Annotated in this window: 42 protein-coding genes (2 of these 42 running past the window's edge); 9 read left to right on the top strand and 33 right to left on the bottom strand. The window is 51.7% G+C overall.

Going from position 1 to position 57,671, the window contains the following annotated elements; genetic code table 11:
• Positions 1-289 carry the beginning of a DUF3826 domain-containing protein gene (locus tag GS398_RS07765; RefSeq protein WP_160906205.1) on the bottom strand. Its footprint begins 392 nt before the window's first position, so only the first 289 of its 681 coding nucleotides appear in the window; the start codon lies at positions 287-289; its stop codon lies beyond the left edge, outside the window.
• A 277-nt stretch (positions 290-566) separates the two neighbouring features.
• Between GS398_RS07765 and GS398_RS07760 the strand changes: the two genes are divergently transcribed.
• The gene (locus GS398_RS07760; protein WP_160906204.1) at positions 567-1,439 is read left to right on the top strand and encodes an AraC family transcriptional regulator; all 873 of its coding nucleotides are present in this window, start codon (positions 567-569) and stop codon (positions 1,437-1,439) included.
• Here the strand turns inward: GS398_RS07760 and GS398_RS07755 are convergent.
• The 7 genes from GS398_RS07755 to GS398_RS07725 form a co-directional block, all read right to left on the bottom strand.
• The gene (locus GS398_RS07755; RefSeq protein WP_160906203.1) at positions 1,436-2,368 is read right to left on the bottom strand and encodes a dihydrodipicolinate synthase family protein; all 933 of its coding nucleotides are present in this window, start codon (positions 2,366-2,368) and stop codon (positions 1,436-1,438) included. The genes GS398_RS07760 and GS398_RS07755 overlap by 4 nt on opposite strands.
• Positions 2,365-3,939, bottom strand: coding sequence for a sodium:solute symporter family protein (locus GS398_RS07750; RefSeq protein WP_160906202.1), 1,575 nt, complete (start codon positions 3,937-3,939; stop codon positions 2,365-2,367). Before GS398_RS07750 ends, GS398_RS07755 begins: the two co-directional genes overlap by 4 nt.
• A gap of 98 nt (positions 3,940-4,037) precedes the next feature.
• Positions 4,038-7,595, bottom strand: a complete 3,558-nt coding sequence (locus GS398_RS07745; RefSeq protein ID WP_160906201.1) for a malectin domain-containing carbohydrate-binding protein — start codon at positions 7,593-7,595, stop codon at positions 4,038-4,040.
• The gene (locus GS398_RS07740) at positions 7,595-10,384 is read right to left on the bottom strand and encodes a glycoside hydrolase family 95 protein (RefSeq protein ID WP_160906200.1); all 2,790 of its coding nucleotides are present in this window, start codon (positions 10,382-10,384) and stop codon (positions 7,595-7,597) included. The genes GS398_RS07745 and GS398_RS07740 overlap by 1 nt, the downstream gene beginning before the upstream one ends.
• Complete coding sequence (locus GS398_RS07735; protein WP_160906199.1) at positions 10,377-11,933, bottom strand: glycoside hydrolase family 28 protein; 1,557 nt, start codon at positions 11,931-11,933, stop codon at positions 10,377-10,379. Before GS398_RS07735 ends, GS398_RS07740 begins: the two co-directional genes overlap by 8 nt.
• 6 nt (positions 11,934-11,939) lie before the next feature.
• Positions 11,940-13,487 carry an MGH1-like glycoside hydrolase domain-containing protein gene (locus tag GS398_RS07730; RefSeq protein WP_160906198.1) on the bottom strand — a complete coding sequence of 516 codons (1,548 nt, stop codon included), beginning with the start codon at positions 13,485-13,487 and terminating at the stop codon, positions 11,940-11,942.
• A 1-nt stretch (position 13,488) separates the two neighbouring features.
• Positions 13,489-16,236, bottom strand: a complete 2,748-nt coding sequence (locus GS398_RS07725; RefSeq protein WP_202405990.1) for an alpha-d-galacturonidase — start codon at positions 16,234-16,236, stop codon at positions 13,489-13,491.
• A gap of 373 nt (positions 16,237-16,609) precedes the next feature.
• Here GS398_RS07725 and GS398_RS07720 point away from each other — a divergent pair, with 373 nt between their 5' ends.
• Entirely contained in the window at positions 16,610-17,593 is a 984-nt protein-coding gene (locus GS398_RS07720) for an SDR family oxidoreductase (RefSeq protein ID WP_160906197.1), read from the top strand.
• Positions 17,594-17,599: 6 nt separating this feature from the next.
• Here the strand turns inward: GS398_RS07720 and GS398_RS07715 are convergent, their stop codons facing one another.
• The 5 genes from GS398_RS07715 to GS398_RS07695 all read right to left on the bottom strand — a co-directional run bounded on the left by GS398_RS07715 (position 17,600) and on the right by GS398_RS07695 (position 23,528).
• Complete coding sequence (locus GS398_RS07715; RefSeq protein WP_160906196.1) at positions 17,600-18,535, bottom strand: 1-phosphofructokinase family hexose kinase; 936 nt, start codon at positions 18,533-18,535, stop codon at positions 17,600-17,602.
• 101 nt (positions 18,536-18,636) lie between these two features.
• Positions 18,637-19,695, bottom strand: coding sequence for a class I fructose-bisphosphate aldolase (locus GS398_RS07710; RefSeq protein ID WP_160906195.1), 1,059 nt, complete (start codon positions 19,693-19,695; stop codon positions 18,637-18,639).
• A 96-nt stretch (positions 19,696-19,791) separates the two neighbouring features.
• The gene (locus tag GS398_RS07705) at positions 19,792-20,151 is read right to left on the bottom strand and encodes a DUF6607 family protein (protein WP_369410259.1); all 360 of its coding nucleotides are present in this window, start codon (positions 20,149-20,151) and stop codon (positions 19,792-19,794) included.
• 105 nt (positions 20,152-20,256) lie between these two features.
• Positions 20,257-22,986: a DNA ligase D gene (gene ligD / locus GS398_RS07700; RefSeq protein WP_160906193.1), complete on the bottom strand. Its 2,730-nt coding sequence runs from the start codon at positions 22,984-22,986 to the stop codon at positions 20,257-20,259.
• Between the two features lie 179 nt (positions 22,987-23,165).
• Complete coding sequence (locus GS398_RS07695) at positions 23,166-23,528, bottom strand: hypothetical protein (RefSeq protein WP_160906192.1); 363 nt, start codon at positions 23,526-23,528, stop codon at positions 23,166-23,168.
• Between the two features lie 123 nt (positions 23,529-23,651).
• Here GS398_RS07695 and GS398_RS07690 point away from each other — a divergent pair, with 123 nt between their 5' ends.
• Complete coding sequence (locus GS398_RS07690) at positions 23,652-23,993, top strand: hypothetical protein (RefSeq protein WP_160906191.1); 342 nt, start codon at positions 23,652-23,654, stop codon at positions 23,991-23,993.
• Positions 23,994-24,040: 47 nt separating this feature from the next.
• On the opposite strand, the gene GS398_RS07685 is transcribed toward GS398_RS07690, so the two are convergent.
• On the bottom strand, positions 24,041-25,384 hold the full coding sequence (locus tag GS398_RS07685; protein WP_369410241.1) for a DEAD/DEAH box helicase: 1,344 nt from the start codon (positions 25,382-25,384) through the stop codon (positions 24,041-24,043).
• A 370-nt stretch (positions 25,385-25,754) separates the two neighbouring features.
• Here GS398_RS07685 and GS398_RS07680 point away from each other — a divergent pair, with 370 nt between their 5' ends.
• Positions 25,755-26,231 carry a hypothetical protein gene (locus tag GS398_RS07680; protein WP_160906190.1) on the top strand — a complete coding sequence of 159 codons (477 nt, stop codon included), beginning with the start codon at positions 25,755-25,757 and terminating at the stop codon, positions 26,229-26,231.
• 445 nt (positions 26,232-26,676) lie between these two features.
• A complete protein-coding gene (locus tag GS398_RS07675) occupies positions 26,677-27,036 on the top strand; it encodes a response regulator (RefSeq protein WP_160906189.1) in 360 nt (119 codons plus the stop codon).
• Between the two features lie 12 nt (positions 27,037-27,048).
• Here GS398_RS07675 and GS398_RS07670 read toward each other — a convergent pair whose 3' ends face one another.
• From GS398_RS07670 to GS398_RS07590, 17 genes are all read right to left on the bottom strand, one after another.
• The gene (locus GS398_RS07670; protein ID WP_160906188.1) at positions 27,049-29,175 is read right to left on the bottom strand and encodes a xanthine dehydrogenase family protein molybdopterin-binding subunit; all 2,127 of its coding nucleotides are present in this window, start codon (positions 29,173-29,175) and stop codon (positions 27,049-27,051) included.
• 2 nt (positions 29,176-29,177) lie between these two features.
• Positions 29,178-30,176, bottom strand: a complete 999-nt coding sequence (locus tag GS398_RS07665; protein WP_160906187.1) for an FAD binding domain-containing protein — start codon at positions 30,174-30,176, stop codon at positions 29,178-29,180.
• A gap of 21 nt (positions 30,177-30,197) precedes the next feature.
• Positions 30,198-30,977 (bottom strand): 2Fe-2S iron-sulfur cluster-binding protein, encoded by a 780-nt coding sequence (locus GS398_RS07660; RefSeq protein WP_160906186.1) that lies wholly within the window; start codon positions 30,975-30,977, stop codon positions 30,198-30,200.
• Positions 30,978-31,059: 82 nt separating this feature from the next.
• Positions 31,060-31,896, bottom strand: a complete 837-nt coding sequence (locus GS398_RS07655) for a DUF4249 family protein (protein WP_160906185.1) — start codon at positions 31,894-31,896, stop codon at positions 31,060-31,062.
• Complete coding sequence (locus GS398_RS07650; RefSeq protein WP_160906184.1) at positions 31,897-34,446, bottom strand: TonB-dependent receptor domain-containing protein; 2,550 nt, start codon at positions 34,444-34,446, stop codon at positions 31,897-31,899. It abuts the gene before it with no gap.
• Between the two features lie 50 nt (positions 34,447-34,496).
• Positions 34,497-35,483, bottom strand: coding sequence for a FecR family protein (locus tag GS398_RS07645; RefSeq protein ID WP_160906183.1), 987 nt, complete (start codon positions 35,481-35,483; stop codon positions 34,497-34,499).
• A 1-nt stretch (position 35,484) separates the two neighbouring features.
• Positions 35,485-36,051 (bottom strand): RNA polymerase sigma factor, encoded by a 567-nt coding sequence (locus tag GS398_RS07640; RefSeq protein WP_160906182.1) that lies wholly within the window; start codon positions 36,049-36,051, stop codon positions 35,485-35,487.
• A 6-nt stretch (positions 36,052-36,057) separates the two neighbouring features.
• On the bottom strand, positions 36,058-36,528 hold the full coding sequence (locus GS398_RS07635; RefSeq protein WP_369410258.1) for a CHRD domain-containing protein: 471 nt from the start codon (positions 36,526-36,528) through the stop codon (positions 36,058-36,060).
• Positions 36,529-36,594: 66 nt separating this feature from the next.
• Positions 36,595-37,395 carry a polysaccharide deacetylase family protein gene (locus GS398_RS07630; RefSeq protein ID WP_160906180.1) on the bottom strand — a complete coding sequence of 267 codons (801 nt, stop codon included), beginning with the start codon at positions 37,393-37,395 and terminating at the stop codon, positions 36,595-36,597.
• The gene (locus GS398_RS07625; RefSeq protein WP_160906179.1) at positions 37,383-38,369 is read right to left on the bottom strand and encodes a glycosyltransferase family 2 protein; all 987 of its coding nucleotides are present in this window, start codon (positions 38,367-38,369) and stop codon (positions 37,383-37,385) included. Before GS398_RS07625 ends, GS398_RS07630 begins: the two co-directional genes overlap by 13 nt.
• Positions 38,350-39,582, bottom strand: a complete 1,233-nt coding sequence (locus GS398_RS07620) for a glycosyltransferase family 87 protein (RefSeq protein ID WP_160906178.1) — start codon at positions 39,580-39,582, stop codon at positions 38,350-38,352. Before GS398_RS07620 ends, GS398_RS07625 begins: the two co-directional genes overlap by 20 nt.
• A gap of 138 nt (positions 39,583-39,720) precedes the next feature.
• On the bottom strand, positions 39,721-40,584 hold the full coding sequence (locus GS398_RS07615) for a YitT family protein (protein ID WP_160906177.1): 864 nt from the start codon (positions 40,582-40,584) through the stop codon (positions 39,721-39,723).
• A gap of 46 nt (positions 40,585-40,630) precedes the next feature.
• Positions 40,631-42,805 carry an ATP-binding protein gene (locus GS398_RS07610; protein ID WP_160906176.1) on the bottom strand — a complete coding sequence of 725 codons (2,175 nt, stop codon included), beginning with the start codon at positions 42,803-42,805 and terminating at the stop codon, positions 40,631-40,633.
• Between the two features lie 129 nt (positions 42,806-42,934).
• Positions 42,935-46,249: a glycosyl hydrolase gene (locus GS398_RS07605; protein ID WP_160906175.1), complete on the bottom strand. Its 3,315-nt coding sequence runs from the start codon at positions 46,247-46,249 to the stop codon at positions 42,935-42,937.
• Positions 46,250-46,295: 46 nt separating this feature from the next.
• Positions 46,296-47,111, bottom strand: coding sequence for a rhamnogalacturonan acetylesterase (locus tag GS398_RS07600; protein ID WP_160906174.1), 816 nt, complete (start codon positions 47,109-47,111; stop codon positions 46,296-46,298).
• Between the two features lie 14 nt (positions 47,112-47,125).
• A complete protein-coding gene (locus GS398_RS07595) occupies positions 47,126-48,451 on the bottom strand; it encodes an alpha/beta hydrolase family protein (RefSeq protein ID WP_160906173.1) in 1,326 nt (441 codons plus the stop codon).
• Between the two features lie 219 nt (positions 48,452-48,670).
• Positions 48,671-51,214: a zinc-dependent metalloprotease gene (locus GS398_RS07590; protein WP_237488129.1), complete on the bottom strand. Its 2,544-nt coding sequence runs from the start codon at positions 51,212-51,214 to the stop codon at positions 48,671-48,673.
• 260 nt (positions 51,215-51,474) lie between these two features.
• On the opposite strand from GS398_RS07590, the gene GS398_RS07585 reads away from it, so the two are divergent.
• The gene (locus GS398_RS07585) at positions 51,475-53,229 is read left to right on the top strand and encodes an ABC transporter ATP-binding protein (protein WP_160906172.1); all 1,755 of its coding nucleotides are present in this window, start codon (positions 51,475-51,477) and stop codon (positions 53,227-53,229) included.
• Positions 53,230-53,244: 15 nt separating this feature from the next.
• The gene (locus GS398_RS07580) at positions 53,245-55,008 is read left to right on the top strand and encodes an ABC transporter ATP-binding protein (RefSeq protein WP_160906171.1); all 1,764 of its coding nucleotides are present in this window, start codon (positions 53,245-53,247) and stop codon (positions 55,006-55,008) included.
• Here the strand turns inward: GS398_RS07580 and GS398_RS07575 are convergent, their stop codons facing one another.
• On the bottom strand, positions 55,009-55,338 hold the full coding sequence (locus GS398_RS07575) for a hypothetical protein (RefSeq protein WP_160906170.1): 330 nt from the start codon (positions 55,336-55,338) through the stop codon (positions 55,009-55,011).
• A 117-nt stretch (positions 55,339-55,455) separates the two neighbouring features.
• Between GS398_RS07575 and GS398_RS07570 the strand changes: the two genes are divergently transcribed.
• Positions 55,456-55,713 carry a DUF4342 domain-containing protein gene (locus GS398_RS07570; RefSeq protein ID WP_160906169.1) on the top strand — a complete coding sequence of 86 codons (258 nt, stop codon included), beginning with the start codon at positions 55,456-55,458 and terminating at the stop codon, positions 55,711-55,713.
• Positions 55,714-56,541: an MOSC domain-containing protein gene (locus GS398_RS07565; RefSeq protein ID WP_160906168.1), complete on the top strand. Its 828-nt coding sequence runs from the start codon at positions 55,714-55,716 to the stop codon at positions 56,539-56,541.
• On the opposite strand, the gene GS398_RS07560 is transcribed toward GS398_RS07565, so the two are convergent.
• Positions 56,525-57,671, bottom strand: partial view of a DUF7133 domain-containing protein gene (locus GS398_RS07560; RefSeq protein WP_160906167.1) — the 3' portion only. Its footprint extends 1,496 nt past the window's final position; 1,147 of the gene's 2,643 nt are visible here — the last part of the coding sequence; its start codon lies beyond the right edge, outside the window; it ends in the stop codon at positions 56,525-56,527. The genes GS398_RS07565 and GS398_RS07560 overlap by 17 nt on opposite strands.

The raw sequence follows: 57,671 nt of genomic DNA, 5'->3' as shown, positions 1-57,671 counted from the left end.
GTTTAGCTTTATCGTCCTTCAGTTCCTCTTTTAGCGCCTTTGTTTCCTGGTTACGCGTTTCGTGTACGTCGTTAAGAGCGCTGTATTCATTCACCAGTAAGGTCCTTACGCGTTTATACTTTGCAGAATCTGCGATGCCCAGTACCGCTGCGATCTTATCAGAACGGAGTGTGATCGTTTTGATATATTCCTGGTCGCGGACAGCTTTCTCCGCGGTTTGCGCGATAGCTCCCACCGAAAAAAGAAGCGCAAAAATACCCGGGAAAGAAAATTTTAGTACTGATCTCATTGGTCAATAATTGGTCGCCCGGTAGTCATCCAGGCATCGTTTAATCTATTATTGGTTCAGTTTAAGCCAAACTGCTTATACAAAGATGATAGCTGGTCAGCGAGTATTTTTTGCAATTGTTATCTTCTTGTTGTAGGATATTATCATATCTTTACTTTCAGAAGTTTCGTCGATTACTTTCAGTTGTAAATGTAATTTTTATTTGTGAAAATTATCAGGATAGCATAAATCGCCCGCAGGAATTTCAGGAACCAATTAAAAAGCTGAGTATAACCACATGAAAGCGCATTTTCGTAAGGTACCGATCAATATCCAGAACTCTTATAGCGTGAGGCACGACCACCTGCCCAACTTCGGCGGGATCTGGCATTATCACCCGGAGTTGGAACTTCACCACATTATACGGGGCGAAGGCGTAAGATTGATCGGGGATAATATCAGCAATTTTTCATCGGGCGAGATCCTGCTGCTCGGCGAAAACCTTCCTCATACCTGGCGATGTAAAGAAGAATATTTCCAAAATAACCCGGACCTGAATGTAGAGGCCATTGTGATCCATTTTCTTCCGGATTGTCTTGGTAAATATTTATTGAGTTTACCGGAGGCATACCTGATCCCGAAATTGTTTGAAAAGGCAAAAAACGGGATGCTGATCGGCGGAAAAGCCCGGGAACAGCTGGCCGGCCTGATGTTTAACGCGGTGCACGCCACCAACCTCGACCGGATCATCGTGCTGTTGTCTATTTTAAAAACGCTGGCGGAAACGGAGGAGTTTTCGCCCATCGCGTCTACGCACCAGGCATTTTATCAATCCAATGAGTCGGATACGATCCGGTTGAACAAAGTGTGCAGCTACACCCTGTCCAACTATAAACGGGAGATCAGCCTGGAAGAGATCTCTTCCATCAGTAACCTGAGCGTTACTTCATTCTGCCGGTATTTTAAGCAGATCACCAAGAAAACGTACTATGATTTCCTGATCGAGATCCGCATCAGCCATGCGTGCCGTTTCCTGATCGAAGATAAATTGCCCACGGAAGTGCTGTGTTTCGAGTGTGGTTTCAACAACGTGTCCAACTTCTACCGGCATTTTAAAAAGGTGGCCGGTATGACCCCGCTGGAGTACAAGCGGAAATACCTGCGGAATTAGTGACCGTTATTCTCAAATTTGACTTCACGTTCCAGTAAGCGATACCGGTCGTACAAGCTGTTGATCTCTTTTTTTACGGTCGGGGTAAATTCCCCGACTTTCCTCCTGGTGAACGTGGAGATACCGATCCCGCGTTTGCTGAGGTAGTATTTGGCGATAACCGGGTATACATGGTGCATAACGTCCATGTTATGTACCAGGAACTGCTGTACCAGGTCCACTTCGTGGGATAAGGTTTCGTTACCGTAATTTTTGCAAAGCCACGCGATCATTTCGGGGAAAAAGTTACCCTGGATGCATGAAAGCCCGGCGGAACCTGCTTTCAGCGATTCGACGGCGTGGACCATATAAGCGTCGTATAACCCGAACGTGCGCCCTGCTCCTGCCGCGATTTTCTCGCGTACCTGTTCAATATCCAGGCAAGTATCTTTATGATAAACCAACCGCCCGGTGTCTACGAATTGTTTAACCTGGCTGGCAGAAAGCAATCTTTTATAAGGTACGGGGCATTCATAAAATCCCATAGGTATGCCCGGGGTGAGGTCGAACAGCTGCAAAACGCGCTCGTTAAAAACTTCGTCAGTTTCATGCTCCCCGGCGAGCAGGCCGGTAATGCCGATCACGGCTTCCGCTCCGCAATCGTATACCCGTTTCGCAAAATCGGCCTGCTGCGCGACGGGACCGCCAAACGTACCGGTGGCCACCACGGGAACTGCCCCGTTAACTGTTTTTACCACGTGCCTGATGGCGCGGATCCGCTCTTCGCCGGTAAGCTCGAACATCTCGCCCGAGAGGCAATTCGCAAACAATCCGGCGGCACCCGCCCCGAGGTAAACTTCCGTTAAACGGGTAAGCGCCGGGTAGTCGATCTCGCCACTATCTGTGAAGGGAGTGAGCATGACGGGGATAAATCCTTTTTCTGTTTTCATGATTCTTTGTTATTGATCGTCGCGGCGCTTTTCAAATTGGTGATGATAATTCCTGCTAAAAAGATGGTCAGCGTTCCGATTACGATGATCATGTTCTTATGCAGCGGGTTCCTGAGCCAGGCAAGGTCACCGGGTAACAAACCGGGGAAGGTCATCCAGACGATTACCAGGATACCGATGATCACCGCGGTAAGTGCCTCGGCGTTTCCCGCCCTCCGGCTGATCATGCCCAGCAGGAAAAGGCCAAGCATTCCCGCCGCGAAGATCCCCGAAAGTTCCCACCAGGCATCCAGGATACTTTTTACGCCGATCATGGCGATACCTGCGCCCATACCAAGAAGACCCGCGAGCACGGTAAGCAGGTAAAGCAACCTCATGGTCTGTTTGTCGTTCAAACCGGGGTTGATGTACCGTTTGTAAATATCTTCGGTAAAAACCGTGGCCGAAGCATTCATCCCGGAGCTGATGGTGCTCATAGCGGCCGATAAAATGGCGGAAACAATAAGCCCTGCCAAACCTGCGGGAATACTGCTTACCATAAAATGCGGCATTACCTTGTCGCCATAATCGGCGGGTTGTAATGAGGCCGCCACGCGGGATATTTCCGCCGCGGCGGCCGAAGCGGGTAAACGTTCCGCGGCTACCTGTTCACGGATCCCGCTGATCAGTTCGGGGTGTACCTGGTAGTACGCGTACAGGCAGGACCCTATTACAAAGAACAACAGCGACGCCGGAACGTACAGGACCACGCAAAGCCACACAGACCTTGAAGCCTGCCTGGAGGAGGTAGCGGTATGGTAACGCTGAATGTAGTTCTGGTCCATCCCGAAATTGTTCAGGTTAATAAAAAATCCGTAAAACAGCACTACCCAAAAAGTCGACGTAGTAAAATCCGGCGAAAGACTGCCAAGGCTTAGCTTTCCGTCCCGCTGCCCGATTTCGACGATATGTGATACGCCCCCGGGCATGCGGCTGATAATAAGATACAGGATCAGCAATGCGCCAAGCGTTTTTAAAACGCCCTGGATCACTTCCGTCCAGATCACGGCTTCGATGCCGCCCAATACGGTATAGATGATGATACAGATCCCCATGGTGATCATTACCGTTTGCATGGAGAACCCGGTTAACGCCTGCAGGCTGAGCGCGATCCCAAAAAATATGGATCCCATGCGTGCGAGCTGCGTAAGCAGGAAACAACAGACCGCGTAGGTCCTTGCCCATGGGCCGAACCGTTTTTCGAGATGCGTATAGGCCGAAACTTCGCCGGTACACCGGTAAAACGGGACAAAATATTTCGACGCGACCCACGCGGCAAGCGGCATGGATAAGCTGAAAACAAAGGCGTTCCAGTTAGACCCGAACGCTTTGCCGGGAACTCCGAGAAACGTGTTGCTGCTTAAAAAAGTAGCGTATATGGAAAGTCCGATAGCCCAACCGGGTATCCGGCCCGAGGCTTTGGTGAACTGTTCCGCGTTTTTGTTCTTCCCCGAAAAATACAAACCGGTTAGCACCATGCCAAGCAGGTACACGGCGATAATAGCTAGATCGAAAATTGGAAGGTTCTTCATCTGGTGAAACCGCCGGTTAGTTCATTCCAAATATGCCGGGGAGAGCGGGTAGTTTCATATATGATTTTTTCCAGGTACTATAGGATATTAGCACCGCTTTACTGCACATCGAGCGTGTCGATAAACAGGCCGGCGGCGTCTTCCGCGGTGAGTATGATCTTATACTGGCCGGCGTTTACCATGCTGCCGGTATTGGTGGTGAGGTAATTCCATTTCCCGCTTTTGGTGGACAGAAATTCCAGCGGTTCATCTTTAAGGATCACCGTTCCGTCCTTACTGATCACCGAGATTTTCGCCTTCATGGGCTTTTCCAGCGGATTATGATATTTGATCGTCAATGAATAGATATCGGCAACACCGGTAGTGATCGTCCATATCAGCTGGTCGCCGGCGGCTTTCTTAAATACCACGCGTTCTTTGTCCATCAGGTGCTCTTTGGCGATGCCGTTGCCAGTTAACAAACCGTCGGTCGCCTTATAGGTCTTAACGGGCTTGAGGTCGTAAGCAGGTTGCATGCGCGCTGCCGGAATAGCGGCGACCAGGTAATTTCCCGCCGAAACCGTTCCTGCAGAAGGGATCGATACCGTGCTGCCTGCATCGAAACGCTTTTTGAACACCATGAATTTACGGCCGCCGTTTTCACTCGTGGTGATCTTATCCCCGGTATCTTCAAAGCTTTTCAGCCAATCCGGCAGCGCTTTTTCGCCACGGTCAATACCCACAAAAACATCAGCAGTGTCGGCCAGCAGGAAACCCGGGGTTAATGGCAAGTCGTTAAAGGGTTTTCGTACCCATTCAGCACCGTACAGGTAGGGTGGCAGATCGCTGAATGCAATGACGGAATCCGTGTAAGGATGTTCGCCTGTATCGAGCCAGCTGCGTACCGTCCATCCCGGCGGCATAATGGCAGGATGCGCAGGCGTGGCCTCAAAAACGCCCGATGACGGCGGTGCCGCCGCGACAGGTTTCAGTGATGCTACCGCGATGGCGGAGATAAGGGCTTGTCCGGCCTTCGCGCCGGGAAAGTGAATGGTAAGCACTCCGCCCGTTACGTGTGCGTTTATTACTTTTTTCAACGCGCCGTCGTGACCTGATTCTTTCCATATATCCAGGTCGCAGATGACCGTTTTTTCGTTAACAGCCACATCAAAGAGCCGCCAACCGGTGCAATCCATGCCGCCGCCGGTACCAAGCCAGGGTTCTGTAAAGTATAGCTCTACCCGGTAGTTGCCGTCAGGAACCGGGAAATCAAATCGTAGCTGATCGAGGCCATACCGAAAATCCTGGAAGAGCTTCCAGTCGGCAGTGCCCTGAATGGGATCGGATGTTCGCCGCTGACTGGCGAAAAAAGAGGGCGTTCCGGGATAATTTTTTGCCCATGAAGAGCTCCCCCAGGTGCTGTTACCAGACCGGGGCCGGTCAGCCAGCCACGTATTCCCCTGCGTATCCGTGTAATCCGGCCCGCCGCAGTTTACGCGGTACAGGTAGTGATAGCCAGGCTCCGGTGCGGTTATTGGCTTTGCACCCGATAATAATTTCTTAAAACCTGGCGCCTCGGGCAAGTGGTTCAATACGATATAGTCTTTGGCGGCAGCTTTACCGTTCACATAGCCAACGGCGTACAATACATTATAGCGGATCATGGCATCGTCCCATTGGAAATGGTTACCTATCGCACCGCGGCTGCGCTTTCCGAGCGATTGCTGCCCTACGTCGTTAAACAATTCAACTTCATCACAATTGGAGTATACCACCAGGCTGTCCTTTTCCCCGGTCGTGGTCCACCGGTCAGGCCAGGTATGCGACACGATGTACACCATCGGCTGTGTCGTTTTAGGCGCATAGTTTGAGCGGAAAAGGTAATACACGTCAAGCGGCTCTTCCCAGGGGGTGAGCAGGCCCTTGTAATTAACCGGTCCTACCCGATCTATCTCCCGTTTTCCCTCGCCGCCCTGTACCCTCCCCGGGTTGTCATGCGAATTAAATAACCAGAAATATTGCCCGGCGACACTGTCTTTAACCGATTCGGCCAGGCGGATCTTCTGCTCTATCAACCGGGCCATCCGGTCTTCACTTAAGGCGCCCGCTGCGTTGAACGGGCCTTCGGTGTGCAGGTCGGCGGTACGCCATGCGCCGTATTCGCCAATCAGCACCTGCCGTTTTACGTCATTGGCGTAATCGGCAGGATTTCCGCCGTAAGTGCCCGTCCAGTTTTGCGGTACATCCCAATCGGTGCCTTTACCGCCGTTGCAGGTGGTTACCTTTCGCTGGGATGATGCGGTCGGGTCCAGCTGCCGGATCAGCTGCGTGCATTCTTTGGCGAAATCCTCGGGTAACGTGCTTTCATTTTCCAGGCCCCAGAGGATCACGGAGGGGCTGTTGCGACGTTCTTTTACCCATTCAGTGAGCAGGTTTTTGAAGTTGGCCCTGAACGCCGGGGTATCATACCAGATATGTGCCGCCATCTGTGTCCATGACAAGATCCCCAGTTTATCCCAGTACGCCTGGTACCGCAGGTTATGAGGCTGGTGGGCGTCGCGGAACGCGTTGAAACCCGCCGCTTTAATTTGCATCACCCTCGAACGCACCTCCGCGGCGTCGAATGCGTGGCTCTTTCCGATCATATGCTCATACTCGGCGATCCCGTTAATAAAAACCGGCTTGCCGTTTAGCAGGAATTGCTTTTGCGCGGTCCCCTGTACATCGGGCCAGCTGATCCAGCGAATGCCATAGAGTGTGGATAACCGGTCGATCACTTTGCCGTTCTCCACGATTTCCGACACAAGCTGGTATAAATGAGGATCTTCCAGCGACCATAAATGCGGGTTCCGTACGGTTACCTGTCCCTTGAACTGGTAACTTGTGCTACCCGGTATCCGCTTTGCAGGAGAAACCTGCATGGCCAACGTCTTCCCGTCTGCGTCTTTCAGGGCGGTGCGTAAAACCAGCTTCCGGTTGGTGTTTCCGTAATTCCTGACGGTTGTTTCGGTAAATAACGGCACCGGTCCGGAAGCCGGGATCTTGTTATTCCACGCATGTACGCCGAACGGCTCGATCCGCACCTCATCGGTAACGATTAAATGAACCGGCCTGAAAATCCCCATCGGTTGTGATCCTTCCGAAAATCCGCGCTCTTCTGAACAGCCGCCGCAAACCCACGGCAAGTCCCGGATATCGGCAGGGTGGCCCGCAAATACGGCTAAGAGATTACTTCGTCCGTCGCGGTATATTTCCGCGGTAACATCCAGGGTAAAAGAAGTCCGTCCGCCTGCGTGTTTTCCGACCAGCTTACCGTTCAGGTACACCGTGGCATAAGATCCTACGCCTTCAAACCAGAGAAAAAACCTTTCGCGGCCGGAAGCGGCTTTCGCGGTAAAAGTTTTCCGGTACCAGGCGAAACCATGCAGGTTCCCGTGCCGCAGCCTGCGATAACCGCCATACGCATCCCAATTATGCGGGACGGTCACTTTCGTCCAGTTTCGAACAGCGAAACCGCGTGTCTCAAAACCCTTGTACGCAGCGCTAAGGGAACTCTCTGCGGTTAGCCAGCCGGCGTTTAGCGGTATATCCCGGCGCAACGGCTGCGAGAACCCGGCAGCTGGAATACCGGCGATCAGGATCACCAAAACAAGCCCGCGCCTAAGTTTTTGATCCATCACCAATTTGTTATGTACGATTTGCCTTTTTCCGTGGAGAAATCCTGTACCTGGCTGCCATATTTTAGTATACACTTGTTGCCGGCTTTTGAGAACACTTCGGTACTAACCAGTTTGCCCTTTTTCCACGAAAGGTTTACCACAAAACCTCCTCTTGCACATAACCCTTTTATTTCCCCGTCCGGGATCTCGGGAGGCAAAGCCGGCAGCAGGTCGATATAGCTCATCTGGCTTTGGACCAGCATCTCGGCGATACCTGCGGCGCCCCCGAAATTGCCGTCGATCTGGAACGGCGGATGCGCGTCGAATAAGTTGAGGTAAGAGCCACCAATGCTCCGTGCCGGCCGGAGCAGCATTTTTAAGAGGTTAAAAGCATGTGCGCCGTCCTTAAAACGGGCCCAGTAGTTAATTTTCCACGCCAGGCTCCAGCCTGTGCCCTCATCTCCGCGGAATAACAGGGATTGCCGGGCTGCGTGCATCAGTTTTGCGCTTTCGTCCCAATTGATCTCGTTACCCGGGAACACGCCCCAAAGATGTGATACGTGGCGGTGTGTGCTCGCGGTATCGTCTTTATCCTCGAGCCATTCCTGCAGCTGCCCCGCCCTGCCGACCTGGTTGGGTGCTATCATCGGCATTTTTTTTTGCAGGCTATCGCGGAACTTAGCATCCGTCTCCAATATTTTCGACGCCTCGATGGTGTTTTTAAAGAGGTCACGTATTAATTGGTGATCCATTGCGGGACCTGCTACCAGCCCTCCGTTCTCGGGCGAATTGGAGGGCGTGCTTACCAGCCAGCCGGTTTTGGGGTCTTTCACCAGGAAACTGTTATAAAACCGGGCAGCCGATCGCATCACGGGATACGCCCTCGCCCGCAGAAAAGTCTCGTCCTGTGTAAACAGGTAATGTTCCCAGAAATGGTGACTAAGCCACGCCGCCCCCGACACCCAGATGCCATGATTGGAGGCGTTGATAGGTGCCGTGCCGCGCCAGAGATCAGTATTGTGATGAAGTACCCAGCCGGGCGCGTTATAATATTGTTTTGCGGTTTCGGTGCCCGTTTTAACGAGATCTTCGGTAAGATTAAACAGCGGCTCGTGCATCGGTGAAAGATTTAATACCTCCGCCGGCCAGTAGTTCATCTCCAGGTTTACATTGGTGGTATATTTGCTCCCCCATGGCGGGGCCAGAAGGTCGTTCCATATTCCCTGCAGGTTGGCGGCCTGCGTACCCGGACGTGAACTGGAGATGAGCAAATAACGCCCATATTGTACATACAGGGCTGCAAACGACGGATCGGGCCGTTTCGAAAAGCTCAAGAGCCTCAGGTTTGTCGGTGTTGCCGAGGCTGTATCGGTTCCCAGCCTGATCGAAAACGTGTTAAAGTAACGCTGGTAGTCCTGTACGTGCGCCTGTTTAACTGTTTCGTATGACCTGGCGGTAATTTTTTCAAGGGCGATACGGCTGATTTCGTTAGCATTGGCAGACACGTCGCGGTAACTCCTGAAATTGGTGGCGGCAGTAAGATAAAGCGTTGCCTCGTTGGCACCCGATATAACCAGCTCATTACCGCTTGCCGTGATCTTCCCGCCGTTCAGCTTTACCCGCAGGTGGCTTACGCCCTTTAACGCGCCATGCTTTACGTTCAACGAGAGCGCGATGGTATGAGCGTCTATACGGGTTACCGTCGCACCCCTGTGCGGGCTGCCAAGCGAGGCCCTGAAGCTGATCTTCCCGGGCTGATCCGCCGCCAGGTGCACTACAAGCGCGTCGCCCGGTTGACTTGCAAAGTACTCACGGCGATAGCCAACGCCTCCGGCTGTGTAGCTGGTGGTAACAATAGCACGTTCCAGGTCGAGCTCGCGCCGGTAGCGTTCTTCTTTCTCATGGCCCGGAAAATTAAGCGTAAGGTCGCCAAAAGGCTGATAATCCGCCTGGTACCGCGCAATTGCGGGCGGATCGCTGTCCTGGACCAGGTATTTCCATGGTTTTACGAGGGAGATCGCCTGTTTCGGATCGGTTCCGGGGTAAATGCCTATGTGCCGCGTGGTATCTTTATAGCCTGCGATGCCGCCTTTGTCGAAATAATTGATCACCTGGATAGCTATTACATTCCTGCCTTTTACGAGCGCAGTGGCCGGCACGATGTATTTCCGGGGATCGGGGCTGTTGGTACTGCCTATAAGCTTGCCATTCACATAAGTAAAATCGAGCTCGCGTATGCGGTTAAGGTCGAGAACGAGGTCCTTCCCATTCCACGACCCGGGGAGGTTGAAAGTAGTGCGAAACCAAACGGCGCCGTCGAGGCCTTCGAAGCCTGCCGTTTCCCATCCTTCGTAAGCGGGTACCGGCATTTCCTTCCAGGCATCGTCGTTATAACCGGGCAGCGCAGGGTTGCCGTTTAATCCTTTCAGGGCACGTACCCGGCGAAGCCAGGCTTCACGATCGCCCGCAGGCGATTGCGCCCCCATAAACCGCTTTTCGGCAAGTTCTTCCGCTTCTTTCTGTTTTCCGTCGAACAGCAGCTGCCGGATCTGCGGAAGATACCGGTAAGCGCCTTGCCGGTTATAGTCGCGCGGCGCGCCGCTCCATAGGGTTTCTTCGTTAAACTGGATCCTGTCCCGGCGTACGCCACCGAATACCATGCCGCCCATCCTGCCGTTGCCAATGGGCAGCGCATCGGTCCATACGGCCGGATCTGCCGGAGCCGCATACCATAGCTTCAGGTCCTGTGAAAAGGCCTGCGCCGCAGTCAACAGGCAGGCCGCCAGCACGATACATTTTCTATTCATCAACTGTGACCTTTTCCGTTACCGAAGCGTCTTTTACCACCGGGGTACCGTACGTAAAGCTATTGCCTTTCAGGGCGATGTTCCTGGTTTTTGCGCCTGTCAGCCTGAGGAACACGCCGCTGCCGGGTAACGTGGTACATCCCGAAACAAAAACATCCTCGCTGTCTGTGAGCTCCGCTACTGCGGCACCCGTTCCGGGAGAGGTAGACTTAACGCCGTTAATCTCGAGAAACTTAACATTTTCGGCCACGATGACGGGGCCGGCCGTCGTACTCACCTTAACCTGGTGAAACTCGATGAACTTAGCTTCTTTTATTGAAAATCCTGTTTTGGCGATGAGATTGATGTTGTTAAACGTTACATTTTCGATGGGCATTTCCGCCAGGCCGTTCAGGAATGCCGCCTGGTTTACCTCGCCGGTAATGTTGCTGAAATGAATGTTCCTGAACTGCGGCGTGCGTTCAGAAACCGGCTCCGGCTGCGTCTTGGCATACTGCATATCGAGCACCAGGGCCTGCTCCCTGATATTCTTCATAACGATGTTGTCCACGCGGATCTCCTCCACGATGCCGCCCCTTCCACGGGCCGTTTTTATACGGATCCCGCGGTCGGTACCGTCAAAAATGCAGTTGGAGATCGCGATCTTCCGCACATCGCCCGACATTTCGCTCCCGATCACTACTCCCCCGTGACCGGATAACATGGTACAATTTACGATCGTATAGTTTTCTGCCGGGGTGGCCATTTTTCTGCCCGAACGGTCCTTGCCCGACTTAATGGTGATACAGTCGTCGCCCACGCTGATATGACAATCGGAAATATGCACGTACCTGCACGACTCGGGATTAATGCCATCCGTATTCGGTGACGGCGGATTATTAATGGTGATACCGGTAATGGTCACGTTCTCGCAAAATTCCGGGTTTACCGTCCAGAAGGGTGAATTGCGGATCGTGATCCCTTGGATAAGTAAATTCTTACAAAACATGGGTTGTATGAACGGCGGACGAAGAAAGCCGCGTTCCACCCATCCCGGGAGGTCGGGACGAAGAATGTCTTTATTCAGCCGGTCGAACTCCAGCTGCCATTTCGACCGCGGGCTTTTCTCGTTGTATCCTTCGGAGAATGCCCACCATTTTTTGCCATGTCCGTCGATCAGGCCGCGGCCGCGGATGGTGATATTTTCGGCTTTATAGGCATAGAACAACGGAGAAAAGTTCATCACGTCCGTTCCTTCCCAACGCGATCGTACCATCGGCAGGTAGTGATCAAAATTATCGCTGAAATGAAGCTCCGCACCCGCATCAATGTCGATCACGATATTGCTTTCCAGGCGGATCGGCCCCGTGAGGTATTTACCTGCCGGAAAATAAACCGTACCGCCACCTGCTTTGGAGGCTGCATCTATCGCCCGTGCGATGGCCGCGGTTGCGAGCCGACTGCTATCGTTCTTCGCCCCGTATTTAACCACGTTGTAATACGACTGTGCATTTGCCTTCAAAAAAACAGAAGAGAGCGAAAGGAGAACGAAAACGATTTTTTTAATCATGATGCTTCAAAGCTTAACCTGTACATGACTCACCTTTTTACCTGAATATATCTCTCTGCCATCAGCGAACAGCCTGAAACCCTTCCCCTTTCCATATTTGCGGCCGGTTTTGTCCCATAAAATGGAGATGTCTTTGCCATGATAACGTACCTTGTCCAGGCAAAACCAATCCCATTCGCCTTGCGGGATAAGGGGGTTGATCTCCAGGATATCGTCTGGACGGGCCTTTAGGCCTACCAGGTCGTTTATTACCAGGTCTGCAAAACCCGAATGGTTGTAAAAACGACTGCGGGGATTATCACCTTTCAACCATTCGCCGTTCTTTTCGTCCTGGTACTCACCGATATAGATCTTACCGCCCATCTGGTGAGACATTGCATACTTATGGAGCTCATTATAATAAACGGCCGCGTTCATTTTGCCGTGAACCTTATAATCCGTCAGGAGATTTGCCAATCCCTTTAATGTTTGCGTAGTGGCGAAAGGCCATACTGCGCCGTCCCACTCGCAGCCATGCCCCGACCCGTGTGTACGGAACAGCGGGTGGCGCCGTTCTGCCGTAGTGATCCCCCACGGCGCATTAAACCCGGCGGGGTCGAGCAGTTGCGACCATTGTTTCGCGTAAGCCGCTTTGTCTTCGGGCAGGTTAAAGTACCATGGAATGAACCCGATCTCTTCTCTGGCGTCAGAGAAGCCACCTTTTTCGAATTTTACTTTATAGAATGAAGCATTATTATCCCATAATTGGGCATCGGTTTTCGATTTAAGGTCAGCCGCTTTCTCCGCATATTTTTTCTGTAGGTTGTCATCGCCGGTTAGCTTTGCCATAGCCGAAAGCGCCATGGCATTACCGTACATATAGCTGTTGATGGTGGGCCGCACATTCTTGTCCTTACGCGAGCCGGAGATCGATTCCTCCATGGCATCTTTGACGTCAAATTGCCAGAACAGGCCCCCGGGCTCGCGCTTTTCGGTCTCCCAGCGGGCGTAATCGGCATCCAAAGCGGCCAGGTTCTTTTGAACGAAGCTTTTATCGAGGTTCACGAGGTAAAGGTGGTACACCGCATAGTCTACCCAGCTGCTAAAGCCGTGGAATACAGGCTTGGTATGTTTAGGGTCGACGTATAACCAGAACGAAATATAGTCGCTGATGTATTTGGGATCGCGCAGCCAGCGCCCCTCGAACACCTGGTGACCCAACGCGCTGCTTACCGCGTTATATTTACCGGCATGGTTCACCGGGGTGATGAACTCTGTGAAAATAAAGCCTTCCGGGGTTTGTTTCAGGTGTTTACGAAACGTCCACCACCGGTAATAATACACCTTCTGAATGGCGGAATCAGGGCAGTCGAACAGCGGGATATTGGCGGAAAGCCATGCCAAAGACTGGTCGTTCGAGATGAAATTTTTAACCGCTTCCGGATCTTCTGCGTTAAAAGAATCGATATACGGTTTCAGCTGCGCCGTATTTATCAAGCTTTTTTGCTGTGCATAGGCGGCATGAACGACAAAGAATAAAGTAATAATTAAGTATTTCCTAATAGTTGTCATCATATCAGTTAAATAGCCAGTCCACATCACGTTCATTCGTTAATGCGGCATCATATGTTTTAACGGCCTGGGTGCCGGGAATAAACCCCAGTACCAGGCATCTTCCCCTGCCCAAACTGATGGAATGCGTACCCGCGGAAACGGAGAAAACATGTACATTTACCGGCGTTAATCCGCTTATGACCAGCGCATTGGCTATCCGGATCTCGTCCTGCCCGAACTCATTTGCATTGGCATCGTTTTCCAGCCTCGGGGCTTTCAGGTAACGCTGGTCCCTGGTATTAAAATAACCTACCAGCAATTTTACGGGGGCCGTACAGGTAAAATTAACGATAGTTCCGTCCGCTTCTTGTTTAGCTGCGTTCGTTCGGACGGCGGCAAGGCCTCTCAGCTCCGGGACCATCCCGGTTATCACGGCAGCGGTATCCCCGAACACCCTTTCGCCTGTGCTAAGCGTAATTTTCTCGCCGGCGGCGCCTGTTAACGTTACCGTCGCATTTTTAAACGCCACGACTGCCGACTGTGTTACCGCGCCTTTTGCATTTTTTAACGAATCTATATTCCTTCTCAGGTTGCCCAGTTCTTTCTCATAAACGGGTAACATTTCCCGCCATTCCTTGTACGTTCCGTCGACTCCGCGCATCGGGATCTTTCGCTGCGAGGTTTGCATGCTATTGGCGTACAAATAAGTTTTCTCTGTTAACCCGGTGAGCTCACGGAAATGTGCCACGCTCTTTTGAAGTAAAGGGAACGCCTTTTCGAGATCGGCGATGTCGTCGGAATACTTGAAACGAAGTACCTGTAAAGCCGCGCGCACCTTTTCCGCATAAAAATCGGCAAGGGCCGCCTGGCAGTACATATCGTTTCGCAGCCGTTCAAATTCCGTTTTATCGCGCGTAACAAAAGGCAATGCGTCATTTATCGCTTTAATGGCTTTTTTACCATGTGCCTCCACTTCAGCGGCAACCCGAACAGGGGTTTCGCCGACGTGCGGTTGTTTCTTCCATTGCTTTTCGGCATATTCGATGATCATCTCCCCTTCCGGTGCTTCCGAATTATATAACAAAGGAAAAAGACCGAACTTATTCGGGCTGATGAGCTGCGTCATAAGCATGCCGAGTGTAAGCGTCTGGCGGTTGCCATCGGTAATGCCATAGCGCCGCAGGAGTTTGGGAGAGATCTCACCTGCCTCTTCATAAGCATCTAAAATTAACCGGCCCTTTGCAGGTTCGCAACCGTACCGGGCACCCAGCTGGTCGCTCCAATAAGCGATCTCGCCCACCCGGTCGCGCTGTGCATTCCAAGCGTACCTGCCCCAGGTTTTATACCACATCCAATCGCGGTCGACCTGCAGGATCCGGCCCGGGACATTGTCGGCAGTATAAGGCCAGTCCCAATAGGAAGACTGCGGGTATAAATGAAGGCCGTTCGCCTCGTATACGCTGTGCATGGCTTTCACCGATCGCTGTATAAAATCGGCTGAACCATACCTGAAAGGCTCGAGGTTGGCCAGGATGTGCACGTTTTCGATCTGGACGGTGCCGATACGGCTCAGCGTGCGATGCAGGTCTGCCCACGGGCCGCGCGGCTCGTAGGTGGTGAGGGCTTCGCCGTTAAATTTGGCTTCGGTGTACAGGTTTTTATAGAGCGGCAGCGCGGCCTTCATCACCGCGGGAGCGTCGGTATCGTGCGCGCGCAGTACGATCGGTGGCTCATCGGTTTTACCCAGCGCTTTTAACCCGTCCTTTACACCGGGGATGATCGTTTTAGTGAACCACTCTATGTCGTCGTTTCCCACACCTTCCATCGCTTCGCCCAGTGCGACCATTAAGCCGACGTTCGGGTATTTTTCTACGAAGGCGGCGATGGACTTGCGTGTATAATCGGCGATCAAGGGAACGATCGGCCGGTTCCTGTCCTGTGTTTTCAGGTTGTTTTTCTCCGCAAATGGCTTGGAAACGATGATATTATAGAACATCTGGATCACCCAGATGCCGCGTTTATCCGCTTCTCGGGTGAGAAACCGGAAGATCTCCTCGTTCTTTTTAAAGGTGGCTTCGTCTACCTCCACGGCGTACGGATAATCCTTAAGCCTTACCAGCGAAGCGAACGGGTGACCATTCCACAAGTACAAGGAATTATAACGGTTCTCTACCATCATATCCAGGTACTTGATCCATAGTGCTTTATCATAAAACCATGGAAAGGTCGCCGGCGTGTAAGGATATTCGTAAACACCCCGTCCCGGGAGGTATACCGGCTTTTGAAGGCCGATACAAGTACCGCGCAGCACCATCTCCGGTTGATCCGTCAGGGTTAACGAGGCGGGAAGCGTACCGGCCTGGTTCAATCTTTCGATAATTTCCATGCAGCCGTACAACGTGCCTGAGGCATCGGCACCGGCTACTACCGACGTCGTTTTACCGGAGCTGATCGAGAATCCTTCTTTCTTCGGCTTGTTGAGCCAGATGTGGTTTATATCGGCCGAATGCCATAGCCACTTTTCGCCGTATACACCTACCAGGATGGTGCGGCCCGTAAGCGGCGCCCTTCCCTGGGTAAGCAGGCTGACCTCGTAACCCTTCGCGCGCAGCGCACCTGCCAGTTTCTCCGCGCCAAATTTAACGCGCACATGGCTATTCAAACGCACGATGGTTACTTTACCTTTTCCTGCTTGCCTTGCCCGACCAATGTTCGGGAACAGGAAAACGAGCCCCAGGCAAATACTAAATAAATATGCAATTTTCTTCATCAGGAACTTTGTTTCCTGCGGTGGATACAGGATTGCGTTTACTGGTTAGTACACAGGTACGACATCAAATTTAGGGATTTTTAAAGGGGGCATTTCTATAGTAATTTCTCTTTGTATTGTAGGATGTTATCATAGGTGAAAACGCTTGGCAGGTTACATAAAAAAACAAGATATCAGGTTATGCATCGCGTCTTATTAATCGCTCTTCAATTGTGCCATCAAGCCTTTTCGGCGAGCGGGCAAACAACAGGCAGTGCCGATACCGTCCGAACTTACCCGTCGGCGGCGGTGCTTGAAGATTTTAAGTACCTCACCACGATGATAGCAGCAAAATGATCAAAAACAATCCCAAGCGCAGGTAGTTGTCTTTTATATGAAAGATCCTTTTCCGTTGAAAGATAAGACCGTGGTGATCACCGGGGCATCAAGTGGTGTCGGACGGGCGGCTGCACTCGAATTTGCGGTTACCGGTGCCAGGCTCGTGCTCGCGGCACGGAACGAAGCCGCTTTAGGCGCCCTGATTGAAGAATGCGAAGCTGCCGGCGGCCACGCCATCGCGGTAGTGACCGATGTGACCGAGCCGGCGAATATGATCCGGCTGGCGGAGGCGGCTAACCGATACGGCGGCGCCATCGATGTATGGATAAACAATGCGGGCGTGCTGGCCGCGGGTGAGTTTGATAAAACCCCGGTAGAAATCCATACCCACGTAATAAAAACAAACTTGCTTGGTTACCTGTACGGGGCACATGCGGTGCTGCCCTATTTTAGGGACCAGCAAAAAGGCATTCTTATTAACAATATTTCCGTTGGCGGATACCTGCCCGTACCTTACGGCGTAGGCTATTCGGCAAGCAAGTTCGGGTTGCGCGGGTTCTCGCAGGCCCTTAAAGCAGAGCTTTCCCGCTTGCCGGGAATTGTGATCTGCGACCTGTACCCGGCTTTTCTCGATACCCCGGGGATCCAGCATGCCGCAAATTTCACGGGCAAGCAACTGAAACCTGCTCCCCCGGTGTATGATCCCCGGCGGGTAGCCCAGGCGATGGTTTCCCTGGCGAAGAACCCGCGATCCAATAAATCGGTGGGGAGCATTGCCGCGCTGCTGCGTATTTCTTATGGCTTGTTCCCGGTGCTAACCCGCAATATCACCCGCGCCGTTATCGGTCATTACCTTAAGCAGGCTGATCCCATCCCGGTTACCAGCGGCAATGTGTTCGACCCGCTAAAGTTCGGTACGAGTACGCATGGCGGATGGGGACTTCCGGGAAAGCCCCGGGCGCACAGGAAATACCTGGCCGGGGGACTGCTGCTTATCGCCGCTTTTTCGGGATTTGCCTTGTTAAAGAATAAACGTTGAGCGAGCCTAGCCACGGTCTGTGATGCGGCTGTATAGCCTGAGCGCATCGTTCGGGTGGAAAAGTTCGGTACCGGGGTTCATCGTCGCCGCAGATCCGCAAGCCACGCCCATTCTTACCGCTTGGGTAAGCGTACTGCCATTAGAAAGTGCATGGATCATCCCCGCAACCATGCTGTCGCCGGCGCCTACCGTGCTTTGCTTTTTTACTACGGGCGCCACCACATGCTTTGTTTCCAGGGCCGACACGAGGTATGCGCCCTGCGCCCCCATCGACACCACCACCACTTCGCATTTGCCTTTGCCTATCAATTCCCGGGCGGCGTCGTCTGCGCTGTCGTTATCGAGCTCCGCTTTTCCGAGGAGGTGGCTTAGTTCACCGAGATTGGGTTTGAGCAGGTAAACGCCCTCGTTAACCGCTTCTTCGAGGGCATCGCCAGACGTGTCGACCACAAAGCGGGCGTCAGCGGCTTTACAGATCCTGGCCAGTTTGGCAAAGAAGCCCGGGGTGATACCTGGAGGAACGCCGCCACTCGCGATTACGTACCCCGCACCGCGCGACAGTTCCTTTAACGTATGGAGGATCAGGTCTTCCTCCTGCGGAAACAGCTCAACGGCGGGCATTCCAAAGCGGAATTGCTGGTTGGTAGCCGATTCTACCACGATAAAGTTCTCCCGCGAGGGATTGCGGGTAGCGATACCGTGGTTCATCACGTCTTCGGCATCCAGCAATTGCTGCAGCAACTGACCGGGAACGCCTCCTGCGGGGTATAACGCAAAAGAAGGAGTCCCTAATTTTTTCAACGCCCTCGATACATTAATGCCGCCGCCACCCGGTTCGAATTTCGGGGGTGCGCAGCTCAGCTTCTGCTCGGGAATAAACTTATCTACTACAGTACTTTTATCGATGGTAGGACTGAGCGTGAGGGTAATGATATTCTTCATTGACAGGAACGGCTATTTATACAGGCGTTAGTTGCCTAACGGTTACTGGCCCACAAAATAGCGATAATATGATGTTCTTTATATGAAGATTTCTAACCGCCTCAGGCTATGGTTATTTCTTTCGACAGGTATACATCCTGTATGGCATTCAGCAGCGCCACGCCCTCTTTGAACGGGCGCTGGAAAGCACGGCGACCGAGAATAAGGCCTGAGCCACCCGCCCGCTTGTTGATCACTGCGTTCTTTACCGAGTCTGCCAGGTCGCTCTCCCCTTTGGATTCGCCGCCGGAATTGATCAGCGGGATACGTCCCATATAACAATTAGCCACCTGGTACCGGCAGAGGTCGATGGGATTATCCGCCGAAAGTTTGTCGTACATAGCCGGGTGACTTTTAGAAAAGTTTATGGCGGTAAACCCGCCGTTGCGGTCGGGCATCTTTTGTTTGATGATATCGGCACGCAGTGTAACGCCGAGGTGGTTGGCCTGGCCCGTAATGTCCGCGGCTGTTTCATAGTTGATGCCATCTTTGGTGAAACCGCCGTTGCGTGTATAGCACCAGAGGACGCAAGCCATACCCAGGGAGTGCGCCTCTTCAAACGCGTTGGCTACTTCTGTGATCTGTCTCGATGAACCCTCGGAGCCGAAATAGATGGTAGCCCCTATTGCCGCCGCGCCCAGGTTCCAGGCCTCCTTTACAGAGCCAAACAGGATCTGTTCATATTTAGCAGGATAGGTAAGCAGCTCGTTATGGTTGATCTTCACCAGGAACGGGATCTTGTGTGCATACTTCCGCGAAACCATCGCCAGGTTACCGAACGTGGTAGCAACGGCATTACATCCGCCTTCGATGGCCAGCCGGACAATATTTTCGGGATCGAAATACATCGGGTTTACGGCAAACGATGCACCGGCAGTGTGTTCTATATCCTGGTCGACCGGCAGAATAGAGACATACCCGGTGTCGCCCAATCGCCCATGACGATAAATGGAGGCCAGGTTTCGCAACACTTGTGCATTGCGGTTCGTTTGCACAAAGATGTCGTCGATTACGGCCGGCGACGGCTTATGCAGGCTTTCGCCGGGAAACGTGTGAGAAACGTGTTCAAAGAGCGATTCCTGGTCCTTGCCGAGAAGCGCGCGAATATCGTCGTAATTCATGCGGGGTTTTTAGGGTGTTGCTTCGCGCAATTATAACTAACGAGACCCGAATTAGTTTGAAGCTTACCGGTCAGCTTTTCTCCAGGTATTCGGCGATCACCTTACGTGTTTCTTCGCGGCTTTTATCTGCGTTACATTTTCCTTTACCGATTGATCGCCTAGGTCGAACAATTTTTCGAAGAGCACCTTCCCGTTCAAGTTGGATTTCAGGCTTACGGTTTCCTTCTGAGCGAATACATCATCCCACGCCCGGCGAACGGTAGCCCAGTATGACTGCTGTTCTTTCCACCAGGATTTTGCATAGGCGAATTCTTTTTCATCTGCTTTGGTGAATTCTTCGTAACCTTTTTCACGGGCAAGCAGTTTGTCCCCGGAAGCGGAGCGGACGATCTTCTGGTTATCCTGTTCAAACATCCAGCCTTTACCGGTAAGATAGATCCGGTTGAGATGCCGCAGGCATGTTGTTCCAGAACCCGGATATGCCGGCTATGCGTTGCTCCTCCCGCTAGCGTTGCTCAATGCTCACGGTGCGATGAACCAGGTACAAGTTTTGGACGCGATTCAGCCAAAAATCTCCTTTGCTTTGCGGGTTACTTTATCCAGCTCTATTCCTTTGCCCAATACTCCTTTAAAAAGATCGCCTTCTGCTTTAAGCCGGTCGGGCGTATTAAAGATCGTAAAATGCTTCATGGTAAGGCCCGGTTTTACTTCGTCCCAATGAAGCGGCATAGAGACCGTAGCACCCGGTTTGGGTCTCAGGGAGTACGGACCGGCGATGGTGGCGCCCGGGCGATTTTGCAGGAAATCGAGATACATTTTTCCGTTTCGTTTTGCGATCATGCGCTCCAGGCTGGTAAAATCAGGTATTTGCTGGTGCACGATATTCACTACCAGGCGCGCAAACAGCTGGGACTGATCATAGGAATACCTGGCACCCAAGGGGATGTAAACGTGCATGCCGGTAGAACCTGAAGTTTTGCAAAAACAAGGGACCTCAAGCGCGTCCAGCACCTTCTTTACCTCGAGTGCGGCGGAGATCACCTGGTCGAAGGTGTTCTTGTCGGGATCAAGATCGATCACGCAATAATCCGGGTTATCCGGCGACTGGATCCTGCTAAACCAGGGGTTCATTTCGATGCAGCCGAGGGATGCCATCCATAGCAAACTTGCTTCATCGGTACCTACCAGGTATTCTTTGTGTTCGCCGTCGCTGGTGGTGTAGGGGAATGTTTTCACCCAATCGGGCGCCTTCCCTTTTACGTCTTTCTGGTAAAAGCTCTTGCCATGGATGCCGCCCGGGAAACGGTTGAGCGATTGCGGCCGGTCATGTAAATACGGCAGAATATACTCGGCCACCTGGTAATAATAGTTAAACATATCCCGTTTACTTACCTTATCTTCAGGCCAGTATAATTTACTTAGGTGGGTAAACTTTATCTCCTGCCCGCAAATCTTGCGTACCTGCGTTTCATCTTTCGGGTTCAGTAATGTTTTGCGGCCCTTATTTTGGGGTGGGGTAATGGCGGTGGCATGCGTATCTGCCGGTTCCGGGGTTTCTTCCACCACAGCTTCCGTGGATGCTGCCGTTTCACGAACTACGTCTTTTGCTTTTTTGTCTTCGCGCATCCCCTGGAAGGAAGGATGCCTGAAAACACCATCGCTGGTCACTTCGCTAAAAGCCACTTCACATACCAGTTCCGGTTTCAGCCAGGTCGCTTTCGCCTTCGGCGGATTGGGGCGAAAACGCGAAGGCTTGTTTACGTCCGGGATCTGCCGGAAGGGACTCTCCTCCGTGATCAGCGGTGTAAACTGCTTCATCATGTCTTTTTGCAGGCTGTCTGAAAAGCCCGTGCCAACTTTGCCAACATATTGAAGCGCGCCATTTTCATACACACCCAGTAAGAGCGAGCTGAACTGTTTGGAAGTGTCTGCGTTCCTGGTAAAACCGGCGATCACGACCTCCTGCCGTTTGTGGACCTTGATCTTGAGCCATTCCCTGGAACGAAGGTCCGGGAAGTACGTGCTGCTCGCTTTCTTGGCGATGATCCCCTCCAGGCCCATCCGCTCTGCGGCATTAAAGAAATCGGTGCCGCTGGCATCGAACACTTTACTTACGCGGACACGGTCATCGCCGGTAGGCAGCACGTCTTTCAGGATGGCCTGTCGTGTATTTAACGGGAGGTCCATCAGGTTTTTGCCTTCGTACCAGAGGATATCAAATACATAATAAACCAGCTCGCCATCTGCTTCACTGCGCCAGTTCTGCAGGTGCCCGAAATTAGAGATGCCTTTTTCGTTCAGTACCAGGATCTCGCCATCTATCACGGCGTTGATGTCCCACTGCCCCAGCAGCTCATAAATAGGGTAGAATTTTTCATTGAAGCTTTTTTTATTCCGCGAAAGCAGTTCCACCGTACCTTTGTCGATAAATCCCAACGCGCGGTAACCGTCCCATTTTACTTCGTATACCCAATCCGGGTCGTCGAAAGGCTTGTCTACAAGGGTGGCCAGCATTGGTTTCAAGCCCGTTGGGAACTGTGATTCCGGCGCTTTTTTTAATACTGAAGCTACGTCGGTCGTTCCGGCTTCAACTTCATCAATATCGCCTTGTTCAACTGGTTCTGCTGCTTTTTTTTTCCTTGCCTGCTTCTTTACGACGGTCTTTTCTGATTTTTCAAGCTCCTGTTCATGCCCTTCTTTCCAAACCTTGTCGCTGGTTTTTTGCATCGTTTCAATGGTTTTTCCAGAAAGGATGGATTTATCGAGTTTAGTCACGTCTTTTTTCGAGGCGAAATCGTCGTCGTGTTTAATCAGCAACCACGCGTTCTCTCCCATTCCATGGGTTTTCACCAACGCAAACTCCCCTTCCAGCTTTTCGCCATGCAGCTTTATCTTTACGGAGCCTGATTTTAGCTGCTTCAGCAGATGCTTCTCCTGGGCTTTCTTGCCTTTTATTTCGTCGATGGGTTCGTAGCTGCCCTGGTCCCACACAATCACAGTTCCGCCGCCATATTCGCCTTCCGGGATAATGCCTTCAAAATTGCGGTAATCAAACGGGTGGTCCTCCACCATCATGGCGAGTCGTTTCGTTTTCGGATCGGTGGACGGGCCTTTGGGTACGGCCCAGCTTTTTAACACGCCATCCATTTCTAAACGAAAATCATAATGCAGGCGTGATGCATCGTGTTTCTGGATCACGAACAGCAACTTGTTCTTATCCTTACTTCTGCCTGCTTTGGGTTCGGCGGTTTTTGTAAAGTCGCGTTTGGCGACATATTTTTCCAGGGTCATGTTGTTCACAATAGGTTAATGAATAACTATGGAGCCCTAAAAAAGTTTAATCACCGAACGATGGATGTGGTTGAAATCCTCGTGTAACCGGCAAAACGCAGCGTCCTTCTACCCGGTGATGCACAAACAGGCTGTCTAAGCGGAGACAGTCTACCTGGATTGTTATGATGCAGTTGTAGTTATTTCTTTTGATTCTTCTTTTGCCTCATGATCTCCCTTACCACCGACCGGATAAATTGTCTTTCCGTATCATCAGGAGTGGTCGTTTTTTCGCCGCCGTTTACTTCATAAATAATATTGCCTTTGCCGTCACCTTCGGCAATAAGCGTTTTGCCGTTCTTATCATATTTCAGAAAACCATTCTCGGATATGGCGTCGATAAAATCTTCGTCCCTGCTAAAAACAACGTTACCCGCTGTTTCAATCTTGAGATGAACGGAGTCAGTTTGTACGGTCATCGTGCTATGCGGGCTCGCCTGCCGGCAGGCGACGATGCCGGTTAGTAATATGGCCATGGTCGATATCATTGTGATCTTTTTCATTTTATACTTGATTTACGATCAAAGATAAAGCTTTGCATGGTACTATACAATACATAGTACTGTAAAAATGTAAATATTTCTTAATTAAATACTTCATCATTAAAACATACCTTTACAGCAAGCATGGAAGAAAGAAAATATTTAGCTACCTGGAAAAAATATATCCCGGTCATCAGGTTACATCTTAAAAAAAGTATTAACGAATCCCAGGAATTCAAATTAAATTTTACGGATTTTGAATCGGCCGGCAACAGCGGACGATCGGGTTACACGTTTAATATGCTGATGGAAAACGGCAAGGTGGTAAACAATATCAGCGGTTCCGCGGTAGCGCGCGACTTATACGAAGCGTTAACTTCCGATGAAGTTAGCCGTGCATTTCTGCAGGATAGAAGTGTGAAGATGAGTGTTGGAAAATCATTCCTGCTCTCTATCAAAACCACGCATATTTCGAAATTTAAATAGCCAGGGCTTTGATCAACGGTCAGCGAAAAGCGTAAGGGCGGGAATATTCACCCGTGTTTACGCTTTTTGTTCATTTTAGCCTTCTGCCCTCCCCCATAGTTATAGTTTTTCGCGTTGCCGGCTTTCTTCTCATGGAAAGCTTCACCTATCGTGGATTCCGGCTGTTTTGGATTAGACTCACCCGTGCGTTTGGCTTTTCGTTCTTTTTCGATCAGCAGGTGTTCCGGAAGCCCGGCAACAGGGATTTTCTGCCCGGTGGCCTGTTCGATTTTGCGTACTACCGAAAGCTCGAGGTCGGTACCGAAGGTTAGCGCCATGGTCGCCGACTCCCGGCCGGGATTATGATCGGTCACCCGGGAAATATAAACCTGTTTATCATCCGGGAGTTCAAAATGGATGATGAACGGGATGCCGGTTACGCCGAAATTTTCCGAAGGATCGTTAACCACCACCAATACACGGGCCTGCGGCGATCGCATGAAGTCATCCAGGGAGGCAAAGCCCGGAAGCTCGTAGAACCAGGGATTTAAAATGGCGGCGGCTTGTTTGAGGCGCGTGTGAAGGCTTCTCAGGATCGTTTCGGCTGTTTGGCGCGTATTTACAAACACCACTGTTTTGGTAAACACTTCATCGTCCTGCAAAAAGAAGTTCAGCAGGTTTAGTTTTGTCCCGAAATTGGGCAGGATGTAAAGCAGCTGCGGGATCACATCCATAGTTTGTCCGTCGGTATCCTCCACTTCTACCAGGGCGGGCAGCTTCATAAACGGATCGAGCATTTTTTCGAGCCGGGCATGCATCACCTCTGTAAAAACCAGGTGCTGGCATTTAGTCATACTATTGGCAAGCTCGGCTACGGGCAGCTGCAGCCCTTGCTTCACAATAAGCTCAGCATCATCGATGACCAGCATCTCCATTTTATTAAGGTTGAGACCGAGTTTCAGGTAGATCGCACGGGCCCTGTCTGGCGTGGCCACTACGATATCGGCGCCGTCCGCCAGTGCGTTCATTTGCGCTTCTGTTCCCGGCGCGGGATACAGGCCTACCACCAGGAGCGATTTGTTCTTATTCAGGAGGTCGAAACGACTGATCACATCAAGCACCCGGTCCTTATCCGGCACCAGTATCAACACCTTGGGAACGCCTTCCGCTGCGTACCGGAAGCGATTCAACACCGCGAGGATATAAGCGGTAGTTTTACCGGAACCTTCCGGTCCAATGGCAATAATGTCTTGCCCGCCGCTAATACGGGGGATCGTTTTTAGCTGAATTTCCTTGGGATTGACATAACCTATATCAGTTAAGGATTGGATCAATCGTTTGTTCAGCTTTAGTTTTTCGGGCCAGGCCATAGGGTTCGTGTACGGATGAAGCTGCAAAAGTACGGTTTTCACAGCTGTTTTTCTTCGCTCTGCCTATCGTAATAAGTGGCCTCCCGAATGACCAGGACGCCGCTGATCATAAAGATGATACAAATGGGGACCGAATTTCCTTCCCCCGCCGGGGGAGAATAAACGGTGATCTTTTCATCTTATTTTAGAGTTAGACCTAAATTAACCACCAGCTACTAAGAACCAGGACTTTCCATGCGGGATGATGATGATGTTTAAAAGGATGCATCATTGAGTTACCACGAAAAATGTTTGCCGGTTTGAAATTGATCAATCATCTAAAAATTAATTCTAACCGGAAACAATTTTGAATATTAAACCTTTACAGTACATTTGTACACACACACACACACACACACAATAAATTAATTTCATGACTAAAGTAACAGAACAAGATGTAATTATGTTCCTAGAGGAAAAAGTTGCATCGATCCAGGTTGAGCTTTCAAAGGCTCAAAGTGCGTTGGATGCATTTAGAGGAACCGCTTTATCAGCACCCGGATCGGCGAAAATGGCCGTTAACTCTTCATTAAAGAACCAGGCTGCGGCTATTGAATTGGCTGCTTTGAAGCAGAAAAGAGGTCGTAAACCACGTGCATCGGTAAAGGCGGCGGTTGAAGCACCCACAGAGTATAATTCCAAACTTAAGTTCGATAAAAAGATCGCTTACGCATTGGCTAAAGCCGGCCCTTCTTTCAAGGAAGACGTTTTTAAAGTATTAAATGATCTCGAACCTGAAGTTGATCCTAAGAAGTTAGATAAAGACGTAACGGTGAAGCTTTCTTCAATGTTTAAAAAAGGCCTTGTTAAAGCGGAGCGCGAAGGCAGAAAATACAGGTATTCCCTGTAACAATTTCGTTAAACCACCAACTACAAAACCTGCCCCCGGGCGGGTTTTTTTGTGGATTAAGTACAAGCCGGGAAAAGTTCGCTTGTCTATCCGGATCTATCTTTGGACGCTAACCCTGCATTATGCCACTGGTAAGGCCGGCGCCGGCGGTTTTTCCGGATCGCGGGAGGCATCGCCTCGTATTTAATAACCCGATGCTGTTGTTTTCGCGGTTATATGCATCATTATCCTGTACGGATCTCTCTCACGGTGGCTGCACTATGATCCGGTAACTGCTGGCTGGCTGCCGCGATAAAACGGCATTGGCCCGCTTGGTGGGTACACGTTTATTATAACCTACCTGCTGGGGCCTGTATGACTACTGTTTTAAAAGCAGTCTCTACAATCAAAAATTAAAATTGTTTTCGTCTATCCGGGAAAATTGGATTTTTTTTTATCTTTAAGAATGAAAAAGAAACTGCTTATCGTCGAAAGAGACACGGATATATTACAGATCATTATGGATATTTTTCGTGATGCCGGGTACCAGGTAAGCGGTTATACCTCCGAGGAAGGGATCCTGGAAAAGATCTTCCGTGAAAGCCCGGACGCAATATTGCTGGATGTAGTTCGCCCGACTTTACAGGGAACCGCCCTTTGCCGGGCCATCAAGGCGACGGAAAAAACGAGGCATGTGCCGGTGATCGCGCTTTCAACACACCTGAGCTTCGCAGAGATTAAAAAGATCTGCGCTGACGAAGTACTGGCTAAGCCGTTCGATATCGATGAGCTTATCGAAACTATCGACAGGCAGGTAGAGCATTAGTACTTTATTGTTTTAGAGCAGCTTGTCTGGCGTAACGGGTAAATCGCGCACACGTTTGCCCGTTGCGTTAAAAATGGCGTTTACCACCGCTGCTGCAACGCCTACTATCCCTACCTCCCCGATTCCCTTTACACCGAGCGTATTGCTGAATTTTTCTTCCTCGTTGATAAAGATGGTCTCCATGGAACCGATGTCCAGGTTAGCCGGCACATGGTAATCTGCAAATGACCGCGTAATAAAATTCCCCCAGCGCGTGTCGATCACCGACTCTTCGGTGAGTGCCATGCCAATCCCCCATACATTTCCGCCAATGATCTGCGACCTCGCCGTTTTGGGGTTCAATATCTTCCCTGCACCTGTTACGGCGAGGAAACGCGCCACCTTAACCATGCCGGTTGACCTGTTTACCCATACTTCGGCAAAGTTCGCGTTAAAGCTATGCGATGAATATTGGTTTGCGCTTACGGGGGGCTTTGCATCGACGCGGGCCTCGTAACTATTGATGCGTTCAGAGATCATTAATTGTGCGGCTGTAGGCGCCACGAAGAATTGTTTACCCGACTTAACCACCAGTTCGTCTGTGATCTTACGGCAGGCATCATTTACGGCATTGGCAAAGCTTGCGGCACCAACGGATCCCACGGACCCGGCGGCGGGCGGAAGATCTGAATCGCCGATGCGGATGTGGATCTTATCGATAGGTAATCCCAGGCCATCAGCGGCGGTTTGTGCGAGGATGGTGTGGGTGCCCGTACCAAGGTCGGATGCTGCCAGTTCGATCGTCGCCCTTACGTCCGGTCCCTTCGCGGTAAGCCTGACAATTGCCGAGCTTTCCCGTTGCCTGGCGGGATAACTTCCGCAGGCAACGCCATAGCCTACCAGGTAGTCGCCCTGGATGGTTTTGCCTGGCACAGGATTGCGTTTCTCCCATCCAAAAGCCCGTGCGCCTTCTTTGAGACACTGTATGGTGGAGCGGGATGACCAGGGCTTTCCGTCAGACGGATCAACCGCCGGCTGGTTTTTAAGGCGAAGCTCGATCGGGTCCATATTAAGCTTAAAAGCGAGCTCGTCCATCGCCGATTCGAGCGCAAAGCTTCCGGTTGATTTCCCGGGGCCGCGTGTATAAGTGGGCAAGATGATATTGAGCGGCACCACCCGGTAAGTGATCAGCGAGTTCGGCACGTCGTACATTACCTTCGAGCAATCGCCGCAAGGTTCGAGGAACTCGCTGTTGATGGCGACATGGGTAGTAGTTTCGTGTGCCAGGGCGGTTAGCTTGCCGTCTTTGGTGGCAGCGATACCCAGCTTTTGAATGTTACGCTGCCGTAAGCCCACCGAATTGAACATTTGCTGCCGGCTAAGGGCGAGCTTTACCGGTCGGCTTACTACTTTTGCGGCCACCGCGGTAAGCACCAGGTTGGCCCACTGTCCGCCCTTGGAGCCAAAGCCGCCGCCGATATAAGGCGAAACGATCCGCACATTACCGGGTTTTAAGTTAAGCGTGGCAGCCGCGGCTGTTTGTGCGCCGTTCACAATTTGCGAGCCGTTATAAAGTGTAACATGGTCGCCCTCCCAAACGGCGATGGTAGAATGAGGCTCCAGCGGGTGATGATGCTCGATAGGTGTCTGGTAAATTTCTTCAACTTTAACTTCAGCATTGCGAAGGGCTGCCGCTGTGTCGCCCCGTTTCACATCGGCCATGCCGCGGTCTTTCGGCGGCACAGCGCGATCAGCCAGTTTTGCGAAATCTACTTTTGCATCGGTTTGCCGGTATGACACTTTTACCAGGCGTGCGGCGTAACGGGCTTGTTCGAAAGTTTCGGCCACTACCATGCCGATGTGCTGGCCGTGGAATTCGATTTCAGGTCCCTGTAACAGTGCACCGCCTCTCAAGCCGCCTTTTACATTTAATTTCGGCGCGTTCAGGTGGGTAATTACCGATAGTACGCCCGGGACCTTTTCGGCCTCTGACGTATCGATCGAGGTGATGCTGCCTGCGGCGATGGTACTCTTAAACAGCACCGCATAGGCTATGTTCTTTACCGGGTAGTCGGTGGCATAGGATGCCTTACCTGTTACTTTCAGTATCCCATCGATGCGATCGACGGGCATACCGGTGAGTTTCTTTGCTTGTTGCATGTTTATTTATTCATAGCCATTTGCAGAGACCGTACTATCGCACGTTTTCCCAACTCTACTTTAAACAGGTTGTGCCCCAACGGTTTGGCCGATTTCATTTCTTCTGCAGCGGCAAGTAGAAAATTAGCTTCTGTAGCCTCCTTACCGGCAAGCAGCCGTTCTGCCGCAAAAGCCCGCCATGGTTTATGGGCTACGCCTCCCAGGGCAATTCTTGCGTTTACGATCCGGGAGCCGCTTAATTCCAACGCCGCTGCCACAGAAACCAGCGCGAAAGCGTAGGAAGCCCGGTCGCGTACTTTGAGATAATAGGAATTGCCAGCGAAATTATCCGGCGGGAGCTCGATCGCGGTGACCATTTCGCCGTGGGCCAGGTTAGTATCACGCTCCGGTGTGTTGCCCGGGAGGCGATGAAAATCGGTAAACGCGATGCTTCGCTCCTGCCCGGCCGTTCCGCGTACTTTTACGGTAGCGCCCAGTGCGGCGAGTGCCACCGACATGTCTGACGGGTAAACCGCTACACAATGTTCCGACCATCCGAAAATGGCATGCATCCGGTTGATTCCTTCCAGTGCTCCGCAACCCGATCCCGGCTGACGTTTATTACAGGGCATCGCCACATCGTAAAAATAAGGGCAGCGCGTTCGTTGCAGGAGGTTGCCGCCGTTGGTCGCCATGTTGCGGATCTGTGCGGAAGCGCCCGCGAGGATCGCCTGTGCGAGCAGCGGGTATTTCTGCCTGATAAGCGGGTGATTGGCGGTGTCGGCGTTTTTTCCCACCGCACCTATCGAAACGCCGCCGCTGTGATTCCCGGTAAGGATCGTGCTAACCTTCGTTATCCCGAGCCTCGATATGTCGATCAGTTCGTTGGGACGCTCCACGTCTTCTTTCATGAGGTCGAGCAGGTTAGTGCCGCCACCGATAAACCTCGCGTGCTCATTTTTGGCAAGCAAAGCGATCGCGGAAGCGGCGTCAGTTACCGGGGTGAATTTAAAGGGTCTCATACACGTTTCTTTAGGTGTTTATCATGCAGTTAACCAGCTCTGCGGCACCGGCTTGCCGCTATGTACTTCCCGGATAGCCGCAACAATATTAGGGTACGCGCCGCACCGGCAGATGTTGCCCGACATGCGTTCCCGGATCTCTTCGTCGCTGAGCGTAAGCGGCCGCGGCGTTTTTCTCAAGTCGGGGGTCAAATAGCTGGCATCGCCGTTCCTTGCTTCCGCCATCAGCGCTACCGCCGAGCAGATTTGCCCGGGGGTACAAAAACCGCATTGAAATCCGTCATGTTTTAAGAATGCCGCCTGCATCGGATGAAGTGTATTTCCGGTCGCAACCCCCTCGATGGTAGTAACCGACCTTCCTTCGCAGGTGGCTGCCAGAGTAAGGCACGACAATACGCGGTGCCCGTCTACCATCACCGTACATGCGCCGCATTGCCCGTGGTCGCATCCTTTTTTTGAACCGGTAAGCTCAAGTCGCTCCCGCAAGGTATCAAGCAGCGTCATGCGCGAGTCGACCGTCAGCTTCCTGGTCATTCCGTTCACCTTGAAAACAACGTTTACTCCGTTTTCGACCGCTGCCGGGGTTAGTTCGGGGGGCGGAGCAGCCAGCGAACGGGCAAGTACCTGTTCAGTACCCAGTAAGTGGCTTGCCAGTAATCCGCCGCCGGCGATGGTCATCAGTTTCAGGAAATGGCGTCGGGTAAAACCGGCATCGAGGATCTCCTCCAGCTCTTCGGGCATCAGGTCCTCGAAGAGTTTTCGTTCATCGTCCGTAAGGTCTTCGTATTGGTTATCGTCCATGTAGATCCGGGCAATAGAACGCCCGCCTGCCGTTATCGAAACAATGCAAATGCCCGTAAAGTTTGAGGCGGGATAAAATCTCTTAGTTGGCGAGCTCGCTTGCGCGGTAACGCCGTATGTCGACGTCGGTGACGTAAAAGAACCCGAGCGCCCCGGCTGAAAGATTTCCCTTTACTTCGGCGGGCACGCCGGAAAAAAGCCCTTTCCAATCCGTTTCCTGGAATACCGTATACAGGTATTGCGAATAGGCATCAGACATGGAGAATTTGTAGATCGAGACAAAATCATTGGGCTGCAGCTCTACTATACGCAGCTGGTTAATGAGCGGGTAAACCGAGTTGGGAGATCCCTGGATATGCGTATAATTAAAATAACCGGCATTCTCGAATCGGGCCGGGTTCCAGGCGGGGATTTCGGGATAGGAAATGAGCCATTTACAGGAATTCAGGAAACCGAAAGTATGTTTAGGGATCGTGAGCTTTATGGTGCCGTTGGCTTGTTTTATGCAGCCCAGGGGGAGAAAGTCATCAATGATATTCACCACCTGCCTGAGGGTATCGGTTGCCGTATATGACTTGTCTTTGTAAGTGATGTTCAGCTTGTATGCTTTATTGTAGTTGGTGTTGTTTTGTATCGTACCGGAATAAACACCCGGCGTAGCGGTTTCTCTGAAAACTACGTTTGCTCCCCCGTCAGTTACCGTAACCCTCGCCCCGACAGCCGGCACTACGGTTCCATCGGCAGAAAAAGACGGTTCGGATAACCGGATGTATTGTATCTTATAGAAAGTGTTGATGCCGCCTTCCACCACGATGCCATAGGTTTTCCCGGGCGCGCCGAAAGTAATATCGCCGTTGCCCTGCTTCTCACACGCAGGGAAAAGCATTACTACCAGGAATAAACACAGCAGGTTCCTCATTTAGAGCTTAAAATTATAGGCCACCCAGGGCACGATCCCACTAGTCCTTTCAAAACGTGCCGAACCTTCGCCGGGTTGGCTGATGCGGTAAAAAAGCGGGTTTTTCTTGTTATAGGCATTATATACTCCGAACGATACTTCGTGATTAAATGTTTGCTTCTGCCTGGCAGGATCGCTCAGCCTGAACTGTGCCGAGAGATCGAGCCGGTGAAAAAGCGGGAAACGCGACCGGTTACGTCCCTCGAACAACGGCACATTTAACCCGTCCTGTACGAAGTAACCCACCGGGAGCGTCACCACACGCCCGGAAGTGAGGTTGAAAAACGCGCTGGCCGACCACCTTTTCGGCGCCAGGTAGGTTTGACTGAGCTTAAAGTCATGCGGCACATCATAACTGGCCCTGAAACGCAGGCCGTCGTTGATATCGGTGATCTTTCTGAAAACCCTTGAATAGTTATAGCTGGCCTCGATAAGGTAGCCTGACGTTATTTTCGACACACTGATCTCGGCGCCATAAGCCTGCGACGTACCCGTTCTCAATTGGTCGCGGATCAACGGATTTTTGATGATCTGGGTATGGTTGAGCAAGTCGGCCTGGTTGTAGAATTTCTTATAGTAGACGTTCAGGAGCGCTTTGTTCCCGCCGGGTAAATAATCGTATCCCAGCGACCAGTAATCGGCCCGCTGCGGTTTTGTTTTTGCGGAAGCGGGAAGCCAGCTTTCCAGCGACGAAAACGTGAGCTCGCTGTTCTGGATAAGCTGCAGGTATTGGTAATTGCGGTTGTAGGCGGCGTGCAACCGTTGGTCTGCTGCTACCGACCACGCAAGATATATCCGCGGCTCCAGGCCGTAATAGGTTTTATGCTCGCGTACTTTTAACGCGTTCCCGTCGGTATCGAATACATCGGTGCGGTCCTCGGCGTTTGCAAACTGGCCTGCGCGTAAGCCGTATTTTGCCTGCAACTTTTTCCGGATCCATAATTGGTGCGAGAAGTACAGCGCAGTTTCCCAGGCACGGTTCCTTGGAATATTAAACGTAGACGGAAAGGCGGTCGACGCTTCTCCCGGCACCACGCGGTGAAGCGTAGTGATTCCGCCGAATTTCACTTCGCTCGAAACACTTTTGTAAAAGGTGAAATCGCCTTTCAGGCTCAGGTCTTCAATGCCTGTTTTCCACACGTACTTCTCGGAAAGGGTATCTGCATTAACGTCCAGGTTGTTTTCGTAGTGACTAAAGATCGCCGAAAGGTTTAAGAATGTCCTCGATCCGAATTTATGGTTCCACCGAAAGGTAGACGTGATGTTCCCCCAATTGTTGTTGTAGGAGTTTTTAGAGAAGAGCCGGTCGTTACCCAGGTAAAACGAATAAAAGACCTTGTTCGAGTTATTTAACTGGTAGTTGGCTTTTGCATTGAGGTCGTAGTAATTTGAGTTGGGAATGATCACCCTCGAATCTGCATTAAAAATGTCGGTGAGGCTCCGGCGACCGGTAATTATAAACGAACCTTTTTCGCGCCTGACAGGCCCCTCCGCTGCCAGGTGCATCGAAAGCAGGTTGGCACCGCCTTTTACATGAAACTCCTTGTTGTTGCCATCGGCCATCCGTACGTCGATCACGGATGATAATCTCCCCCCGTAATTTGAGGGGATGTGGTCGTCAAAGACCTGGATCTTCTTGATGGCGTCGCTGTTAAACACCGACACGAGCCCATACAGATGTGAGGGATTGTATACCATCGCTTCGTCGAGCGTGATGAGGTTCTGATCGCTGTTGCCGCCCTTAATGAAAAGTCCGCCACTGCCTTCGGTGATCGCTTTCACGCCGTTTTGCATCTGGATCGCTTTTACCAAATCCACCTCCCCGTCGTAATATGGGAGGAATTTCATTTTTTCGACAGGAAGGCTTCCAACGGCAGAAAGCAGGTAGGCCGAATCGGCGGTCCCCAGCCCAACGGGGACATCACTGAGGCTGTAAACGCGTGCCGACAGGCGAAAATCAATAACGATGTTCTTTTGCAGGGAGATCTTTTGGCTCTCACCCGAAAAGCCGAGGCTGGATACCGACAGCCGGTAGCTGGCTTCCGGCAAAGTGAGCGAATAAAAACCGTATTGGTTAGAAACTACGCCTGTTTGCAGATCGGGCAGGTAAATGGTAGCGCCAATGAGCGGCTCCCCGGAGTACCGGTCAAGTACATGCCCGTTAATGGTAAAGGCTTTGGGTTTATTTGAACTGATCACCACGGCATTGTTTATCACGTGGTAATTTAAGCCGGTGCCGGACAGTAACTCGTCGAGTACGGCAGCTAATGGTCGTTTATCAAACTTAAGCGTGATCAGCTTGCCGGCGGGCACGATCTGCGGATCGTAAGCAAAATCGCCTTTTACAAGATTTTGAAGCTTTACCAACGCGGCGGGAAGCGGTTCATTTTGTAAGGCAAGGGAGATCGGCTGATCCAAAACAGCCGGCGCCTGGGCCGAAACGGTAACGGAAAGGAGAAAGAGCAAATAAAACGCCAGGGAACGAATAACGATCCTAAACCTTAAAGTCATACCAGACACATGTGTGTTATTGTTGTGCCCGGCAATTTATTAATTTGTCGTTACTTATCGGCTAACAAAAATTGGGCGCCGTTCTTCTCAACTTTAAGGTCAAGGGTTTGAGCGATCACCTGGATGGCGCTGTCGGCATCGGCATAATTAAGCTTAGCGTGGAGAATGCGGTCTTTTAACGACGGCTGCGCAAGTATCACCTTGCATCCGTATACTTTCCCGAGCAGGCTGGCTACATCGGTTAACCGGGTATTGTTAAAGGTAAGCTTTTTATCCACCCATGCCTTAAAGTTTACATTGCTGTTCACAGATTTGCTCACTGCGCCCGAACCTGTTTTATAAAGACCGTGCATACCTGCCGGCAAGATCACTTCCGCATGCGCCTTGCCGCCCTCGATCTTTACTACGCCCGAACTTACCACCACGTTAATGTCATCGGCCGACCGGGCGACATTAAAACTGGTACCCAGGTCTGTTATATGCACTTCATCCATTTCTACTACGAACCTGTTCTTGTCGTTATGTACTACGTCAAAAAACGCTTCGCCTTTTTGCAGTGATACGGTCCTGTGGCCTGCATATTTATGTTTGTTGAAAGCAATGGTCGTATTCCCGTTCAGGTGTATGGAGGAACCATCAGGCAGGAGGATCGACCGTTGTTCGTTCATTGCCGTGCTGAAAGTTTCGGGCGCCTGGTAGACCTGGTAATAGATCCCGGCAGCGGCTATCGCCACTATTGCCGCCGCATAACGCACCATGTTTCCCGATCGCGGAGTACGCAAAACCACCTCCGGTTCGCTATCGTCCAGTTTTTTGCTGAGCACGCTCCAGGAGCCGCTTGCATCCAGGTTCTTCCTGATGTTCAGGTCCTCGAGCCCTTTGCTCAGGTCGCAGAACCCCTGGTATATTTTCATCTTCTCGGGCGAAGAAGCGAGCCATTGCGCTAATTCTTTCTTCCCCTCTTCGGTCAGCGTGCCGTCAAACTGATCTATGATCAATCCAAAGGCATACTCATCGTTCTTTTCGGTGTTTTCCATATTAATCAATGTTCATGGATAAGCGTATCTTATTAAAACCGTAGGTCAGGTGGTTCTTTACCGTTTTAACCGATATCCCTAGCTGGTCTGCTATTTCTTGTTGTTTCAACTTTCCAAAACGGCTCAGCATCATTACTTTCCTGCATTGAGGCGGCAGTCCTTCAAGCGCAGTATCTAATTTTTCATACCATTCTTCCGTGTCTTCCGTGTCGGCAGGCTGCTGCCGGGCGTCTGTTTCCAGTCGGGTATACTCTTCCAGCTTAACTTCGGTCAACTTATCTTTTTTCAGCTTATTAAGCGCAGCATTGGCCACGCTGCGAACCAGGTATCCTTTTAATGATATTTCAATCTCTATTTCACGTGCTTTATCCCAGATTCTAATAAATATATCATGTACGATCTCTTCGGCCGATTCATGATTCAACATGTATTTGTAAGCTACCATATACAACATCTTATAATATTGTTTATAGATCTTTTCAAACACCTGCCGGTTCCGGCGCCGGATTTCGGCGATCAGTAACTGATCGTTTGCTCCCGCACCGTTATCCGCTGATCCCCTGTTCACCGGCCGCTATTTGCTTAGCTTTACCGTAACCATTCCACGGATCTCGCTGGGTTTATAGTTGCTGGTTTCTACCGAAATATACCAGATACCCTTCAGGAGATCTCTTTCTTCGAGCGACGTCAGCTTCTTTTGCCCCGTGATCGGCGATTTATAGGCATGCCCCGCATTCTTCGCGAACTCGGAAACCCATACCCCTACCGCACCTTTTGCACCTTTGTCGATACGCACCGAAAGCGGCTCCGGTACGCTAAACTCGAGCGAATAAACAAGCAGCTTGGTGACCTCCGAATAGGTGCCCTTCAGTACACCGGTAGCCTGCGAGTCGGTGCCGGCTTGTTTGTTGTCAAGCCGCGACGTAATCGTATAGCTCCTCAGCGGTGCTTTCACCTTCGGCCCTGCCTCTTCTATTTTGGAGCAGGAAAGGCAGCAAAGCAATGCAAGGAAAACGGAATAAATTCTGAGCGTAATTTTTACCACGTGCAAACCGTCCTACCATCGATTTTATCAGGATAGACGAAGCGACAAATATAAATAAAAACCCGATCATAATTTCCGGATCGCTTTAGCGACGGTTTTTTTATCTGCCAGGAACCCCCTGATCGTATCGAACTTAAGCCCTTTGGTTTTCAGGTGATCGATTAAATGCTCCATCCGGGAAGTCATTTTATCGCCTGAATTCTTATGTACAAACCCCGGCATGTTTAATTTTTCGATCGCCAGGTCGGTAAATTCCCAGGGATGAAAGTACAGGTTCAGGTAGCCGTCGTTGCGATACGTGCGGTGGCAAAGGAACCGGTACAACCACATGGGGAAGTTATGGAACGACAACCAGAACAACGGGATCCGCATCAGGGGGCTCACTGAAGCCGGTAACTGGAGGATGCCCTGGTACCGGAACAGTTTTCGCGGCTTGTTCCAGTTGTTGTACCTGCCTGGAATCCAGGTAGGGTTGAGCGAACTGTTGTAATGATAACCGGCCATGGCGATCTCGAGCTCATCTATGGGCATCATCCGCGCCATGCGATATCCTGTAACCGGCTGCCCGGTGATGGATTCGAGCACTACGCGCGATTCGGCCAGGTCCTTTATATCGAAGCTGGAGTGATAGTACCCATGCGAGGCCACCTCGTGCCCGCGATCGATCATCTCGCGGATAAGCTCTTTCGCGTTCAGTGCAAAGGTGGCCGTGCAAAAGAACGTAGCCTTTACCTGCTGCCGGTCGAGCAGATCGAGAATAGACCGTGTTCCCGCTACCGAAATACTGATCTGTTCGCCGAATGGCAGGTGCCTGCCGTACTCCGCCGGCATGTCAAACTCCTCGATATCGAAACTTAATAAGACCATTGCGATTTTGATGGCGCCAGGCTGGTGCTCCTGACAATATAATTGGGACGCTGCTTGGTTTGCAGGAATACCTTGCCGATATAGATGCCGATAATGCCCATGATGATCAGCTGCAGACCGCCAATGAATACGATCGTCATCATCAGGGACGCCCAGCCTGAAATCACATGCCCGTTAAAATAGCTATAAAGCACATATGGAACATAAAGCGCGGAGATACCGGAGAACGAAAACCCAATATACACGGCGGTATACAGCGGCCTGATGCTAAAAGAAGTAATGCCCTGGAGGGCGAACTTCACCATCTTTTTAAAGGAATACTTGCTTTTGCCGGAAAAGCGCGCATCGGGAATATAATCGATCGGGTACTGTGAAAATCCGACCCACTTGATCACACCGCGCATAAACGGATCTGTTTCCTGGAACTTCATTAGCACTTCTACCACCTTACGGTCGATAAGCCTGAAATCGGCCGTGCCAGGCTCCAGCTTCACTTCCGAAACGGTATTAAGCAGGTAGTAGAAAGAATTAGAGGTTACCCGTTTAAATTTCGATCCTGAAGTACTGGCATCTTTCCTCCGGGAATACACGATATCATACCCTTCTTCCCACTTTTTAATAAACGTAGGCAGTAATTCCGGCGGATGCTGCAGGTCGCCATCCATGGTGATCACGCAGTCGCCGCTGGCATAGTCAAGCCCGGCCTTTAGCGCGTTCTGGTGACCGAAATTCCGGCTTAACCGGATGTGATTGATGCGCGGATCGAGCTCGTGCAGGCTTTCGAGCAGATCCTGCGAATTATCGGAGCTCCCGTCGTTTATAAAAACAAGCTCGAAATTATACCCGCTTGGTTCCAGGATCGATACCAGTCGTTGTGTCAGCTTGGTGATATTGCCGGCTTCGTTAAAGCCGGGAATAACCACGGAGATCAGTTTCTTTTCCCAGGAACCGGAACTAGCGTGATTGTCCTTCATATATTTTATTGGATTTGAGAGTGTTAACAAACTGGAAATACCGGGGAGTGAACCGGAAACATACTTGTCCCCTGATCAGTTGCGCGCTGATGGCCAACCATACCAGCAGGCAGGGTAATGCTTTTAGGGCATACGGCCGCATGATCTGCGCACGAAAATGATAGGTGGATAGGTCTGAATAGAAGAGACTGCCGAAATACATCACCACGAGGAAAAACGCCCACTGCCATTTATCCCAGGACCGCTTGAGGGTGACGAACCAAATCCCGATGCCCGCAAACGCAACGATATAGGTGGCATGTTCGGAACCCGTGCTGAAAAGAACGGTAAACAACAATACCGAGCTGAGCATCATAAGCCTGAACGGACGGTTGCTCAGCCTGTCGACCCGTAAATAGGGCAGCGAAAAGAGGAACATCCCTGCCAGCAGGACCGGAAGTGTGGGAATTTCACCGTTACCGGAGATCTTGCGTATCATACCCATCACAGAAATGTCCTGGTAAGGATTGGTGATGGCCTCGTTCTGCAGGTTCTTAAATACCAGGCTATGGTACCAGTCGTTATAAGATTGCACTACGAACGAAGGCGAAAAAATGGCCATCGGCGCCACGAACAACGCAGCGCCCCAGAAAATGAGCGATTGGACGAGCACTTTTTTATTGTCGGAGAAAAAGAAAAATGCCAGCCCTACGATCCCGTATAACTTGATATAAAAACCGGCAACGATAAACAGCGCCGCCCAAAAATCTTTCTTGTTTTCAATGCAGATCCAGGTGAGCATGATCATGGCCGCTACCGCCGAATTCGTTTGAAATTCCAGCAGGCTGATATGCAGTTCCTGAGAACAAATGACCATGAGGAAGAGCTTCTCTTTTACACGGATGGGAAGCTTGTTCACCGCCGCAAAAAAGATCAGCACCATGCATACCTGCCAGGCATACATGTCGATGCCCTTTGGCAGCAGCGCAAACGGCGCGATAACCAGGCTGAACAGCGGACCGTAGTGATTGGAATCGTAATAGTTCGCCGGGTAAAGGTCGTACAGGTTCTGCCCGTTTAAAGCATGGAAATAGGTGTACTTAAAGATCAGGAAATTGTTGATGGCATCATGGCTGATCCGGCCACGGGTAACCAGCAATGCCATTACGATCCATAACAGCAGTACTGCGTATTTAAGCCGGGGATACTTTTCGGGGAGTTCGCTTAACTTCATTTCTAAACCAAAATCACCTTAATGACAACCAGTATCAGAAATAGTCCTATAAGTTTTTTATTTTTTTTTAAACAAAAATTACCCACGCTTGTAACGGGAGCGGCCAACGGGGTGATTTACCGGATAACATGATGCCTGTCAGTGCTTTAGCGGCCTTTTCTTAATCATACCTCCTTTGGTGTCCTTGATGCTGCTCATCACCACGAAAGCATTGGGATCGATCTTGAGTATCTCTGTATTGAGGCGATTCAGCTCCAGCCTGGTCACCACGGTATAAACGATCTCGATGTCCATGGATTCGCCTGTTTTGCCAAAGCCGCGTTTTCCGTTGTAAACGGTTACGCCGCGCCCGATGGTATCGATGATCATTTGCCGCACCCGGTCGCTATGAACGGAAACGATGGTCACGCCCGTATATTCTTCTACGCCTTCGATCACGAAATCGAGGGTTTTAGAGGCTGCCAGGTACGTTACCATCGAATATAACGCGATCTCTATGGTTAAGAAATAGGCCGCCGCCGAAAAGATCAATACATTGATCACGATGATCACATCGCCCATGGTAGTGCCAAACTTGCGGCTTAAAAAGATCGCCAGTACCTCGGTGCCGTCAATTACCGCTCCTCCCCTCACCGAAAGCCCGATGCCTGCGCCAAGAAAGAAGCCGCCAAACAGGGCGACCAGTAAATTGTCTTTGGTAACATCCGGGAAGTGTACCAGCGCCACCACCAGCGCCAAACCACAGATGGCCAGCGCCGTTTTTATGGCAAACGACTTGCCGATGATGTTGTACCCCAGGATGATGAACGGAATATTTACCAGCACCAGGAGCACATATAGCGGCACACCGGTGAGCTCAGAGATAAGGAGCGAAATACCCGTAGCCCCGCCGTCGATGAAATGGTTGGTAAGCAGGAAACCTTTAAAACCAAAGGCAGCGGAGAAAATGCCCAGCGTAATTAATGCGAAATCTTTGACGTGACGGAGGAGGACAGGATGCATATTGAGAAGGTATCAATAACGTGTTCACAATCCTAAACATACTAAATTATTCCCGTTCGGGCCCTATAAACGTGGTGGAAAACCATTTATCGACGTTCAGGGCGATCTTTTCCACCAGGTTTTTTTCGAGGAAAGGCTTGAGTGCCACATCATTTATCCCGGCGGCTATATATTTATCATGATCCTCCTTTAATACGTTAGCGGTGAGTGCCACGATGGGGATGCCGGATTTGGACTTGTCGCTAAGCTGCCTGATCTCTTTTGCCAGCTCGATCCCGGTCATTTCAGGCATCTGGATATCGGTTAATACCAGGTCGTAATGGTTCATTTTGCAAAGCTCTAACGCTTCCATGCCATTGTAAGCTACGTCATACGTCATGTTCCACTTCTTCAGGATGGTCTTAGCGAGCAATACGTTCAGTTTGTTGTCCTCGGCCAGGAGGATGTGACGCCCTTTTAATTGTTCTGTCAGGTCAATCGACGCAATGTCGCGACCTGCTTCACATGCCGCTTCGTCACACCGCTCGTACGGGATATGGAAACTGAAGGTCGATCCGTTACCAGGCTCGCTTTGCACGTGGATATGCCCGTTTTGCAGCTCCACGATCTTCTTACAGATGGCAAGGCCTAAGCCGGTCCCTTTGATGGCTTCGCTTTGCGCGGAATTTACCTGCGAAAACTCGTTAAAGATATTCGGCAGGTCCTCTTTTGAGATCCCGATGCCGGTATCTTTCACTTTTACATGCAGGACGATGGAGTCGTCGCTGGCCAGGCTGTTCCAGGCATGGAGATACACTTCGCCCTGCGCGGTGAACTTGATGGCATTGCTGATCAGGTTCACCATTACTTGCTTTAACCTGAAAGCGTCGCCGGTAACGCAGAGCTGGGGTTCTAACTTCAGCTCGCTGCGCAATGCGATACCTTTTTTTTCAGCAAGGATACTCATGCTCCGTGAAACGCCCTCGATCACTTCCACCAGTTTAAATGGCGAATTATCAAGGTTCATCTTACCGGTTTCATACTTGGAGAAGTCGAGGATCTGGTTCACTACCTCAAGCAGCATATCCGAAGAGTGCCGGATAGCGGTCACCTGTTCTGACTGGTTGGCGGTTAATCGTCCCTGGTCGAGCTGTTCGGCAAAGCCGATGATCGAATTCAGCGGTGTGCGGATCTCGTGGCTCATACTTGCCAGGAAGCTGCTTTTCGCGGTAGCGTACTTGCGGGCATTTTCGCTGTACAATATCAGGGCTTTCTCGTTGTTAAAGATCTTCCAGATGTTATAAAGCAGGGTGGTTACCAACGTCACCAGCAGCCCGATATTAAGCAGCGAAAGCTGCGTAAAGTCGGAAAATACCGTCATGATGGTACCCCGCAGTTGTTGTTTGCTTTCCCATAAATAATTCTGTTCCAAGCTCTTGTAGGTTCTCAGGATATTTATGATCTCGCCGATGATGGTAGAGTTGATAAACAGTATCTCCCGCTCGTTCCTCCGCAGGCTGGTGTTGGCTTTGTATATTTTACGGTAGTAGGTGCGGTAGGGCTGGATGACGGGTTTCGGGATCATCAGCGTTTCGGCTTTGGAAGTTTCGATCTCCTGCCGCACAAGCACAGGCTGGCTGCCGGCGAGCGGTTTTTTAGAAAAGGCCTCGGCCAGCCTGCCTAACAGACGCCGTTTTTTTTGCGGCACATGGTCGGCCGTGATCGTATCGATCCGCACTGTGCTTTTCACTTCCCGCAACAGCAGATAACTTACTTTATTGTTTTTACGGGTCAGCGAAACGCCAATCGATTCGGAATTACCGATCAGGCTGTCTGTAAGATGTCTTAACCGGATGTAATCGTTGGTTTTAGTGGTCTTCTTATCCATCAGCAGCCGGATCCTTTCGGAAGACGCGGTAAACAGCTGTTGATTTTCGGGCTTTATCCTGCTCAGTAAGTGGGATACATGGTTTATTTCATCCAGGAATTGCGAAAGGTACTTCTTGTCTGCCGTAACACTAAACAGCCGGCTGTCGTTGTCGGCGGTATACAGGGCGAGGATGCAGCTGTCGATAAGCGCCGAATTTTCCCGGACAAACACCAACCGGTCTATATCCTGGCGAAGTTTCTGTGCCCGCGTATAGTGAAGATAGAGGTAAAATGATCCGATAAACAAAAATGCAATCAGCGAAACAACCAGGCCGTAGCGTAATACGGGAATTTTGTAGGCAGTCTTTATCATGCACGTCAGGAAAAGGTAGCGTTTGTATTTTCCTAACGCGATAGAAACCAAAAGGTTCTATAATAAAGATGAATTAGCGGTAAAAAGTGAACAAAATGAACAGATCCCGTTAAACTCGGGCGCTCCTGCCTACCAGTCTTCCCGCAGCAACCTCACGGGGCCCATTAAACCAGCCGGCGGCGGACCGGTAGTTACTGCCCGTCCGCCGCCGCCAAACGGTGGCGGACCCGGGGAAAGGATCTTTTGATCGGCAGGCAGCGCCATGTCGCCCGCGATCCGGTTGGTCCACTTATTGGTCACTTTTACTTCCACGGTGTTCTTCCCGGGTTTCAGGAAGCCGCCGATCAGGGTGCGGTAAGGGGCATGCCACAGTGTGTCGGTCACGTGTCCGTTCACAGATACTACGGCCAGGTCGCCTACTTTCCCCAGGTCGAGCCACAAGGCGCTGCCCCTGGTCCATTTTTTCTTTAAGTCGATTACCTTGGTATAGGTGGCCGTTCCGGAGAAGAATTTGATGCCCGGGTCCTCATGCATGGTCCATGATTGAAGGCTGTCGACTTGCATGGCTGCATCCGTAGCTCCCCAGCCTTTCGGAAAAGCAAGCTGCCAGGGACCGCCGACCGTGGTAACCAGCGACCCTGTTTTACGGACAACCGTACGGAAGGGGGCCGTGGCCTTCCCGTTGAAGACCACGTACACCGACTCACCGGGCAACAGCCGCAAGTTCACGGCCGTAAGCTTATCCATCAGGCGATACGACGCCGGTTCGCTGCTGCCGTCGGTGGCATGCCAAAGCTCAGGCTGTTTACCGCTTACGCGGAATTTTACGTCGAGGTCCTGTATTTCGCCGGTGCGGTTAACCAGCAGGTAAATGTCGGTATCGCCGTCGATACGGTGAATAAATGACACCTCGGCAATCGACCGGTGATTATCCACATCGGGTGGTACGCCGGCGTTCATCAATACCTTTTGCAGCGGCTGGTTCCAGTAGATCTTCCCGTTCCCGTAGGTTTTCACCGTGCGGCTGGCTCCATTCACATCGCCCCATACTTCGCTGCCGATCTCACGCAGCTCGTCGTCCGATGCCGGGAAGGCTGTTAATCCGGGTACCTTTACGGGCTTCGGGCCTACCACGACGGCGCCGGCTTGTACCAGTTGCCTGATCTTACGGGCTACGGGCAGGCTCATTTCCTGTGTCTCCGGCAGCACGAGCACCGAATAAGTAAGCCCGTCAGGAAGTACCAGTTTCCCATCCGGCCCGCCGGATACCCGGCTAAGCAGTGCATCGGCGTTGATGTAGTCAAAAGAGTATCCTTCCGGCGTGGCCGGCTGAATGCCCGGTCCCCAGAATGGCATGGTGGAGGGCGCACCCTCGTTCAGCAGGTAAAGAATATCGGCGGCATACCTGCCCCGCTGCAGCATATATGCGTTTCGCGACAAGTAGGTCATAAACGGCTTCGCCAGCTCTGCCCAGGTGATGTTGCGGTTAATATGCGTTCCCACCATCGTGTTACCGGGTTTGCTATCCAGCGGCTGATGGGCGGAAGTATGAAATACCAGCCTGTTCACTCCCTGTGTAAACCAGTAGTCGGCGATGGATTTCAGCCTGGCCGGCGATTCGTAATTCCCCCCGGTAAATGCCTCGGCCGCAACCAATCCTTTGCCATATACGTGTGATGCGGAGGCAGCTCCCCTCACATCCTCGTAATACATGGACGAAGGATGAAGGTCCCTTACCCAGAACTCCCCCATCGGGATGTCGACATATTTCTTGTTTAGCAGTGCATCTTCGATCGATTCCAGCGATACGCCGCCTGCTTCGCTATAGGTTTTTACACCCTGCTTGTTCAGGTAACTGGTTACGGTACCGTAGTGATTCTCCGCGATCAGGTCAACCAGCGTTCTCCTGAAATCCCACAGGAAGCGGTCGCTCATCTCCCCGCTTTCTACTACCCGGCCCGTAAGCGCGGGCAGGTATGGCAGGATCGCGTAGGCGCGGCGCTTCATAAACTCTTCCGGCATTTTATCGGTCCAGTTCTGGATGCCGGCTTCCCAGCTATCCATCACCATGTATTGCATACTTTTGCCGTACAAAGGTCCAAGTGCCTTGACCAGGGGCGAGGTGTAACCGTTCATGTATTCGGTCACATATTCCTTATCCATCTTATCTACTTCGTAACCGAGGGCGGCAGGCACTGCGGGACGGTTCTTAGCACCGGTTAATGCATAACCAAGGCGGAGGATGGTCCAGTTGCCGGCCGGGGCATTCCAGCGCAGCGTTCCATCTGCGGCCATTAAGGATGTGAGATCAATCACGTCCTCTTTCCTGATCACGGATGTGCGGGGATAATCGGGCGTAGCCGTTCCATCATATTCGAACAGGAAATTGAACCCTGCCTTATCTTCCCAGCGATTTACCCGCGCACCCGTCACCAGGCGAAGCTCGGTAAGTCGGTAAGCGGTATCGGCAAGCGTGGTCGCCTCCGAGATCACATCTGCAGGCCGTACCGGTGCGTTGGTCATCTCGAACCGGAAATACCTGGCCGTTACCTCCGGGAAAGCATAGGTGCGAATGTTTCCGCCGCGGTAGCCAGACTTCCCGGGAGTAGTGGTGAGTGTTTTAAAGTTCACGCCGTCGGCGCTAGCCTGTACGCGGCCAAAAGGGATCCCCGTCCTTCCCGCAATGGTGATCGCCTTCGCTTTGAAAGGCAGATCATAGGTCCAGCTGATCACGGCCTTTTTTGTCGACGGGTCGGCAGGAACGGAGATCCCTGTAGATAAGTCTTCATCTGCGAGGCTTACGAAATGTACTGCGCCCCGCGAAGTGCTCGCCTTCACATTACCCGCGGTTCCGGCAAGCTCAGCGGCGGGCGTACGGTAGGCCACCACTGCATAATCCTTATAATATCCATTCGGGCGGTTCCCGTTCCGGAGGAGTGGTCCCGCTCCCTCCGCCGATGGCGGCTGCGATAGTTTTTCAGTCAGCGTCTTACCGCCTTCCAGTTGTGTTTCGCTCCAAACCAGTTTCTTCATGGCCATTTCAGGTTTTACCCATGGGCCGCCGGTGAGGCTCCATCCACCGGAAGTGAACATGGCCATTTCCAGCCCGAGCCGGTCTGCCTCGGCGGCCGCGTGTTTTACGGCATCGAGCCATTCCGGGGTGCCAAACACCAGTTTCTTTTCAACCGTTTGTCCGCCACCGGAGGCCACATCCCCCAACTGCATTCCCTGTATGCCGACGCGTTTCATCCACTCGAAATCTTTCGTGATGCCTTCTTTAGTTACGTTACTGTTTGCCCAATGCCACCAAACACGCGGCCGGGCGGCCGGCGGCGGGTTCTTAAATTCTTTACTAAGCTGATTCTCCTGGGCAAAGAGATTGATCCCTGGATAGATCAATGAAATTAACAAGCCCATAGCGGGCAAAAACCGGCGGTTGCTCATAGGGAATTATGGTCGGGAGCTAATTGGTCGTTCGTTTCCCCCGGCGCTACAGGCGGGGATCTTTGCTTGGCGCGTAGGTCCACGTCTGCATAGCTGCCGGCGTTTTTAGCAGGTATTCTTTCAGCGGGTTGTTTTGCAGGTTCCGGAGCCCATATACTACCAGCATCGCACTCATCTTGGCGCCTCCCGCGATGGTATGCACCGGGTCTTTATCGAAGTAGGTGCCCTGTACGTGTTGCTGCCCTACCTGGTCGTAATGATCGGCGACAAGAGTGTTCAGGTCGATAAAAGCCACGCCTTCCTGCACTGCGGCCTGCTTTGCCCACTCGCCGTGACTATGGTCGTCGCGATTCACTTTGCCGTCCGTCCAGCGGTTACGCGGTACCAGGGAGCATACGATCGGGGTAGCGCCCTTTTCCTTCGCTTCGCGGATGAACTTCCGCATATTCCAACCGAAGGAATGAATAACTTCCATTTCCGCGGTCTTCGGGTTAAGCGCGTGGATGGTATCTTCGCCATTTCCTTTTACCGAGGTCTTCCCGTTGTCGTTATGGCCAAACTGCATTATCACGATATCGCCGGGCTTCAGTTCTGCCAGTACCTTGTTCCAGAGCCCGCCTGTTACATAACTGCGGCTGCTGGTTCCGCCAAGGGCGCGGTTCTGAACGGAGATCCGCGTGGTGTCTAACAGGTTATGCAGGAAACTTCCCCACCCCCATAAACCGCCCCCGCCGTTCCCGAGCGTTCCGTTGCGCACGGTAGAATCACCTATCAGGAAAAGTGTGGGTTTAGGTTTCTGCGCAATAAAGGCAGAACCGGTGATCATCAACAGGAAAAGAATAATGAGGCGGGCTTTTTTCATGCGGCAAGTATGTATTATAAAAATTTCTTTAAGTACGTCACAAAGAGGCCCCAATCAGCAGGGATCGGTCCATGTCCGCCGATGTGTTCGTAGTAGCCGAGTGTGTTCAGCAGCAGGCTTTGGTCCGCCGGAGGCGGCATGATCGTGGTTCCGGGTCCTGTTTTCCCGAACAGCTTAAACACGGGCTCAGCGGCTACGGCCGCGAGAAACTCGCCTTTGGGGTCCGACCAGCCATCGTCATCACCCGTTTGCAGCAATACCGGTCTGGGCGCCATCAGGGCAACGAGCATATGTGCATCGATCGGTGAGGTGGCGGGATCGGCCGCATATTTGGCGCGATTGCCCGCGAACTGGTAATCGTAGCGGGTGGGCGCCACCATATGAGCGATGGTCTCCCCGTAATTCCTGCGGCTCAGCGCAGCGCCCCCTTCCCCGGAAGCACTGGCTATGACCAGGGCAATGCGCGGGTCCTTCGCCCCAGCCCATAATGCTGTTTTTCCCAACCGGGAAGAACCGTGAATGGCGACACGTTTGGCATCCACCTGTTTATCTGTTACGAGATAATCCATGATGCAGCTGATGCCCCATGACCAAGCCGCAATGGCGCCCCACTCGTCGGGGGCAGGTTTTGTTTCCCCGGCTTTAAGGTATTTCCCACGAATGCCCCAGGTAGCGGCATTGAGCGCGTCGGGCTCGAGATCCGTGTAGCAAACCGTGGCAACGGCAAAACCCTCCGAAAGGAACTTGTCCACCGCCAGTCTGCCGAAACCTGGCCGGGCCGCCACCGGAACCCGCTTGCCTTCCTTGCTCCACGACAGCGATGGCTTTATCCCGGGATCGTTCACTGCCGCGGAGTTGGCCGAGAAATTCACTTCCATAAATAAGGGCGAAGGTTTTGAAGCGCCAACAGGGAAGTAAATAAGCAGCTCGACTTTATGTTTCGAAGTGTCCTGGTCGAAATAGAGGGTAACCTGTCTGCGGATGGCCGTGCCGTTCAGCGCGGGCGTGCCCTTGTCGAATACCTCCCAGCGCAGTGCGGCCGGTTTTGCAGGAGCCTTACCAAACTGCTCGGTTTCGTAAAGCGCAATCAGCTCCGGTCTTCTTTTATTGGTCCACGTTTTAGCGTCGGTTACCTTTTTCCCGTTTTTAAGGGTCAGTACATCCGGAAGTGTATAGGCGCCTGCTTTGGCATCGTCATAGTTGACCGGGATCCCGGCAACTTCGGCGGCAGGTGCACGGCGGGTGACTTGTTGCGAAGGCGTCTGTTGCCTAGCGAGCACAGGTGAACTCAATAATAACAACGCGAAAACGGCGTTTCTGGGGGCGGTAATCAGTGTCATACAATTGGTTAGCAGGTAACCAAAACTAACATATCGTCCGCACGATACCATCCTGCACCGACCTGTATACTAGCTAACAATCCGGATACATTACGGGCGTTTTGTCACATCTCCCGACAAACGAACACGGAGGACCGTTGGCCCTCCGTGTTTATTAATAAGTTTTGTTGTAATGTGATAATAACCGGTATGACACGTATTCCGGGGCAATAACCGGTATTAATTCAGGATGTCATCGTTCAGGAAGTCCATTCCGGGCATACCGATCGGTGCGCCCGGGGGCATCACCTGCGGCGCCGTCGGCTGGAACTTGCCGGGCGATTGTTTAAACTCTTCGATCTGCGATAAGCCGAACATCATATTTGCCTTTTGCTTGGGCGATGCGCCGGCCATGGCCGAGGTCATCCACTGCCTTAGCTCTTCGACTTTAAGCATCGATTCACCGCGTACGTTTTCTGCCGCATCGGTGTTAGCGGCCAGTTGGAGCAGGAACTTAAGTGTAAGGTTATTCACCATGGTCTGTAGTTCCCCTTTATATCCTGTTACCGGGGTCGCTTTCCATGTTTGTGCGATCAGTTTGTCGGCAACGGCCATAAAACCCGGCTGTTTGGCATCACGGGCGTTGTATTCGATCAGGCGCGCCGCTCTCGCCGGGTTCAGGATCGAGGAGATGGTTTCGTTCGCCGCGCTTTCCGCCGTAGCGATCGGGTCGAACGTGGGGCCGGTATAACCCGAAAACGTCTCCGTCGAAGCCGGGAAACCGGTAGGCCGCGGCGGGATCTTCGAGATCAGCGCATCAGGCAACGCCAGCGCATCCGGCGAAACGGTGGCCATCAGCGCGTCGAATGCACGCCATTGCTGCACAGGATCAACCATTTTGGTAGGCGCCTGGCCGTCGTTCTTTACTGCATGGGTGAAGTACAGGCCGCCGATCGATTTCGCTACCGCTTCGATCTGGTATCGGTGCAGCAGGTACATCGGTACCAGTACTTCTTCGAGCGTAGCCATTGGCGCACCTGCAACGATCGCTTTTTCTGAGAAATTGTCCAGCACCTGCCGGCGAACCTTCATCAGTTTATCCAGTTCATCGATCGGGTTGGCGCCGTCGTCCCACTGGTGAGATGCAGGATGCACGTACCCGCCGATATCCGGGATATATTGGAAACCCATTTTTATGGTTTCGTCCATGATCTTATCAAGGGCGGCGTTCTCGTCTGTTCCTTTCGGAAATACGGAATATCCCCACATTACGGCACGCTTATCCCATTCGCCGATCCCCTTCGCATAGGCGTTAGAGAGGTCGATGGTACCATCAGCTTTAAGCGCGATCCTTGGGAACGGGTAATCCATCACCGATGCACGGTCTTTCGGACTGGCTGCAAAATTATGAGTAAACCCAAGCGTATGTCCGATCTCGTGGGCCGACAGCTGGCGGATCCTGGCAAGTGCCATTTCCTCCATGATCTTCGGTACAGGCTTGCCGTCAATATACGGCTGAAGCAAGCCTTCGGCGATCATGTAATCCTGGCGGTGACGGTCTGACCCCAGCGTAACCACGCCCTTAATGATCTCCCCCGTACGCGGATCGCTGTATGATGAACCGTACGAAAATGCCCGCGGGCTTCCGGCACGGGTGATCCAGTTCACCACGTTATAACGGATATCCATCGGGTCGGCACCTTCGGGAAGCTCTTTTACCTGGAACGCGTTCTTAAATCCGGCAGCTTCAAATGCCTCGTTCCAGAAGGCGCCGCCTTCGATAAGCGCTTTTTTGATAGGGGCCGGTGCTCCCCTGTCGATATAGTAAACGATCGGTTTTACGGCTTCGCTCACTTTCGCGTTCGGGTCTTTCTTTTCGAGCCGGTGACGACGGGTGAACCGCTTTACCTGGGGCTCGTTCATCGGCGCCGAGAAATCTGTATAGCTGAACGAGTTAAAGCTGGTACGCGGATCAAACTTGCGCTGCTTAAAATTGCCATCGGGGAGTTCCACGAACGATTGGTGCATGCGGATGGTCACCGCCGAAGGATCCGGCGCAAGACCGCCGCCACCAAATCCGCGTCCGCCGCCACCGCCGCCTGTAAATGTAAGCATGGCCTCGAACTCGGTGTTCTTAGGAAAATTCTTAGTGGTAGGAAGATAAACGGCAGAACGCGTATCATCCACCCGGTAAGCACCGCCTGCGCCGCCTGCGGCATTGCCCCTGCCTCCCGGTCCCCCGGAAGTAGCGGGTGCACCCAGCCGGGCGCCGATGCCCAATGCGTCGCGAACAATAAATGGCGTAAGATCGACCAGGACTTTTTCACCTTCTATTGCGACCGGCGAAAATCCCCAGATCACCGATTTGGCAAAAGAGCCTTCAACGGTTTTTACCTCGTCGGGGTTGCCGTTACCGGCACGATAAGACAAGTTTGGTTCTACCAGGAAAAGCTTAGGGCCCATCTTCACAAACCGGGCCACATCGGCAGATGCCTGGCCACGTTCTGCGTTCCTGCCTGCGCCATCCGTCAGCGAGCTGAAGTACAGGAAATCCTGGTCGAACTTATCTACTTCCAGCAGGATCTTCCCGGTTTTCTCATCATAATAAAAGTTGAAATAACCCTCGAACTTTTTAAAGCCCTGCGTAACCGCGGCGATGCTGGCGGCCGGTCCGGCAACGGCGCCCGCCGGTCGTCCCCCGCCCCCGCCTGCGGGAAAATTCTGCGCCAATGCCGTTGAACCTGCGGCAAGCAATACCATAGAGGCAAGTAAATAAGATTTCATATAACTTAGTTTATTGTGAAAAGGTGTAAAGGGATCGTTTTACGATTTCGCTAATAAGCAAATATAATTTTTACAATTTAATAACAAATATCACTGACTTTTATCTTTTTCGTTACAAGCTATCATTGTTTTGTTATATTCTACGTCGCAATGGTGAGGTTTGATCACCAGCCGGCCATTTATCCGCGAAAGCGGGGATAAACATTCTTTAAAGGCATCCTTTTAAAATATTCCGTTACTTTGCTCGTCGTATACCTAACATGCAGTCTCCCAAATCTCCGCAAGGCGGTGCGAAGCCACCCGGACTTTCAAGCCTTTTAAAACCCTATGTTGGTGTAATATCCCTGCTCCTGCTGTTTGCCCTTGTGAGCAATGGCATTAACCTGTGGCTGCCTAAGATCATTGCGGGCGGTATCGACGACTACGCTAAACAGCGATTCGTGTTTACACGGGTGATCCGGCAATTTTCGGCAGCAGTACTGCTGGTCTTTGTTTTCGGCTACCTGCAAAGTATTATCCAGACGTACGCTTCGGAGAAAGTGGCGCGTGATCTGCGGCAGCGCCTTTCGGATAAAATTTCCAAACAGAGTTACGCCTTTATCGAGAAAGCCAACCCGTCGAAGTTACTCACTAACCTTACGGCCGACGTCGATTCGATCAAGCTTTTCGTATCACAGGCGCTGGTGTCTATCGTATCGTCGCTTTTCATCATCGTCGGGGGAAGTATTTTGCTCCTTACCATCAACTGGAAACTGGGGCTGGCTATCATCGCGATCATCCCCATCATCGGGGGTACGTTCTTTTACGTTTTAAAGAATGTCCGCGCATTATTCATCAAGAGCCGCGGCGTTATCGATCAGCTGAATAAAGTCATTAACGAGAGCATCCTGGGATCGGCGCTTATCCGTGTCATTAACTCGCAGCAGCTTGAATACGATAAATTCCTGAGGGCCAATACGGAGGCAAAAAACTACGGCTTACGGATCCTTGGCTTTTTCGCCGGGCTGATCCCGATCGTCACTTTTACTGCCAACCTGGCGGCACTTACCATCCTGGTGATGGGCGGCCATTTCGTGATCAGCGGAACGATGACGCTGGGTAACTACGCAGCCTTCAGCAGTTACCTCTCGCTGATCATCTTTCCTATTTTTATTCTCGGTTTTATGAGCAACCTGATCGCGCAGGCCACCGCTTCCTTCCAGCGCATCAGCATGGTGCTCAATGCACCGGAGAATACCGGCGCGGGGAAGCGAAAAGAGGTCCTTCGCGGCGATATCGTGCTGACAGACGTTTCGGTGATCTACGACCAGAAACCCGTGTTAAAAGACCTCTCCTTATCGGTGCCGGCGGGCTCGAAGATCGCCGTGATCGGTCCTACGGCCGCAGGTAAAACGCAGCTGCTATTCCTGCTCACCAACCTGATCCGTCCCTCATCCGGCGAGATACTGTTCGACGGACATGCCATAACCGAATATGACAGCGATTCATTCCATAGCCAGGTGGGCTTCGTGTTCCAGGACAGCATCATTTTTAACATGAGCATTCGGGAAAACATCGCCTTTAGCGATACCATCACGGATGAATCCCTGGCCAAAGCCATCGAAACCGCCGAGCTCACCGGCTTTATCGAAAGTTTGCCTGACGGTTTAAGCACCATCGTCTCCGAACGCGGATCGAGCCTCTCCGGCGGACAAAAACAACGCATCATGCTGGCACGGGCGCTTGCAATTAACCCGAAAGTATTGCTGCTTGATGATTTTACCGCCCGTGTAGACCAGGAGACGGAACGAAAGATCCTGGACAATATCCAGCGTAACTACCCCGGGCTTACGCTGCTTTCGGTTACACAAAAGATCGCGTCGGTAGCGCACTATGACCAGATCGTGTTGCTGATGCAGGGCGAGATCGTGGCCAGCGGCGTGCACGAAGACCTGTTAAGAACGAGCACCGAATACGTCCAGATCCTCGACTCACAGCAAAGTACCAGTAACTATGAACCCGGCATCGCCCGCTAACCTACCGATCCATACATGAATTACAACCTCAATAAGCTGGGCGCGGCGCAACAGAAAACATCTACGCTCGCGGGAGTCAAAAAGCTGCTGCAGCTTATCGCACACGAAAAACGCATCCTGTTTTTTGCGCTGGCAGCCATTTTGGTTAACTCCACGCTGAGCCTGCTCATCCCGCTGATCATCGGCCATACCATTGACAGCTATGTACAGCAAAAGAATTTCACAGGTGTGCTGCACAACGCTGCGATATTGCTTTGCATGTTCCTTGCCGCACTCTTTACAAGTTATATGCAAACAACGCTGATGGGCGGTGTTGGTCAGCGCATGCTGTTTACGTTGCGGAACTCGATATTTAACAAGCTCCAGCAATTGCCTGTCGGTTTTTTTAACCAGAACAAGGCAGGGGACCTGATCTCGCGCGTTAACAACGATACGGATAAACTGAACCAGTTCTTCTCGCAGTCGCTGATGCAGTTTATCGGCAACATTTCCATCATGATCGGAGCCGGGATCTTCCTGCTGATCATCAATACCAGACTCGGTGCGGCCACCCTGGTCCCCGCGGTACTGATCTTGCTGCTTACACTGGCGCTTTCTCCCTGGATCAAGAGAAAAAACGCGCTAAACCTGAAAAGTACCGGTAATATGAGCGCCGAGATCCAGGAAAGCCTGAATAATTTTAAAGTGATCATCGCCTTTAACCGCCGCGATTATTTCAGGAAACGCTTTGATGCCGCCAACCGCGAAAATTACCGCACCGCCATTGGCTCAGGGCTTGCCAATAACGTGTTCGTCCCCGTTTATGGTTTCTTCGCCAGCGTGGCGCAATTGATCGTACTGGCGTTCGGGATCTACTTAATCACGATAGGTGAATTTTCTATCGGTCTTCTGATCAGTTACTTATCCTACGCCAATAATTTTTACAACCCGCTCAGGCAGTTGGCGGCACTGTGGACCAACTTCCAGGTGGCGATGGCCGGTTGGGACCGTATCTCGCAAATACTTTCCCTGGAACCGGATCTTCCGCAACTACCCGCAGCCACACCCGAAACGGGAGCGCCGCTGCTGGAGTTCCGTAACGTACATTTTGGCTATGACGAAAACCGGGAGATCCTCCATAATATCAGCTTTAAGCTTGAACGCGGCAAAACATATGCGTTGGTGGGCCCTACCGGCGGTGGGAAAACCACTACGGCTTCGCTTATTGCACGATTGTATGATCCGTCGAAAGGACAAGTCTTATTAAACGGAACAGACATACGCACTTACTCGCCCGCAGCACGAAGCCACGAGATCGGGTTTATTTTACAAGAACCGTTCCTGTTTACCGGGACCGTGAAAGATAACATCCTGTACGGGAACAACCGCTACGAGGACCTTAGCAACAAGGAGTTGGAACAGGTGATCCTGGATGCAGGGCTTGGAAGCCTGCTCGCCATTTTCGAAAGCGGGCTCGACACCAAAGTAGCATCGGGTGGCGACAGCATTAGTCTCGGCCAGAAACAACTCATCGCCTTTATGCGCGCGGTATTGCGGGACCCCAGCCTGCTGATCCTTGATGAAGCCACAGCGAACATCGACACCATTACCGAGAAACTGTTGGGTGAGATCCTCGGCAAACTTCCTGAAACCACTACGCGGGTGATCATCGCACACCGGCTAAACACGATCGAAAATGCCGATGAGATCTTTTTTGTGAACTCCGGGGAAGTGATCCGCGCGGGATCACTAAATGACGCGATAGACCTGCTGCTGAAACAAAAAAGACAAAGCAGCTGACTAACCCACTACAGGTTTCCCGTTTAATTTCTTCCAGATGGTAAACGCCCCGTAAGAAAGCACGCTGGCGATGAACACGTAGATCCACACCGAAATGTTCTCACCGGCGATGATCAGGTATAAGTAAGGAAGGCTGAAGCTCAGGAAAGCCAGCGCAAGGATGATCATGAAAGGCTTTTGTGCACGGAAGCATTTAATGGTCCAACCCAGCAGCGAAAAGAAAAAGACCTTGCTGGTTAAATACAGGCCACCGAAAACAAAGGGGTTTACATTATGGTCTTCGCCGAGGTCCAGGAGCCATTCTTTAAGAAAGATGAAATATTCCGTCATTGCAGGTAGGTGATAATGCAGACAAAGATAAGGTACTTTTGGTAACAAACCAGTTTCAATCGACTCTAAATCACGGTAGCCGGTTATTTCACCCGGTACGATTATAATCCGAACAACATGAAAATCAACAAAGAAACCTTTGCCGTAGCCGGCGAAAATCTTTTAAAGAAGATCAAAGAGCTTATCGAAGAAGGCAATGTCCGTAAGATCACGGTGAGCGATAAATCAGGGAAAGAGCTGATGAACTTCCCGCTGAACGTTGGCCTGGCAGGCGTGATCTTTGCCCCTGTATTGGCCGCCGTTGGCGCGATGGCAGCCCTCATCGGCGATTGCACCATCACGGTGGAACGCGAGGTAACTGATACGAAAGAGTAGATGCTGCGTATTTCCGACATTTTTCTCTACCCCGTTAAATCTACCTACCGGTTAAGCGTTACCGAAAGTGCCGTATTGCCGGAGGGATTGGCTTATGACAGGCGCTGGGCGATTATCGACCGTGATCATACCGTGCTTACCGCCCGCGAGTACCCGGCAATGCTTGGCATACGTACCAGGCTGTCAGGCCACGCGCTTGAAATAAGTACCCCCGATGGCGCCGGTATTTCGGTTACGCTTAATCCTCCGCCGGAAGAATTGGTACCGGCGACTTTATTTAGCAATGAAGTGAGCGGGATCCGGGTTGGCTCTCTTGCCGATCAGCTGATCTCGGATCACCTGGGAACCGATTGCCGCCTGATTTTTATGGACGATACCCGTGGCCGCATTATCCCGCCGAAATACAATGCGCGTGCAACAGATAAAGTAAGTTATGCCGACACCTCTCCTGTTATGATCCTCTCTGAAGAGTCGGTAGCCGAGCTGAACGGGAAGCTGGCACAACCGGTATCTGTTCATCATTTCCGTCCGAACGTGGTTGTTAGCGGTTGCCTGCCCCAGGAAGAAGAGTCCTGGAAACTAGTGCGTATCGGCGATGTGATACTTGAGGCGAACGAAACCTGCAAGCGCTGCGTATTTACCCTGATCGACCCGGAAACACACCAGAAACGCGCGGATAAAGAACCGCTGAAAACGCTCGCGGCGTATAAAAAACATCCCCGGGGCGGTGTAAGCTTTGGCATTACACTGGTCCCGAGGAGTGCCGGTACGATCAGGCGCGGCGACCGGATCGAAATACTGGAAACGGCTGCTACTTTTTCTGGTTAGAAAGGTAGGTGATCAATCCCGCAAATTCTTCATAAGAGAGTGCGTTGGCTAACCCCACCGGCATCATGGAGGTCTCCATTTCCTTCCGGGTGATGATATCCGCCGTTTTAACCACGGTAACCTGGCCTGTGATATCCCTCATAGAGATCTTATCGGCTGATTCAGCGGTCACAAATCCCATTACGCTTTTATTGCCCTTAAGGGTGACCAATACCGTGGCAAACCCTTGCGAAATGGAGGCGTTCGGTTTCAGGATCGATTCGGCGATCTGCTCGCGGTTCATGATCGAGCCGATCTGGCCCATAAAGGGCCCTTTTAACGTTTCACCTTTATTAATACTGTGACAAGCCACACATCCCTGGCGCAGGAACACCGCCTTGCCAATCAACGGGTCGCCAGGGATCTTAGCCATGGCAAGCATCACATCTTCGATCGAAGAAGCACCAACCTGTCCCTTCTTGTTCTTAATGGCTTCGAGGTCGACCTTCGGTTCTTCCCTGGCTACCACGGCCGTTTCGCCGCCAAATTCGTTGATCTCCATCTGGAACTTATCGTTCAGGTCGGCGAAAAACAACTTCTCGGTCGCATTACTGGCGGTAAACACACCCATCAGCACCGTTTTTATGGCAGGCGACAGCTCCCAGGTAACGGCATTATAATATGGACCGTGTCCATCGGGACGAGTGCTCCACCAGTATTGTCCTTCGTAAGGCGCTTCTTTTTTATAGAGGCGTGCCAGGGTGGTAAGTAACTGGTTTTTCAATGCAGGATCGCTTGTTTTTGCATAGGCGGCGATCAGGCCATTCACCGCTACCGGGTCGTGCATATAGCGCAAGGCCCATAAGGCGATGGTCGAGCTTTCAGTACCGATCGCTCTCACGCAGGCGTCGGAAGCCCCCAGGCTTACCAGTGCGCGCACCGCGAGATGTGCCGGGATCATGGCCGAATTAGGTGTGGCATGCGGTCCTTCCACGTTCTTTGGAGGCGCCACGAAAGAAGAAGGAACTTTTATTTTCAGTAATGCAGGAATGGCTTCCGGGCGCCCTAAGCGTCCCAACCCGATGATCGCCGTTGTTTGTACACGTGGCGATGCATCATCCAGGCCGGCTATAAAGGGTTCCAGCGGCACC

The sequence above is a fragment of the Hufsiella ginkgonis genome (genome assembly GCF_009834915.1).
In the GTDB taxonomy this organism is placed as follows: domain Bacteria; phylum Bacteroidota; class Bacteroidia; order Sphingobacteriales; family Sphingobacteriaceae; genus Hufsiella; species Hufsiella ginkgonis.
Note: the sequence above shows the minus strand (reverse complement) of the source record. Positions and strands in the feature narration are given on the sequence as shown.

Excerpts from the sequence above, each read along its gene's own strand:
- GS398_RS07760 (WP_160906204.1), top strand. The coding sequence starts at position 567 with ATGAAAGCGCATTTTCGTAAGGTACCGATCAATATCCAGAACTCTTAT.
- GS398_RS07755 (WP_160906203.1), bottom strand. The coding sequence starts at position 2,368 with ATGAAAACAGAAAAAGGATTTATCCCCGTCATGCTCACTCCCTTCACA.
- GS398_RS07750 (WP_160906202.1), bottom strand. The coding sequence starts at position 3,939 with ATGAAGAACCTTCCAATTTTCGATCTAGCTATTATCGCCGTGTACCTG.
- GS398_RS07745 (WP_160906201.1), bottom strand. The coding sequence starts at position 7,595 with ATGGATCAAAAACTTAGGCGCGGGCTTGTTTTGGTGATCCTGATCGCC.
- GS398_RS07740 (WP_160906200.1), bottom strand. The coding sequence starts at position 10,384 with ATGAATAGAAAATGTATCGTGCTGGCGGCCTGCCTGTTGACTGCGGCG.
- GS398_RS07735 (WP_160906199.1), bottom strand. The coding sequence starts at position 11,933 with ATGATTAAAAAAATCGTTTTCGTTCTCCTTTCGCTCTCTTCTGTTTTT.
- GS398_RS07730 (WP_160906198.1), bottom strand. The coding sequence starts at position 13,487 with ATGATGACAACTATTAGGAAATACTTAATTATTACTTTATTCTTTGTC.
- GS398_RS07725 (WP_202405990.1), bottom strand. The coding sequence starts at position 16,236 with ATGAAGAAAATTGCATATTTATTTAGTATTTGCCTGGGGCTCGTTTTC.
- GS398_RS07720 (WP_160906197.1), top strand. The coding sequence starts at position 16,610 with ATGAAAGATCCTTTTCCGTTGAAAGATAAGACCGTGGTGATCACCGGG.
- GS398_RS07715 (WP_160906196.1), bottom strand. The coding sequence starts at position 18,535 with ATGAAGAATATCATTACCCTCACGCTCAGTCCTACCATCGATAAAAGT.
- GS398_RS07710 (WP_160906195.1), bottom strand. The coding sequence starts at position 19,695 with ATGAATTACGACGATATTCGCGCGCTTCTCGGCAAGGACCAGGAATCG.
- ligD (WP_160906193.1), bottom strand. The coding sequence starts at position 22,986 with ATGACCCTGGAAAAATATGTCGCCAAACGCGACTTTACAAAAACCGCC.
- GS398_RS07695 (WP_160906192.1), bottom strand. The coding sequence starts at position 23,528 with ATGAAAAAGATCACAATGATATCGACCATGGCCATATTACTAACCGGC.
- GS398_RS07690 (WP_160906191.1), top strand. The coding sequence starts at position 23,652 with ATGGAAGAAAGAAAATATTTAGCTACCTGGAAAAAATATATCCCGGTC.
- GS398_RS07680 (WP_160906190.1), top strand. The coding sequence starts at position 25,755 with ATGACTAAAGTAACAGAACAAGATGTAATTATGTTCCTAGAGGAAAAA.
- GS398_RS07675 (WP_160906189.1), top strand. The coding sequence starts at position 26,677 with ATGAAAAAGAAACTGCTTATCGTCGAAAGAGACACGGATATATTACAG.
- GS398_RS07670 (WP_160906188.1), bottom strand. The coding sequence starts at position 29,175 with ATGCAACAAGCAAAGAAACTCACCGGTATGCCCGTCGATCGCATCGAT.
- GS398_RS07665 (WP_160906187.1), bottom strand. The coding sequence starts at position 30,176 with ATGAGACCCTTTAAATTCACCCCGGTAACTGACGCCGCTTCCGCGATC.
- GS398_RS07660 (WP_160906186.1), bottom strand. The coding sequence starts at position 30,977 with ATGGACGATAACCAATACGAAGACCTTACGGACGATGAACGAAAACTC.
- GS398_RS07655 (WP_160906185.1), bottom strand. The coding sequence starts at position 31,896 with ATGAGGAACCTGCTGTGTTTATTCCTGGTAGTAATGCTTTTCCCTGCG.
- GS398_RS07650 (WP_160906184.1), bottom strand. The coding sequence starts at position 34,446 with ATGACTTTAAGGTTTAGGATCGTTATTCGTTCCCTGGCGTTTTATTTG.
- GS398_RS07645 (WP_160906183.1), bottom strand. The coding sequence starts at position 35,483 with ATGGAAAACACCGAAAAGAACGATGAGTATGCCTTTGGATTGATCATA.
- GS398_RS07630 (WP_160906180.1), bottom strand. The coding sequence starts at position 37,395 with ATGGTCTTATTAAGTTTCGATATCGAGGAGTTTGACATGCCGGCGGAG.
- GS398_RS07625 (WP_160906179.1), bottom strand. The coding sequence starts at position 38,369 with ATGAAGGACAATCACGCTAGTTCCGGTTCCTGGGAAAAGAAACTGATC.
- GS398_RS07620 (WP_160906178.1), bottom strand. The coding sequence starts at position 39,582 with ATGAAGTTAAGCGAACTCCCCGAAAAGTATCCCCGGCTTAAATACGCA.
- GS398_RS07615 (WP_160906177.1), bottom strand. The coding sequence starts at position 40,584 with ATGCATCCTGTCCTCCTCCGTCACGTCAAAGATTTCGCATTAATTACG.
- GS398_RS07610 (WP_160906176.1), bottom strand. The coding sequence starts at position 42,805 with ATGATAAAGACTGCCTACAAAATTCCCGTATTACGCTACGGCCTGGTT.
- GS398_RS07605 (WP_160906175.1), bottom strand. The coding sequence starts at position 46,249 with ATGAGCAACCGCCGGTTTTTGCCCGCTATGGGCTTGTTAATTTCATTG.
- GS398_RS07600 (WP_160906174.1), bottom strand. The coding sequence starts at position 47,111 with ATGAAAAAAGCCCGCCTCATTATTCTTTTCCTGTTGATGATCACCGGT.
- GS398_RS07595 (WP_160906173.1), bottom strand. The coding sequence starts at position 48,451 with ATGACACTGATTACCGCCCCCAGAAACGCCGTTTTCGCGTTGTTATTA.
- GS398_RS07590 (WP_237488129.1), bottom strand. The coding sequence starts at position 51,214 with ATGAAATCTTATTTACTTGCCTCTATGGTATTGCTTGCCGCAGGTTCA.
- GS398_RS07585 (WP_160906172.1), top strand. The coding sequence starts at position 51,475 with ATGCAGTCTCCCAAATCTCCGCAAGGCGGTGCGAAGCCACCCGGACTT.
- GS398_RS07580 (WP_160906171.1), top strand. The coding sequence starts at position 53,245 with ATGAATTACAACCTCAATAAGCTGGGCGCGGCGCAACAGAAAACATCT.
- GS398_RS07575 (WP_160906170.1), bottom strand. The coding sequence starts at position 55,338 with ATGACGGAATATTTCATCTTTCTTAAAGAATGGCTCCTGGACCTCGGC.
- GS398_RS07570 (WP_160906169.1), top strand. The coding sequence starts at position 55,456 with ATGAAAATCAACAAAGAAACCTTTGCCGTAGCCGGCGAAAATCTTTTA.
- GS398_RS07565 (WP_160906168.1), top strand. The coding sequence starts at position 55,714 with ATGCTGCGTATTTCCGACATTTTTCTCTACCCCGTTAAATCTACCTAC.